Origin of the sequence: Quadrisphaera setariae (genome assembly GCF_008041935.1) — a bacterium.
In the GTDB taxonomy this organism is placed as follows: domain Bacteria; phylum Actinomycetota; class Actinomycetes; order Actinomycetales; family Quadrisphaeraceae; genus Quadrisphaera; species Quadrisphaera setariae.
This window is the reverse complement of sequence record NZ_VKAC01000012.1, coordinates 1-57,671: the sequence shown is the minus strand read 5'-3', so window position 1 is coordinate 57,671 and position 57,671 is coordinate 1. Positions and strand designations below refer to the sequence as shown.

Annotated in this window: 51 protein-coding genes (1 of these 51 running past the window's edge); 35 read left to right on the top strand and 16 right to left on the bottom strand. The window is 73.9% G+C overall.

The genetic code is table 11. The features are described 5' to 3' along the window. The 4 genes from FMM08_RS18185 to FMM08_RS23170 form a co-directional block, all read left to right on the top strand. Positions 1 to 337 carry the end of a putative bifunctional diguanylate cyclase/phosphodiesterase gene (locus FMM08_RS18185; protein ID WP_147927806.1) on the top strand. 1,769 nt of this gene lie to the left of the window's left edge, so 337 of the gene's 2,106 nt are visible here — the last part of the coding sequence; its start codon lies beyond the left edge, outside the window; its stop codon occupies positions 335 to 337. A gap of 11 nt (positions 338 to 348) precedes the next feature. Then, positions 349 to 1,296, top strand: coding sequence for a tRNA (adenosine(37)-N6)-dimethylallyltransferase MiaA (gene miaA / locus FMM08_RS18180; protein WP_255472565.1), 948 nt, complete (start codon positions 349 to 351; stop codon positions 1,294 to 1,296). A gap of 10 nt (positions 1,297 to 1,306) precedes the next feature. Next, positions 1,307 to 2,302, top strand: coding sequence for a diaminopimelate epimerase (gene dapF / locus FMM08_RS18175; RefSeq protein WP_147927804.1), 996 nt, complete (start codon positions 1,307 to 1,309; stop codon positions 2,300 to 2,302). 228 nt (positions 2,303 to 2,530) lie between these two features. Further along, positions 2,531 to 2,698, top strand: a complete 168-nt coding sequence (locus tag FMM08_RS23170; protein WP_187279845.1) for a hypothetical protein — start codon at positions 2,531 to 2,533, stop codon at positions 2,696 to 2,698. Between the two features lie 11 nt (positions 2,699 to 2,709). Here FMM08_RS23170 and FMM08_RS18170 read toward each other — a convergent pair whose 3' ends face one another. Next, positions 2,710 to 3,366 (bottom strand): class I SAM-dependent methyltransferase, encoded by a 657-nt coding sequence (locus FMM08_RS18170; protein ID WP_147927803.1) that lies wholly within the window; start codon positions 3,364 to 3,366, stop codon positions 2,710 to 2,712. Positions 3,367 to 3,464: 98 nt separating this feature from the next. On the opposite strand from FMM08_RS18170, the gene hflX reads away from it, so the two are divergent. Further along, entirely contained in the window at positions 3,465 to 4,985 is a 1,521-nt protein-coding gene (gene hflX, locus FMM08_RS18165) for a GTPase HflX (RefSeq protein ID WP_147927802.1), read from the top strand. A 67-nt stretch (positions 4,986 to 5,052) separates the two neighbouring features. On the opposite strand, the gene FMM08_RS18160 is transcribed toward hflX, so the two are convergent. Beyond that, positions 5,053 to 5,997 carry a putative endonuclease domain-containing protein gene (locus FMM08_RS18160; RefSeq protein ID WP_147927801.1) on the bottom strand — a complete coding sequence of 315 codons (945 nt, stop codon included), beginning with the start codon at positions 5,995 to 5,997 and terminating at the stop codon, positions 5,053 to 5,055. A 211-nt stretch (positions 5,998 to 6,208) separates the two neighbouring features. Between FMM08_RS18160 and FMM08_RS18155 the strand changes: the two genes are divergently transcribed. From FMM08_RS18155 to FMM08_RS18140, 4 genes are read left to right on the top strand one after another with little or no spacing between them, the layout of a single operon-like run. Continuing rightward, positions 6,209 to 8,314 (top strand): ATP-dependent DNA helicase, encoded by a 2,106-nt coding sequence (locus tag FMM08_RS18155; protein WP_255472562.1) that lies wholly within the window; start codon positions 6,209 to 6,211, stop codon positions 8,312 to 8,314. 9 nt (positions 8,315 to 8,323) lie between these two features. Further along, positions 8,324 to 8,746: an OsmC family protein gene (locus FMM08_RS18150; protein WP_147927800.1), complete on the top strand. Its 423-nt coding sequence runs from the start codon at positions 8,324 to 8,326 to the stop codon at positions 8,744 to 8,746. A 13-nt stretch (positions 8,747 to 8,759) separates the two neighbouring features. After that, positions 8,760 to 9,941: an NAD(P)/FAD-dependent oxidoreductase gene (locus FMM08_RS18145; protein ID WP_147927799.1), complete on the top strand. Its 1,182-nt coding sequence runs from the start codon at positions 8,760 to 8,762 to the stop codon at positions 9,939 to 9,941. Between the two features lie 41 nt (positions 9,942 to 9,982). Beyond that, positions 9,983 to 11,449 (top strand): Nramp family divalent metal transporter, encoded by a 1,467-nt coding sequence (locus tag FMM08_RS18140; protein WP_147927798.1) that lies wholly within the window; start codon positions 9,983 to 9,985, stop codon positions 11,447 to 11,449. Here FMM08_RS18140 and lexA read toward each other — a convergent pair. Continuing rightward, complete coding sequence (lexA, locus tag FMM08_RS18135) at positions 11,446 to 12,126, bottom strand: transcriptional repressor LexA (RefSeq protein WP_255472559.1); 681 nt, start codon at positions 12,124 to 12,126, stop codon at positions 11,446 to 11,448. The two genes, FMM08_RS18140 and lexA, sit on opposite strands and share 4 nt — an antisense overlap. A 178-nt stretch (positions 12,127 to 12,304) precedes the next feature. Between lexA and FMM08_RS18130 the strand changes: the two genes are divergently transcribed. Further along, complete coding sequence (locus FMM08_RS18130) at positions 12,305 to 13,750, top strand: purine-cytosine permease family protein (RefSeq protein ID WP_147927923.1); 1,446 nt, start codon at positions 12,305 to 12,307, stop codon at positions 13,748 to 13,750. Here FMM08_RS18130 and FMM08_RS18125 read toward each other — a convergent pair. Continuing rightward, positions 13,728 to 15,764, bottom strand: coding sequence for a glycoside hydrolase family 2 protein (locus tag FMM08_RS18125; RefSeq protein WP_222710927.1), 2,037 nt, complete (start codon positions 15,762 to 15,764; stop codon positions 13,728 to 13,730). The two genes, FMM08_RS18130 and FMM08_RS18125, sit on opposite strands and share 23 nt — an antisense overlap. A gap of 120 nt (positions 15,765 to 15,884) precedes the next feature. Here FMM08_RS18125 and FMM08_RS18120 point away from each other — a divergent pair, with 120 nt between their 5' ends. The 3 genes from FMM08_RS18120 to FMM08_RS18110 are packed head-to-tail and all read left to right on the top strand — an operon-like array spanning position 15,885 to position 19,116. Continuing rightward, positions 15,885 to 17,264, top strand: coding sequence for an extracellular solute-binding protein (locus FMM08_RS18120; RefSeq protein WP_255472557.1), 1,380 nt, complete (start codon positions 15,885 to 15,887; stop codon positions 17,262 to 17,264). Positions 17,265 to 17,276: 12 nt separating this feature from the next. Further along, complete coding sequence (locus FMM08_RS18115) at positions 17,277 to 18,212, top strand: carbohydrate ABC transporter permease (protein ID WP_147927794.1); 936 nt, start codon at positions 17,277 to 17,279, stop codon at positions 18,210 to 18,212. 1 nt (position 18,213) lies between these two features. Further along, positions 18,214 to 19,116, top strand: a complete 903-nt coding sequence (locus FMM08_RS18110; protein WP_147927793.1) for a carbohydrate ABC transporter permease — start codon at positions 18,214 to 18,216, stop codon at positions 19,114 to 19,116. Positions 19,117 to 19,208: 92 nt separating this feature from the next. Here the strand turns inward: FMM08_RS18110 and FMM08_RS18105 are convergent, their stop codons facing one another. After that, the gene (locus FMM08_RS18105; RefSeq protein ID WP_187279843.1) at positions 19,209 to 20,252 is read right to left on the bottom strand and encodes an NAD(P)-dependent oxidoreductase; all 1,044 of its coding nucleotides are present in this window, start codon (positions 20,250 to 20,252) and stop codon (positions 19,209 to 19,211) included. A gap of 99 nt (positions 20,253 to 20,351) precedes the next feature. Here FMM08_RS18105 and FMM08_RS23165 point away from each other — a divergent pair, with 99 nt between their 5' ends. Continuing rightward, entirely contained in the window at positions 20,352 to 20,594 is a 243-nt protein-coding gene (locus FMM08_RS23165; protein WP_187279842.1) for a hypothetical protein, read from the top strand. On the opposite strand, the gene FMM08_RS18100 is transcribed toward FMM08_RS23165, so the two are convergent. Further along, a complete protein-coding gene (locus tag FMM08_RS18100) occupies positions 20,595 to 21,824 on the bottom strand; it encodes a M20 metallopeptidase family protein (protein WP_187279841.1) in 1,230 nt (409 codons plus the stop codon). 19 nt (positions 21,825 to 21,843) lie between these two features. Further along, on the bottom strand, positions 21,844 to 22,680 hold the full coding sequence (locus tag FMM08_RS18095; protein WP_147927791.1) for an undecaprenyl-diphosphate phosphatase: 837 nt from the start codon (positions 22,678 to 22,680) through the stop codon (positions 21,844 to 21,846). Positions 22,681 to 22,846: 166 nt separating this feature from the next. Between FMM08_RS18095 and FMM08_RS18090 the strand changes: the two genes are divergently transcribed. The 5 genes from FMM08_RS18090 to FMM08_RS18070 are packed head-to-tail and all read left to right on the top strand — an operon-like array spanning position 22,847 to position 29,125. Continuing rightward, positions 22,847 to 23,878, top strand: coding sequence for a GGDEF domain-containing protein (locus FMM08_RS18090; protein ID WP_147927790.1), 1,032 nt, complete (start codon positions 22,847 to 22,849; stop codon positions 23,876 to 23,878). Between the two features lie 10 nt (positions 23,879 to 23,888). Beyond that, positions 23,889 to 27,050 (top strand): DEAD/DEAH box helicase, encoded by a 3,162-nt coding sequence (locus FMM08_RS18085; RefSeq protein WP_187279840.1) that lies wholly within the window; start codon positions 23,889 to 23,891, stop codon positions 27,048 to 27,050. Then, the gene (locus tag FMM08_RS18080) at positions 27,047 to 27,934 is read left to right on the top strand and encodes an SWIM zinc finger family protein (protein WP_147927788.1); all 888 of its coding nucleotides are present in this window, start codon (positions 27,047 to 27,049) and stop codon (positions 27,932 to 27,934) included. The genes FMM08_RS18085 and FMM08_RS18080 overlap by 4 nt, the downstream gene beginning before the upstream one ends. A 19-nt stretch (positions 27,935 to 27,953) precedes the next feature. After that, the gene (locus tag FMM08_RS18075) at positions 27,954 to 28,553 is read left to right on the top strand and encodes a hypothetical protein (protein WP_147927787.1); all 600 of its coding nucleotides are present in this window, start codon (positions 27,954 to 27,956) and stop codon (positions 28,551 to 28,553) included. An 11-nt stretch (positions 28,554 to 28,564) separates the two neighbouring features. Then, complete coding sequence (locus FMM08_RS18070; RefSeq protein ID WP_147927786.1) at positions 28,565 to 29,125, top strand: hypothetical protein; 561 nt, start codon at positions 28,565 to 28,567, stop codon at positions 29,123 to 29,125. Between the two features lie 196 nt (positions 29,126 to 29,321). Here the strand turns inward: FMM08_RS18070 and FMM08_RS18065 are convergent, their stop codons facing one another. Then, the gene (locus tag FMM08_RS18065; protein WP_187279839.1) at positions 29,322 to 30,347 is read right to left on the bottom strand and encodes an N-acetylglucosamine kinase; all 1,026 of its coding nucleotides are present in this window, start codon (positions 30,345 to 30,347) and stop codon (positions 29,322 to 29,324) included. Next, positions 30,344 to 31,636 (bottom strand): family 4 glycosyl hydrolase, encoded by a 1,293-nt coding sequence (locus tag FMM08_RS18060; RefSeq protein WP_147927921.1) that lies wholly within the window; start codon positions 31,634 to 31,636, stop codon positions 30,344 to 30,346. Before FMM08_RS18060 ends, FMM08_RS18065 begins: the two co-directional genes overlap by 4 nt. Before the next feature lie 67 nt (positions 31,637 to 31,703). Here FMM08_RS18060 and nrdR point away from each other — a divergent pair, with 67 nt between their 5' ends. Together nrdR and FMM08_RS18050 are read left to right on the top strand one after the other, a co-directional pair. Further along, positions 31,704 to 32,189, top strand: a complete 486-nt coding sequence (gene nrdR, locus FMM08_RS18055) for a transcriptional regulator NrdR (RefSeq protein ID WP_147927784.1) — start codon at positions 31,704 to 31,706, stop codon at positions 32,187 to 32,189. Next, positions 32,186 to 32,689 (top strand): DsbA family protein, encoded by a 504-nt coding sequence (locus tag FMM08_RS18050; protein WP_147927783.1) that lies wholly within the window; start codon positions 32,186 to 32,188, stop codon positions 32,687 to 32,689. The genes nrdR and FMM08_RS18050 overlap by 4 nt, the downstream gene beginning before the upstream one ends. A gap of 1 nt (position 32,690) precedes the next feature. Here FMM08_RS18050 and FMM08_RS18045 read toward each other — a convergent pair whose 3' ends face one another. The 7 genes from FMM08_RS18045 to FMM08_RS18015 form a co-directional block, all read right to left on the bottom strand. Then, complete coding sequence (locus FMM08_RS18045) at positions 32,691 to 33,932, bottom strand: epoxide hydrolase family protein (RefSeq protein ID WP_187279838.1); 1,242 nt, start codon at positions 33,930 to 33,932, stop codon at positions 32,691 to 32,693. Between the two features lie 2 nt (positions 33,933 to 33,934). Continuing rightward, positions 33,935 to 35,419 carry a beta-Ala-His dipeptidase gene (gene pepD, locus FMM08_RS18040; protein ID WP_147927781.1) on the bottom strand — a complete coding sequence of 495 codons (1,485 nt, stop codon included), beginning with the start codon at positions 35,417 to 35,419 and terminating at the stop codon, positions 33,935 to 33,937. A 59-nt stretch (positions 35,420 to 35,478) separates the two neighbouring features. After that, positions 35,479 to 36,498 carry an ABC transporter permease gene (locus FMM08_RS18035; protein WP_187279837.1) on the bottom strand — a complete coding sequence of 340 codons (1,020 nt, stop codon included), beginning with the start codon at positions 36,496 to 36,498 and terminating at the stop codon, positions 35,479 to 35,481. 2 nt (positions 36,499 to 36,500) lie between these two features. Further along, the gene (locus tag FMM08_RS18030; protein WP_147927779.1) at positions 36,501 to 38,090 is read right to left on the bottom strand and encodes a sugar ABC transporter ATP-binding protein; all 1,590 of its coding nucleotides are present in this window, start codon (positions 38,088 to 38,090) and stop codon (positions 36,501 to 36,503) included. Beyond that, on the bottom strand, positions 38,090 to 39,121 hold the full coding sequence (locus FMM08_RS18025; protein ID WP_222710925.1) for an ABC transporter permease: 1,032 nt from the start codon (positions 39,119 to 39,121) through the stop codon (positions 38,090 to 38,092). Before FMM08_RS18025 ends, FMM08_RS18030 begins: the two co-directional genes overlap by 1 nt. 13 nt (positions 39,122 to 39,134) lie before the next feature. Next, a complete protein-coding gene (locus FMM08_RS18020) occupies positions 39,135 to 40,268 on the bottom strand; it encodes a sugar ABC transporter substrate-binding protein (RefSeq protein ID WP_147927778.1) in 1,134 nt (377 codons plus the stop codon). A 244-nt stretch (positions 40,269 to 40,512) separates the two neighbouring features. Further along, positions 40,513 to 41,472, bottom strand: coding sequence for a sugar-binding transcriptional regulator (locus FMM08_RS18015; RefSeq protein ID WP_187279836.1), 960 nt, complete (start codon positions 41,470 to 41,472; stop codon positions 40,513 to 40,515). A 166-nt stretch (positions 41,473 to 41,638) separates the two neighbouring features. Here FMM08_RS18015 and FMM08_RS18010 point away from each other — a divergent pair, with 166 nt between their 5' ends. From FMM08_RS18010 to FMM08_RS17945, 14 genes are all read left to right on the top strand, one after another. Then, complete coding sequence (locus FMM08_RS18010; RefSeq protein WP_222710924.1) at positions 41,639 to 42,652, top strand: substrate-binding domain-containing protein; 1,014 nt, start codon at positions 41,639 to 41,641, stop codon at positions 42,650 to 42,652. Between the two features lie 31 nt (positions 42,653 to 42,683). Continuing rightward, entirely contained in the window at positions 42,684 to 44,309 is a 1,626-nt protein-coding gene (locus tag FMM08_RS18005; protein WP_147927776.1) for a sugar ABC transporter ATP-binding protein, read from the top strand. Beyond that, positions 44,306 to 45,325, top strand: coding sequence for an ABC transporter permease (locus FMM08_RS18000; protein WP_147927775.1), 1,020 nt, complete (start codon positions 44,306 to 44,308; stop codon positions 45,323 to 45,325). Before FMM08_RS18005 ends, FMM08_RS18000 begins: the two co-directional genes overlap by 4 nt. A 2-nt stretch (positions 45,326 to 45,327) precedes the next feature. Continuing rightward, a complete protein-coding gene (locus tag FMM08_RS23455; protein WP_147927774.1) occupies positions 45,328 to 46,839 on the top strand; it encodes an iron-containing alcohol dehydrogenase in 1,512 nt (503 codons plus the stop codon). After that, the gene (locus tag FMM08_RS17990) at positions 46,836 to 48,410 is read left to right on the top strand and encodes a xylulokinase (RefSeq protein ID WP_222710923.1); all 1,575 of its coding nucleotides are present in this window, start codon (positions 46,836 to 46,838) and stop codon (positions 48,408 to 48,410) included. The genes FMM08_RS23455 and FMM08_RS17990 overlap by 4 nt, the downstream gene beginning before the upstream one ends. Next, complete coding sequence (locus tag FMM08_RS17985; RefSeq protein ID WP_222710922.1) at positions 48,407 to 49,294, top strand: HAD-IIA family hydrolase; 888 nt, start codon at positions 48,407 to 48,409, stop codon at positions 49,292 to 49,294. The genes FMM08_RS17990 and FMM08_RS17985 overlap by 4 nt, the downstream gene beginning before the upstream one ends. Then, on the top strand, positions 49,284 to 50,282 hold the full coding sequence (locus tag FMM08_RS17980) for a sugar-binding transcriptional regulator (protein WP_147927772.1): 999 nt from the start codon (positions 49,284 to 49,286) through the stop codon (positions 50,280 to 50,282). The genes FMM08_RS17985 and FMM08_RS17980 overlap by 11 nt, the downstream gene beginning before the upstream one ends. A gap of 171 nt (positions 50,283 to 50,453) precedes the next feature. Continuing rightward, on the top strand, positions 50,454 to 51,452 hold the full coding sequence (locus FMM08_RS17975) for a thiamine pyrophosphate-dependent dehydrogenase E1 component subunit alpha (protein ID WP_147927917.1): 999 nt from the start codon (positions 50,454 to 50,456) through the stop codon (positions 51,450 to 51,452). Positions 51,453 to 51,469: 17 nt separating this feature from the next. Beyond that, a complete protein-coding gene (locus FMM08_RS17970; protein WP_147927916.1) occupies positions 51,470 to 52,483 on the top strand; it encodes an alpha-ketoacid dehydrogenase subunit beta in 1,014 nt (337 codons plus the stop codon). A 50-nt stretch (positions 52,484 to 52,533) separates the two neighbouring features. Further along, positions 52,534 to 52,776: a lipoyl domain-containing protein gene (locus FMM08_RS17965; protein ID WP_147927771.1), complete on the top strand. Its 243-nt coding sequence runs from the start codon at positions 52,534 to 52,536 to the stop codon at positions 52,774 to 52,776. Between the two features lie 18 nt (positions 52,777 to 52,794). Further along, positions 52,795 to 54,444 carry a glycerol-3-phosphate dehydrogenase/oxidase gene (locus FMM08_RS17960; RefSeq protein WP_222710919.1) on the top strand — a complete coding sequence of 550 codons (1,650 nt, stop codon included), beginning with the start codon at positions 52,795 to 52,797 and terminating at the stop codon, positions 54,442 to 54,444. A 42-nt stretch (positions 54,445 to 54,486) separates the two neighbouring features. Continuing rightward, positions 54,487 to 56,061: an FGGY family carbohydrate kinase gene (locus FMM08_RS17955; RefSeq protein ID WP_147927770.1), complete on the top strand. Its 1,575-nt coding sequence runs from the start codon at positions 54,487 to 54,489 to the stop codon at positions 56,059 to 56,061. A 51-nt stretch (positions 56,062 to 56,112) separates the two neighbouring features. Then, a complete protein-coding gene (locus FMM08_RS17950; protein ID WP_147927769.1) occupies positions 56,113 to 56,982 on the top strand; it encodes a class II fructose-bisphosphate aldolase in 870 nt (289 codons plus the stop codon). After that, the coding region (locus FMM08_RS17945; RefSeq protein ID WP_147927768.1) for a 2-oxo acid dehydrogenase subunit E2 at positions 56,979 to 57,671 on the top strand (693 nt) is incomplete at its 3' end. The genes FMM08_RS17950 and FMM08_RS17945, both read left to right, overlap by 4 nt.

Genomic DNA, 57,671 nt, shown 5'->3' with positions numbered 1-57,671 from the left:
GGAGGTCAGCGTGGACGACTTCGGCACCGGCCACTCCTCGCTGACGCTGCTCCTGCAGCTGCCCGTGCACGAGGTGAAGGTCGACAGGTCGTTCGTGGCCGCCCTGTGCACCGACAGCGCCCGTCGCCACGTGGTGCGCGCCACCGTCGACCTGGCCCACGGCCTCGGCATGCGGGTGGTCGCCGAGGGCGTCGAGGACCACGACGTGCTCGCCCAGCTGGCGGACCTCGGATGCGACACGAGCCAGGGGTACCTGCACAGCCGCCCGCTGCCCCCCGGGCAGCTCACCGCCTGGATGGCCGCCCGCGCCAGCGCACCCGCGCTGCGGGCTGGCTAGCCTGGCCGACCGTGCCACCAGCCGTCGTCGCCGTCGTCGGCCCCACCGCCACCGGCAAGTCCGACCTCGCGGTGGAGCTGGCGCTGGCGCTGGGCGGCGAGGTGGTCAACGCCGACGCCTCCCAGCTGTACCGGGGGATGGACGTCGGCACCGCCAAGCTGCCCGGACCCGCGCGCCGCGGCGTGCCCCACCACCTCCTCGACGTGCTCGACGTGCGCGAGGAGGCCCGCGTGGCCGCCTACCAGCGCGCGGCGCGCGCCGCGCTGGCCGACGTGGTGTCCCGCGGGCGCACCGCCGTCCTCGTGGGCGGCTCCGGCCTGTACGTGCGCGCGGCGCTCGACGAGCTCGCCTTCCCCGAGACCGACCCTGCGGTGAGGGCGCGCCTGGAGGCGGAGCTCGCGGAGGCCGGGGCCGCCGGTGAGGCCCTGCTGCGGGCGCGGCTGGCCGCGGTGGACCCGGTGGCCGAGGCCGCCATCACCCGGGGGAACGTGCGCCGCGTGGTGCGGGCCCTGGAGGTGGTCGAGGTGACCGGGCGGCCGTTCAGCGCCTCCATGCCCCAGCGCCGCTACAGCGACGCCGTCGCCGGCCTCGGCGGGGTCGTCCAGGTGGGCCTGCGGGCCGACCGGGAGGTGCTGCGCGAGCGGATCGCCACGCGGGTGGCGGCCATGGAACGGGCCGGGCTCGTCCAGGAGGTGGCCGAGCTCGCCGGGCGCGGCCTGCGCGAGGGCGTCACCGCCAGCCGCGCCCTCGGGTACGCCCAGCTGCTCGACGCCCTCGACGGGCGCTGCACCGTGGCGGAGGCGCTGGAGGTCACGGTCCACGGCACCCGTCGGTACGCGCGCCGCCAGCTGTCGTGGTTCGGCGCCGACCCGCGCGTGGCCTGGCTCGACACCGACGCCCTGCGGGCCTCGGGCGGCGCCGCAGCGGTGGTCCAGGCGGCGCTCAGGCTGCTCGCCTAGGCTCAGCGTCGTGACCAGCACCGTGACCGGCGCCTCGACCAGCACCTCGTCGAGCCCGCTGGCCTTCACCAAGGGCCACGGCACCCAGAACGACTTCGTGCTGCTCACCGACCCCGACGGCGCGCTGGCGCTGGACGCCGTCCTGGCCGCCCTCCTGTGCGACCGGCGCGCGGGGGTCGGCGCCGACGGCGTCATCCGCGCCGTCCGCAGCGACGCGCTGCCCGAGGGGGCCGCCGCGCTCGCCGAGGACCCGGGCGCGGTGTGGTTCATGGACTACCGCAACGCCGACGGGTCCATGGCGGAGATGTGCGGCAACGGCGTCCGGGTGCTCGCCGCGCACCTGCTCGCCGAGGGGCTCGTGGAGGAGGCGGAGCTCAGGTCCGGCGCCGGGCTCGCCCTGGGCACGCGTGCGGGCGTGCGGCACGTGCGGCGCGTGCGCGGTCCCGAGGGGGAGGACTGGCTCGCCGTCGACATGGGCCCCTGGCACCTCATCGACCCGGTGGGGGCCTCCGAGCGCGGCGCCGACGCCGAGGTGGGGGTGCACGGGCTCGACGGCGTCCGCAGGCCCGGTCTGTCCGTCGACGTCGGCAACCCGCACACCGTGGTCGCGCTCGCCTCCGCCGCGGAGCTGGAGGCCGCCGACCTGGGCCGCGCGCCCGAGGTCGACCCGCTGCCGCCGCACGGCACCAACGTCGAGCTGGTCATCGTGGAGGACGCCTTCGGGCGCTCGTCGGCCTCCGAGGCGCCGCTCGGCGTCATCAGGATGCGCGTGCACGAGCGCGGCTCCGGCGAGACCCGCTCGTGCGGCACCGGCGCGTGCGCCGCGGCGCTCGCGGTGCGCAGCTGGGCCGGTGGCGCCGAGGCGGGGGCCCCGGAGCGCTGGCTCGTGCACGTGCCCGGCGGCACCGTGGCCGTGCGCGCCCTGGAGGGGCAGCGCGTGGAGCTGGCGGGGCCGGCGGTGCTGCTGGCCCGCGGTGAGGTCGACCCGGCCCAGCTCGGCGGCTGACCCGCAGGCGGCGCGCCGGAGGGGCGCGACACGCCGGGACGTGACCGCTTCGTGATGTGACGCGTGTGCACTGGAGTGACGCAAGTGCACCTGTGTCCGCTGTCGGGGTGAACGCGTGCGATGTGAGGGTCACCACTTGCGCCAAAGTGGTTGCCGGTCACCCTGCGTACCGCAACGCTTGACCCAGGGCAACGGGGGGAGATGGTCGCGGTGGAGAGCACGGCCACGATGAGCACACTGCTCGACGCGCGCACGCGGGCTGCGGTGGCAGCGCTGGCAGCCGTCAACGACCCCCGCCTCGAGGGCGACGAGCGCCTGCGCCGCCGCGAACGGCTGCTGCACCAGCTGGCCATGGAGCGCCAGCGCAGGCAGCGCCGCCTCAGCCGGACCGCCTGACCGGCGACGCGTCAGCGGCTGACCTCCAGCACGCGGTACCCCTTGCGGGAGCCCGAGCGCTGCGCGGTCCAGCCGCCCTCGCCGGCGAGGTCGCGCTGGGCTCCCTGCTCGCCGACCCAGCGCAGCAGCGAGTCGGCACCCAGGTCCTTGGCCACCACCAGGTGCGCCGACGCGCCAGGCGCGAGCCGGGGCAGCCACTGCAGGAGCAGGGCGTGCAGCGCCGGCTTGCCGATGCGGATCGGCGGGTTGGACCAGATCGCCGCGAAGCGGACGTCGTCGTCGACGTCCTCGGGGGCGGCGGTGCGCACGCCAGCCAGGCCCAGGGACGCGGCGTTGGCGGCGGTGAGGTCGCGGGCGCGCTCGTTGACGTCCACCGCCCACACCCGCCGGATGGTCGGGTCCGGCGACCGCATCGCCATGGTGAGGGCCACCGGGCCCCAGCCGCACCCCAGGTCGAGCAGGTCGCCCTCGCCGGGCGGGTCTCCGACGTGGTCGAGCAGCACCGCGGTGCCCAGGTCGAGGCGGTGGCCGCTGAACACCGACGGCGCCGTCACCAGCTCCAGCTCGCGGCCGTCCAGCCGCACGCGCAGCGGCTGGCGCTCGTCGGCGCTGGCGGGGGAGGCGCTGAAGTAGTGCTCAGCGGGCTGGGGGTCGGGCTCGTCGCGCACTGCGGGAGGCTAACGGGCGGAAACACCGTCGACGCCGTCGGTGTTGTGAGGAACAGTGGGCGGGTCGCAGGCAGCGACCCGCACGACGCAGGAGGCGCATGACCACCACGGCCCAGTCCACCCAGGGCACCACCCGACCCGCTGACGACGCCGTCAGCCGCATCCTCGCCCGCCACGGCGGGGCCGCCGCGAAGGCGGGGGCGGACGGCGACGGCCAGGCGGGCTACGACGGCGACCAGTTCGACCTCGAGGAGCGCAACGCGCTCCGGCGCGTCGGCGGCCTCGCCGGCGAGCTGTCGACCGAGCTCACCGACGTCACCGAGGTCGAGTACCGACAGCTCCGCCTGGAGCGCGTGGTGCTCGCCGGCGTGTGGTCGAGCGCGAGCGCGTCCGCCGAGGACGCCGAGAACTCCCTGCGGGAGCTCGCCGCCCTCGCCGAGACGGCCGGCTCGACCGTGCTCGACGGCGTGCTGCAGCGCCGCGACACCCCCGACCCCGGCACCTGGCTCGGCTCCGGCAAGGCGGACGAGCTCAAGGGCGTCGTCTCCGCCGCCGGCGCCGACACGGTCATCGCCGACGGCGAGCTCTCGCCGTCCCAGCGCCGCGCGCTGGAGGACATCGTCAAGGTCAAGGTCATCGACAGGACCGCCCTGATCCTCGACATCTTCGCCCAGCACGCGAAGTCGAAGGAGGGCAAGGCCCAGGTCGAGCTGGCGCAGCTGGAGTACCTGCTGCCGCGCCTGCGCGGCTGGGGCGAGTCGATGTCCCGCCAGGCCGGTGGCCGCGTCGCCGGTGGTGAGGGCATCGGCTCCCGCGGACCCGGTGAGACCAAGATCGAGCTCGACCGGCGCCGCATCCGCACGCGGATGGCCAAGCTGCGCCGGGAGATCAAGGAGATGCGCCCGGCGCGGGAGACCCGCCGCCAGTCGCGCCGCCGCGGGGCGGTGCCCAGCGTCGTCATCGCCGGGTACACGAACGCCGGGAAGTCCTCGCTGCTCAACCGGCTGACGGGGGCGGGCGTGCTCGTCGAGGACGCGCTCTTCGCCACGCTGGACCCGACGGTGCGCCGCTCGCAGACGCCCGACGGCCGCACGATGACCCTGTCCGACACAGTCGGGTTCGTGAGGTCGCTGCCCACCCAGCTCGTGGAGGCGTTCCGCTCCACGCTGGAGGAGGTCGGCGAGGCCGACGTCCTGCTGCACGTGGTCGACGCCTCCCACCCCGACCCGGAGGGCCAGATCTCGGCGGTGCGCGACGTGCTCGCCGAGGTCGGCACACACGGCGGGGACGGCCCCGTGGAGGTCGTCGTCCTCAACAAGTGCGACCAGGCCGACCCGGAGGTCGTCTCGCGGCTGCTGCGCCGCGAGCGGGGCTCGGTGGTCGTCTCGGCGCGCACGGGCGAGGGCCTGGACGCGCTGCGCGACCGGATCGCCGAGGTGCTCCCGCACCCGGAGGTGCTGGTCGACGTGGTGGTCCCGTACTCGCGGGGCGACCTCGTCTCGCGCGTGCACTCCACCGGCGAGGTGCTGTCCACCGAGCACACCGAGGACGGCACCCGCGTGGTCGCGCGCGTGGCCCCCGACCTCGCCGCGGAGCTCGGGGTCCCCGCCCCCGCCTGAGCCGTTGCGGTGCGGTCCAGGGCCACGACCGACCTCGATCTGACCCTGGACTGCACTGCCGCGACCATCATGGGCTCGTCAGGGCACGACGCACCCTCGCCGCGGTCTCCTCGCGCTCTCGTGGTCGGTGCCGGTCAAGGCTCCCACCCACCAGGACGACGACTTTCCAACCGCCCTCCCGCAGCCGAGCGCGCTTCTCCTCGTCGTGACGCCACTGGTCCTTGCCCTTGACGCGGTGGACGTCGCCGTCGTACTCGACGACGACGCGCTGGTCGAACCAGACCATGTCCACCTGCCACATGCGTCCGGTGCCGTCCGGGATCCAGCGACCGCACTCCGGCTCCGGCAGGCCGGAGCTCACGAACAGGAGCCGGGCCTCGGTCTCCATGGCCGAGTCGACCTGGTGACGCACATCGGCGAAGACGAGTCGCAGGACCTCGACGCCGGGACGCCCGCTCCGTTCGTCCACAGCCTCCCGCATCTCCTCCTGTGACGCGTGGTGCCTGCGGACGGCGTCACCCAGCGCGACGGCATCCACGTGGGGGAGCCCTGGTGCCAGGTCGCACCAAGCGCTCACCGGGTCCTGCAGGCGCAGCCGCGTTCCGCCGGTCAGGTAGCGGCTGACCTCGCCGCCGGTGAGGAGGACGAGGCGGTCGGTGCTGCGCCAGCGCCCCACCTGGATACCGCTCACCCGTGGACGGGCAGGGCTCGGGGGGACGCGTGCCTGGACGAGTCGCCCCACGGGCTCGGGGCGTCCCCAGGGCGTCGGCAGGTCCAGCAGCCGCACCACGGTCCACTCGGAGAACACCGCCACCGCCGGCAGCGCCAGCCGTGCAGCGGCTACGTCGAGCGAGAAGCCCGGCGGCAGGTCGGACGGCACGCGGACGCCGCGGTGCGGACTGCTGAAGCGCGGAGCACGCAGCACATCGCGGGTCAGGCCGAGGGCCTGGGCCTCGGAGAGGGTGAACGGTCGGCGCAGCAGTTCGGCGGGGACCTCGGCGCGTGGCGGCACCCCGGCACCGTGGCGGATCGGGCCCCCTCCCTGCTGCGGCTGTCCACAGGAGCCCCGGTGGTGCAGAACAGGGGTTGCAGCGGTGCAGAACAGGGTCAGGGGAGAGCAGATCCTGACCCTGTTCTGCACCGCGGCCACACCGCACCGCTAGGACGGCGGGGGCTGTGGACGAACGGGGCCGGGTGCCCGGCGCGCTGCGTAGGGTGGCTCGGTGCCGAAGCCCAGCCGCGGAGCCGACCCCTCGGACCTGCTCGACGCCGCCGTCGCGGCGCTGGGAGGGGCCCCGCGCGAGGGGCAGCAGAAGATGGTCGCCGCCGTCTCCCAGGCGGTCCGCTCGGGCCGCCACCTGCTGGTCCAGGCGGGGACGGGCACCGGCAAGTCGCTGGGGTACCTCGTGCCGCTGGCCGCGCACGCCGCCGAGACGGGCACCCCGGGCGTGGTGTCCACGGCCACGCTGGCGCTGCAGGCGCAGGTGGTCGACAGGGACCTGCCCCGGCTGAGCCAGGCCCTGCGCCCGATGCTCGGGCGCGAGCTCACCTGGCAGACCGTGAAGGGCCGCGCCCACTACGTGTGCCGGCAGAAGCTGGTCGGCGGCTTCCCCGAGGACGAGCCCGAGGCGCTGCCCGGCATGGAGCTGGTCGGCGGTGCCGAGCGCGCCACCGACCGCCGCGCTGCCGCGCCCACCGCCACGAGCCAGCTCGGCCGCGAGGTCGCCCGCCTGCACCGCTGGGCGCAGGACACCGAGACCGGAGACCGCGACGAGCTCGTCCCCGGCGTCTCCGAGCGCGCCTGGCGGCAGGTCTCCGTCAGCTCCCGGGAGTGCCTCGGCGCCACGCGCTGCCCCCTGGCGGAGGAGTGCCACGTCGAGCTGGCCCGGGCGCGGGCCAAGGAGGTCGACGTCGTCGTCACCAACCACGCGCTGCTCGCCATCGACGCCGTCGAGGACGTGCAGCTGCTGCCCGAGCACGACGTCGTCGTCATCGACGAGGCCCACGAGCTGGTCGACCGGGTCACCTCCGTGGCCACGGGCTCGCTGTCCGCGGCGGCGGTGGCTCAGGCGGCGACCACCGCCCGCCGCCAGGGCGGCCTCGACCCGACCTCCGCCGAGCGCCTGCGCGTCGCGTCGGACGACCTCGGCGCCGTGCTCGAGGAGGCCCCCGTGGGCCGCTACCCGAAGGGGCTGCCCGAGGGCGTGCGCCTGGCCGTGGCGGGCGTGCGCGACGCCGCCCGCGAGGCCCTGTCGGGCCTCAAGGGCGAGGGCGGCCAGACCGGGAAGGACGACGACGGCGACGCGGCGGCCGGCAAGCAGGTCGCCCGCGCCGCGCTGAGCGAGGTCTTCGACGTGGCGGAGCGGCTCGTCGAGGTCTCCCCGGGCGCCGACGGACCCGGCGAGGACGTCGCGTGGCTCGAGGCACCCGGCGCGTGGCGCCGCGACGAGGAACCGCGCCCCCGCGTGCTCCACGTGGCGCCGCTGAGCGTGGCGATGACGCTGCGCGAGCACCTCTTCGGCGGCTCCACGGTGGTGCTGACCTCGGCCACGCTCACGCCGGGCGGGTCCTTCGACGCCGCCGCCGGCGCGCTTGGCCTGCAGGGCCCCGGCGCCCCGCAGTGGACCGCGCTCGACGTCGGCAGCCCCTTCGACCACGCCAGGCAGGGCATCCTCTACGTCGCCAAGCACCTGCCCCAGCCGGGTCGCGAGGGTCCGGCGCCGGAGGTGCTGGAGGAGGTCGAGCAGCTGGTGGTGGCCGCCGGCGGCCGCGCGCTGGGGCTGTTCTCCTCCCGCCGCGCCGCCGAGGCCGCCGCCGAGGCCCTGGGGGACCGGCTCGCCCAGCACGGCATCTCCGTGCTGTGCCAGGGCGACGACACCGTTCCCAACCTCGTGCGGGAGTTCGCCGATGACCCCCGCACCTGCCTGTTCGGCACGCTGACCCTGTGGCAGGGCGTGGACGTGCCGGGCCCGTCCTGCCAGCTGGTGGTCCTGGACCGGATCCCCTTCCCCCGCCCGGACGACCCGCTGGCCTCGGCCCGCGCGGAGGCCGCCGACCGCGCCGGCGGCAACGGCTTCATGGCCGTCTCCGCCACCCACGCGGCGCTGCTGCTGGCCCAGGGCGCCGGGCGCCTGCTGCGCAGCACCTCCGACCGCGGCGTGGTGGCCCTGCTCGACCCGCGGCTGGCCACCAAGCGGTACGGCTCGTTCCTGCGGGCGAGCCTGCCGCCGCTGTGGCCGACCACCGACAAGGAGGTCGTGCTGGGGGCGCTGCGTCGACTGGACGTCGCAGCCAGTGATCAAGAGGCGGCGGCCGCGAGGCCTGCCTAGCGTCTGGGGATGAGCGAGACCGCGCACTCCGCCCACGACTCCCAGACCGTCCAGGACGCCACGGCCACCGCCGTGGCCGGCAGCGTGAAGACCTCCGACGGCGTCCTGGAGGCGCAGACCCAGCTGGCCGGTGAGGCCGCTGGAGACCGCACCACCCCCGAGCACCTCATGGCCGCCGCCACCGCCGCGTGCCTGCAGCAGTCGATCGGCATCGCCGCGTCCACGCAGGACGTCGACGCGAGCGGCGCCCAGGTCACCGCCCACGTGGTCCTCACCACGGCGGAGGAGGCCGGCTACACCTCCCACATCACCCTGGAGGTCAGCGGCCTCGCCGACGACGTCGCCGAGCGCGTGCTGGAGCAGGCCCAGCAGATCTGCCCGTTCACCAAGGCCCTGGCCGGGTCCGACCTCACCGTGAAGCTCGCCGCCTGACAGGATCCGGCGTGTGAGCCAGCACGGTCGTGAGCAGCACTGGGACCTCGTCGTCGTCGGCGCCGGACCGGCGGGCTCGGCGGCGGCGCTGGGGGCGCTGCACCAGCGTCCGGGGTCGAAGGTGCTGCTCCTGGACCGCGCCGACTTCCCGCGCGACAAGGTCTGCGGGGACGGCGTGGCCCCCCACGCCCTCGACGTCCTGGAGACCGTCGGCGTCACCGGCCTGCTCGACGACTGGCCGGTGGCGCCGCGGCTGCGGATCTCCGTGGTGGGGGCGCCGGGGGTCCCGGTGGTCGAGGAGGCGATGAGCCGTCCCGCCCAGGTGGTGCCCCGCGCCGTCCTCGACGAGCGCCTGGTGAGGGCGGCCGTCGAGCGCGGCGCGGTGCTGCGCCGGGCCCGCGTGCGCGACGTGCTGCAGGACGGAGCCGGGGTCGGCGTCGTCCTGTCCGACGGCGAGGTGGTCCGCGGCCGCATCGCGGTGGGCGCTGACGGAGCCCACTCCGAGGTGCGGCGGGCCCTGGGCCCGGCGGTCGTGCCGCCGCAGCGGCGGGGGACGACGGCGATCGCCGTCCGCGCGTACGCGCCCGTGCTGCCCCAGCACGAGGGCGTCCAGGTGCTGGCGTTCTCCGAGGACACCGACCGCCCCAGCTACGCGTGGTCCTTCCCGGTGGGGGACGGGCGCGCGAATGTGGGGTTCGGTCAGCTGGTCGACTCGCGCTCGAGTGCGGGGACCGCGCCGACGCGGGCGCGCCTGCTGGAGCGCCTGGAGGAGCTGCTCCCCGGGACGACGGCCGGCGCCGAGCAGGTGGCCGGGCACCCGCTGCCGCTCTCGACGGGCCGCAGCGGCGTCTGGTCGGTGGGGCGCGTGCTGCTCGCCGGTGACGCCGCCAGCCTCGTCAACCCCGTGACGGGGGAGGGCATCTACTACGCGGTGCTCTCGGGCGTCCTCGCCGGGCGCGCGGCGCTCGGAGGTGGCCGGTACGACCGCATGCTCGGCGAGGCGCTGGTCGGGCACCTGCGCCACACGGATCTCGCCGCGCGGCTCGTGCGCAGCGACCGGCTGCTGCACGCGGCGCTGCGCGCGTCGGCCCGCGACACCGGCGTCTTCGACGACGTCGCCGACATCGGCCTGGCCCGCGGCCGGCTCACCTCCCGGGTCGTGCGCGGCATGGGTCGAGCCCTGCTCGCGGGCTGATCGGCTCGCGCGGAGGCGCGACCTGCGCCACGGTGGCGGGCATGTCCACCCGCGACGACGCGGCCGGTCACCGACCGCCCAGTGCGACCTCAGTCCTCGACCCGTTCCGCGGCTCGAAGCTCGCCGTCCCGGAGGTCCGCGAGCTCCCGAAACCGCCGTCGCGGTGGCTGCCGCTCATCGGGCCGGGGATCATCGCCGCGGGCGTCGGCCTGTCCAGCGGCGAGTTCGTGCTGTTCCCGTTCATCGCCTCCCAGGTGGGGCTGGTCTTCGTGTGGGCGGCGCTGGTCGGCGTGGTCACGCAGTACTTCGTGACCATGGAGATCGAGCGGTACGCCCTGGCCACCGGCGAGACGGCGGTGACCGGGTTCAGCAGGTTCTGGCCGCACTGGGGCCTGGTGTTCGCGATCCTCACCTACGGCGCCAACCTCTGGCCCGGGTGGGCCACGAGCTCGGCGACGCTCATCAGCTTCCTCACCGGGGGGACGCCGCGGTTCATCGCCATCGGGCTGCTGGTGGCGATCGGACTGATCCTCACCCTGGCTCCCGTGGTGTACGTGGCGCTGGAGAAGATCCAGATGGTCAAGGTGGCGGCGGTGATGCTCCTGCTCGTGGTGGGGGCCTTCGCCGCCATCACCGCGACCGCCTGGCGCGACGTGCCGACCATCGTCACCGAGGCGCGCTTCCCGGCTGCGGAGCTGGGCTTCGCCACCCTCTTCGGCGCGATGATCTTCGCTGGTGCCGGTGGCGGGCAGAACCTCGTGCAGTCCAACTGGATCCGCGACAAGGGCTTCGGCATGGGCCACTACGTGCCGCGGTTGCAGAGCCCGGTGACGGGTGAGCCGGAGGCGGTGCCGAGCACCGGCTACGTCTTCCGCACCGAGGGGCCCGAGGGCGAGGAGAACCTGCGGCGCTGGCGCGGCTGGTGGCGCTTCGCCAACGTCGAGCAGCTGAGCACGTTCGTCGCCATCACCGTGGTGTCGATCTTCTTCACCTCGCTGCTCGCCTACTCCACCGTCTTCGGCCTGGAGGACCTGCCGAACGACATCCAGTTCGTGCGGGTCGAGGGCGAGCAGCTGGCCGAGGCCGTCGGCACCTGGTTCGGTGTCTTCTTCTGGATCATCGGCGCGTTCTCGCTGTTCGGCGCTGCCCTGGGCATCACCGACTACACGAGCCGCATGGCAGCGGACGTGCTGAAGACCAGCTACCTCAAGAGCGCCGACGAGAGCCGCATCTACTTCTGGCTCACCTGGGGCCTGGTGGCCATCGGCGCCGTGGTGCTGCTGATCGGCTTCGACCAGCCGATCGCGCTCGTCGTCGTCTCCGCCACCGTCGGCGGCCTCATGATGACGATCTACTCGGCGCTGCTCATCGCCACCAACCGCAAGCTGCTCCCGGCGCCGCTGCGCGTCAGGGGCGTGCGGCTGGCGCTGCTGGTGCTCGCGATCCTCATCTACGGCACGGCGACGGTGCTGACCCTCGGCCAGCAGCTCCCCAAGCTGTTCGGCTAGAGCGAGCGCAGCACCGTGACGACGCGGCCGAGGATGGTGGCCTCGGTGCCGTCGATGGGGGAGTAGGCGGCGTTGCGGGGCAGCAGCTGAACGCCGCCGCCGCGGCGCTGCAGCACCTTGACCGTCGCCTCGCCGTCGATCATGGCGGCGACCACCTCGCCGTTCTCGGCGACGGGCTGGCGGCGGACCACCACGTAGTCGCCGTCGCAGATGGCGGCGTCGACCATGGAGTCGCCCACGACGCGCAGGGTGAACAGCTCGCCCTCGCCCACCAGCTGGCGCGGCAGGGCGAAGACGTCCTCCACCTCCTGCTCGGCGAGCAGCGGTGCGCCGGCGGCGATGCGCCCGACCAGCGGCACGAAGGCGGTCTCCTCGCTCTCCGGGACCGCGGGGACGGCTGCCGCGGCGCCGCGGCCCGCGGTGCGGCCGGGGTCGACCACCTCGATGGCGCGCGGGCGGTTCGGGTCGCGGCGCAGGTAGCCCTTGCGCTCGAGCGTCACCAGCTGGTGCGCGACGCTGCTGGGGCTGTGCAGCCCGACGACCTTGCCGATCTCCCGCATGCTCGGCGGGTAGCCGCGGCTGGTGACCGACTCGCGGATCGTGTCGAGCACGGCTCGCTGCCGGCTGGTGAGGTCGTCAGCTCGACCGGAGGTGCCCTTCGGGGCCGTCGTCGCCACGCACGCAGGGTAGTGGATCGAGCACGCGATCTCAAACACGCGTTCGACGCGGCGGACGACGAGGAGGCGGGCCCTGCTGCTCCCGCGCTGCTCCCCGTACTGTTCCGTCGTGCTGCCCCCCGGGTCGTCCGCCTCGTCGACCACCTCGCCGACCACCGCGACCCCCGGGCCGCCGTCGCTGTCGCGCGTCGAGGTCAACGGCCTCAACGTCATCGACGAGTCCGAGCGGCGCGGCAGGCCCTCGAGCCTCTTCTGGCCCTGGTTCGCCGCCAACGTCTCCGTCTTCGGCATCGCCAACGGGGCCTTCGTGCTCGGCTTCGGCGTCAGCTGGTGGCAGGCGCTGCTCGCCGGGGTGGTGGGGATCGTCGCGTCGTTCCTCCTGTGCGGGCTCGTGGCCCTGGGCGGCACCCGCGCCTCGGCCCCGACGATGGTCGTCTCGCGCGCCGCCTACGGCGTGCGCGGCAACAGGCTCCCCTCGGCCATCAGCTGGCTGCTCACCGTCGGCTGGGAGACGGTCCTCGTCTCGCTCGCGGCGCTGGCCACCGCCACCGTGTTCACGACGCTGGGCTGGGGCGGCGGGACGGTCACCAAGGCGGTCGCGCTCGTCGTCGTCGTCCTGCTGGTCGTGGGCGCCGGTGTCCTCGGCTTCGAGGCGATCATGAAGTTGCAGGCCGTCATCACGTGGGTGACCGGCGTGCTGACCGTTGTCTTCCTCGCGCTGACGGCCGGGCGCCTCGACTGGGGCGCCGTCACCGCGGCCCCGAACGGCACCTGGCAGGCGCTGCTCGGCGCCACCGTGTTCAGCATGACCCTGTTCGGGCTGGGGTGGGTCAACGCCGCGGGCGACTACTCCCGCTACCTGCCCCGGCACTCCTCGCGCCCCGGGGTGGTGTGGTGGACGACGTTCGGCGGCGCGACTGCACCCCTGGTGCTGCTGGGCTTCGGGGTGCTGCTGGCGGCCTCCTCGCCGGAGTTCTACGACGGCGCCAGCACCGACCCGATCGGTGCCCTGGCCACGGGCCTGCCCACCTGGTTCCTCGTGCCGTTCGCGGTGGTCGCGGTGCTCTCGCTGGTGGGCGGCGCCGTGCTGGACATCTACTCCTCCGGACTGGCCCTGCTCTCCCTCGGCCTGCCCGCCCCGCGCTGGGTGGCGGCGTTGGTCGACGGGGCGCTGATGGTGGCCGGCGCGGTCTACGTCGTGTTCGTCTCCGAGGACTTCCTCACCCCCTTCCAGGGCTTCCTCATCACCCTCGGCGTGCCGATCGCCGCGTGGGCGGGTGCTGCCATCGCCGACCTCGTCCGCCGCTCCGGCGCCTACGACGACGTCGCGCTGTTCGACCCCGCGGGCCAGTACGGGTCCGTGCGCTGGGGCCCGGTGGTGCTGCTGCTGGCCGCGACCGCCGTCGGGTGGGGGCTGGTCGTCAACACCAGCGCCACCTGGCTCGGGTGGCAGGGCTACCTGCTGGGCCCGCTCGGCCTGGGCGGGAAGAGCGGCGACTGGACCTTCGCCAACCTCGGCGTGCTCGCCGCGCTGGCGATCGGCTTCGTGGGGCAGCTGCTGCTCACGCCGTCCGCCAAGAGGACCCTGCGGACCGGAGCGCTCACCCGGCGGACGGGTCGCTGACCTCGCCGGTGACGAGCGCGCGCAGCCGATCCAGCGGCAGCTTGGGGGTGCGGTCCTCGGTGACCAGGCCGTTCGCCTCCTGCAGGGTGTCGGCCAGCTGCGTGTAGCACCACCCGACCAGGCCGCCCGCCTCCACGCACGCGTTCGCGGCGCCGAGCAGGTCGCCCAGGCGCCGGGCGTAGTCGTCGGCGTCGGAGGCGGTGGAGTACCCCCACGTCGCGCCCTCGGGCGCTGAGGAGTCCCCGTCAGCGTCGTCGGCGGCAGGGGTGAAGCGCACCCCGCCGAACTCGCTGAGCACCAGCGGGCGCTCGACGTCGGCCAGGTCGGAGCTCCGAGCGCCCCCGGCCACCCGCAGGCGCCGCCCGTTGGCGGTCACGCGGGCCGAGGACGACGACGGCGAGGGCACGCCCACCAGCGCCGCGGCCGCCTCCGGCGAGCCGTACCGGGCCGCGAGCACCTCGCCCGAGTCGGTGTAGTCGTGGACGGTCCACAGGTCGGAGTCGGTGTGCTCCCACCCGTCGTTGCTGATGACGGGTCGGGTCGGGTCGAGCGCACGCGTGAGAGCGGCGAGCGCCGTCGCGTACGAGCGCTGACCGGCGCTGGAGGCGACGTCCTGCACGCCCCAGGACTCGTTGAGCGGCACCCACGCGACGACGCTCGGGTGGCTCGCGTCGCGGCGGACCGCCTCCAGCCACTCCGCCGTGAGCAGCGACACCGCCCGCGCCGTGTACGCGTAGGCGTTGGCGGTCTCGGCCCACACCGTGATGCCGAGCCGGTCGCACCAGTGCAGGAAGCGCGGGTCCTCCACCTTCTGGTGGATCCGCACCGAGTCGAAGCCCAGGTCGGCCAGCAGCTGCGCCTCGCTGCGCAGGCGCTCGGCGCTGGCGGCGAGGTGGGTGTCGGGCCACCAGCCCTGGTCGAGCACCGAGCGCAGCGTGTGGGGCGTGCCGTTGAGCAGCAGCTGCCCGGCGCCCACCTCCACCGAGCGCATCCCGAGGTAGCTGGCCACCGCGTCGAGCTCGGCACCAGGACCGGCCGGCGAGGCAGGGCCACCAGCGAGCAGCCGCACCTGCGCGTCGACGAGGTGCGGGTGCTCCGGGCTCCACAGCAGCGCCTCGCGCTCCTGCCCGTGCCGCAGCAGCGGCACCGCGAGGGCCACCTCCACACGAGGGCCCCCGCGCTCGGCGTGGCCGGGCACGGCGACGACGGCCTCGGCGAGCACGCGCTCGTCATCGTCGTGAGCTCCGAGGGAGAGGCGGACGGCGAGGCTGGCCGGCTCCAGCGGGGTGCTCGACAGCTCCGCGACGAGGTGCACGGTGGCGCCGACGAGGTCGGTGGTCCAGGTGAGGTGCTCGATGCTCACGGCCGGCACCACCTCGGCCCACACCGTCTGCCAGATGCCGGAGGTGCGGCGGTACCAGATGGCGTGCGGGGCGTCGTGCCAGTCCTGCTTCCCGCGGGGCAGCTCGGGGTCGCGGGCGTCGTCGACGGCGCGGACGACGACCACGTGCTCGCGGTCGAGGTCCAGGCCAGACCCGGCGCCGGTGGGGGTCAGGAGCTCGGTGACGTCGGCGGAGAACGGCGTCTGCCCGCCGGTGTGCTCGGCCACGAGGTGCCCGTCGAACCAGACCCGAGCGCTGTGGTCGACGGCGCCGAAGCGCAGCACCAGCCGCGCCCCCGACCCGTCGGCCGCCAGCGCGTCGGCGCCGGCGACGTCGCGCAGCCGCAGGCCGCGGCGGTACCAGAGCTCGGCGAACGGGCCCTGCTCGCCGACGCCGGAGGCGGTGCTCTCCGGCGGGTAGGGGACGACGACGTCGCGGTCGAAGCCCGTCCTGTCGGCCAGGTCCTCGCTGCTGGCGCCCCGCCACAGGCCCTTCGGCGCGGGGGTTCCCGCGGGCACGAGGCCCAGCTGCCACGTGCCGCCCAGGTCGGTCCAGTGCTGCCGCAGGAGCTGCGGGCGGGGGTGCTCCCCGGGCTGCGTGCTGGCGCGGGGGAGCGGTGCCGTCTCTGCCACGGGCCGGAGTGTGCCACGCCGCCGCGGCGGCGCCACCCCTGCGTTTCCATCGTTGCAAATCATGGGCGGACCCTGCAGACTCCGGGCCAGCGCACGACGAGGAGGTCGATGATGTCTGCGATGTCGCGGAGGCTGCCTGAGCAGCACCCCAGCCGGCGGAAGGTGCTGGCCGGGGGACTCGCGGGGCTGGGAGCCATGGGGCTGGCCGGTGGCCTGTCCGGCTGCGGCTCACCGCTGGCCGCGGGGGTGGCGGGCACCCCGCTCAACCCCGACTCGGTCACGTTCTGGAACCTGTTCGGCGGCGGCGACGGCGCCCGCCTGCAGACGATGCTCGAGGAGTACCGCAAGCAGCAGGGCTCCCCGGACTCCCTCACCGCCGCCACCTTCGCGTGGGGCAACCCGTACTACACCAAGGTCGTGCTGGCCACGCTGGGCAACAAGCCGCCGGACGTCGCCGTGGCCCACGCCACCCGTGCCACGATCCTCGCCCAGGCCGGGCTGCTCGAGCCCATCACCGAGGACCTGCTCGGCCTCGCCGGGCTGTCGAGCTCCTCCTTCACGAAGTCCGTGTGGGAGGCCGGCAAGGTGGGGAGCAGCTACTACACGATCCCGCTCGACACCCACCCCTACGTGCTGTTCTTCAACAAGCAGGTCTGCCAGCAGGCCGGGCTGCTGGACGGGAACGGCAAGCTCGCGCCAATCCAGGGCAAGGACGCCTTCGAGGCGGCGCTGACCGCCATCGCCGGCGTCACCGGCGGCGCCGCGTGGTCGGCCTCCAACGTCGGCGACACCTCCGGCTCCTGGCGCCTCTTCCAGACCCTGTACTGGCAGATGGACGGCGCCACCGACTTCCTCGGCGACGACGGGCAGGAGCTCACCGTCAACGAGGAGCTGGCGCTGGCGACGATGGCCTACATCGGCGACCTCGCCAAGCGCGGCCTGCTCACCCCCACCGTCGACTACGCCGGCGCCGGCACGCAGCTGTACACCGGCAAGGTCGGCTTCCAGACCCAGGGCGAGTGGGAGATCACCACCGCGCAGTCCGTGGAGGGCTTCGAGTTCGGCATGGTGCCGATCCCGCAGATCTTCGACGTGCCGGCCGCCCAGGGCGACTCCCACACGTTCATCCTCCCGAAGATGGACCGCACGGACGCCCAGAAGGAGCTGGCGATGGGCTTCGTGAAGTCCCTGCTCGACCAGTCGCTGACCTGGGCGCAGGGCGGCCACGTGCCGGCGCTCACCGCCACGCTGGAGTCCGCCGAGTACAAGGCGCTGGAGCCGCAGGCGGACTACGCCGCCGCCGCCGAGATCGCCAAGTACGACCCGCCGGGCTGGTACTCCGGCTCGGGCTCGACGTTCGAGAACACCGTGGGGTCGCAGATCGGCCTGGTGCAGCAGCAGCTGGCCACCCCGCAGCAGGCGCTCGACGCGATCAAGGTGCAGCTGCGCACCTACCTGGAGACCCCCAGCCCCGTCGCGGGCACGACCGCCAACGCCTGACAGGAGCCGACGATGACCTCGATCACCGCCGCGCCGGCACCCTCGGCGACCACGCCGCAGCAGGCCCCGCGCGCCCGCCGCACCGACGCGAAGGCGGGGTGGCTGTTCGTCGCCCCGTTCGCGTTCTTCTACCTGCTGTTCCTCATCGCCCCGACGATCTACATGATCGTCTCCAGCTTCTTCAACACCTCCCTCGTGCAGGGCGGACTGGGCAGCTTCGCCGGGTTCGCCAACTACGCGGAGATGTTCGGCCGCGAGGACTTCTGGTCCTCGATGTGGCACACGTTGCAGTTCACGATCTACACCACCCCGCCGCTGGTGGTGCTGAGCTTCGTCATCGCGGTGCTCGCCAACCGCGTGCAGCGCGGCCAGTGGTTCTTCCGGCTGGCGTTCTTCCTTCCCTACGTGCTGCCGTCGGCCACGATCTCCCTGATCTGGGTCTACATCTTCACCCCGGACACCGGCCTGTGGCCGTGGCTGGAGCAGCTGGTGGGCCTGTCGCCCACGGCCGTCCTGGCCGACCCGTCGCTGGCCATGGTCGGCATCGCCATCGCGACGATCTGGTGGACCATCGGCTTCAACTTCGTGCTGTACCTGGCCGGTCTGCAGGACATCCCGCGGGAGCTGTACGAGGCGGCCGCCACCGACGGCGCCACCCCCTGGCAGCAGATCCGGTTCATCACCATCCCGCTGCTGGGCCGCACCACCACCCTCTTGGTGCTCCTGCAGATCATCGCCTCGCTGAAGATCTTCGACCAGGTCTACCTCATGACCCAGGGCGGCCCGGGCATCTCCACGCAGGTGGCGCTCACCCTCATCGCCAACGTCGGCTTCACCGACAACCGCATCGGTGCGGCCTCCGCGGCCTCGGTGCTGCTCTTCATCGTCATCATCGTCATCGCCGTGGCCCGCCAGCTGATGGAGCGCCGCTCGGAGAGGAGCGCCTGAGATGGCCACCCCCACCACCGCCCGCAACGGCGTCTCCGCCGCCGCTCCCGCCGCCGTCCGGCCGCCCGCGCCGGGCAAGGACTCCACCCGCACGTTCACCATCGTCACCACGGTGGTGCTCGTGGTGTTCGCCGTCATCTGGCTCATCCCGAGCCTGTACGCCCTGAAGGCGTCGCTGTCGAGCAACGCCACCGCGGCGCTCGGCGCCGGCGAGGTCATCGCCAGCACCAGCCCCACCCTGGCCAGCTACACCACGCTCCTGGCCAGCGGTGACATCTGGAACTGGTACCTGTCCAGCTTCCTCACCTCGGCCGTCACCACGGTGCTGACGGTGCTGTTCGCGTCGATGGCGGGCTACGCGCTGTCCCGGCTGCGCTTCAGGGGCCGCAACCTCGTCTTCCTGCTGATGCTGCTGGGCATCATGGTCCCGCCGCAGGTGCTCGTGGTGCCGATCTTCCAGATGCTCGACGCCGCGAGCCTGCTCAACACCTACTGGGCCGTGATCTTCCCGCAGGTGCCCGCCGTCATCGCCGTCTTCGTCTTCAAGCAGTTCTTCGACGGGCTGCCCAAGGAGCTGGAGGAGGCCGCCCGCATCGACGGCGCCGGGTACTGGCGCATCTACCGGCAGGTGGTGATGCCGCTGAGCAAGCCGGTCATCGCCGCCATGGCGATCGTGACCTTCGTCGGGGTCTGGAACAACCTCATCCTGCCGCTGTTCGTGGTCTCCAACCCCGAGCTCATGACCATCCCCGTCGGTCTGGCCACGGTGCAGGGCTCCTTCGGGCAGCGCTACGCCGACATCCAGGCCAGCGCCATCCTCGGTGCGCTGCCGCTGGTGGTGCTGTTCCTCATCTTCCAGCGCCGCATCATCGAGGGCGTCGCCGGCACCGGCCTCAAGGGCTGACCGCCAGCCACTGGTGAACTGATCATGCAGGAGGCCCGCACCCCGAGCTCCAGGGTGCGGGTCTTCTGCATGATCGCGGCGAGGGCGGCTCCTCAGCGAGGGATGGTGTTGACCAGCGGCTCACCCGTGGTCAGCCGGCGGACGTTCTCCACGACGTCCGCCACGCGCGCCAGCAGCGTCTGCCGGGTGATGCTCGAGGAGTGCGGCGAGGCCACCACGTTCGCCAGCGCCCCCCACTCCCGCGTCCCCGGAGCACCCACCACCGGCCCCGCCGACCCGCTCGCGGAACCGGCCGAGCCGCCCGCCGCGCCACCACCGGGGTAGCGCCACCACACGTCCAGCACCGCACCACCCAGGCGCCCGGAGGCCAGAGCCTCGAAGAGGGCGTCCTCGTCGACCAGCGGCCCGCGCCCCACGTTGACCAGCACCGCCCCGGGCGGCGCGAGCGACAGCAGCCGGTCGTCGACGAGCCCCGTCGTCGCCGGCGTCAGCGGCGCTGAGAGGACGACGACGTCGGACTCGCCGACGAGCCGGTCCAGGTGCCCCGGCTCGTCCACCCCGCCGGCCCACGCCAGCCCGTGCGCTCCGGCGTCGAGCCGGCCGCTGCCCGTGACCGCCGCGCCCACCGCGCCGAGCGCCGCGAACGGCGCCCAGCAGGCGCGCCCGATGGCCCCGAACCCCACGAAGCCCACCCGGGCGCCGTCCAGCCCGCGCGCCAGGGGGAGCGAGGCGTCGAACGTGGAGGACGCCCACTCGCCGCGCTCGCGCAGCGCGACGTCCTGCTCCCTCACCCGCCGCCTCAGGACGACGACGCCGGCCAGCACGTGCTCGGCGATGCTGCGCTCGTGGTGGCCGGTGTTGGCCAGCAGCACCCCGGCGGGCAGCGCGCCGGTGTCGATGGCGTCCAGGCCGGCGGCTGGGCACTGCAGCAGCCGCAGGGACGAGCTCAGCGGCACCAGCGACGCGGTGTAGCGGCTGGCCACGAGCACCTCGGCGCCGGGGAGGTCCCGGGCGACCGCCTGCTTGTCGAACCGGGGGTGCCAGGAGACCCGGGCTCCGGGCGCGGCTGCGTCGAGGGCGGCCTCGAGCTCGGCGGCGACGGCGGGCAGGTTCGGGTCGATGACGACGACGTGCACGAGGCCATCCTGTCCGCTCCAGGCGATCTTCAGGTGGGGGGTGTGGAATGGGCGGGAACGCCCCTTTCGTCCCACCGGTCCCGTCTGCAGGAGGTCCCCGTGCGCGCCGTCCGATCCCTCACGCACACCGCGTTCACGCTGCTCGTGCTCGCGGCCGTCGTCGTCGTCCTCCTCGCCTACGCCCTGCCCCAGGTGCAGGTGCCCGGCCTCGACACCTCGGGCGTCGAGGCACGCTCGCTGGAGCTGGTCGACCAGGTCGTGTCCGTGGTGGGCAGCACCCTCAGCGGCGCCTGGAACGGCGCCGTCGAGGGGTTCCGCTCCGCTCGTCGACCGGCCGGCTGATCAGCTCGCTGCGAGGTGGTGCAGGGCCATCGCCGCCAGCGCGGCGGCCTGGTCGCCCAGCACCGCGTCGTCGAAGAGCACCAGCGGGGAGTGGTTCCACGCCGCCGTCGCCGGGTCGACGCCGTCAGGGCTCGCGCCGAGGAAGAGGAACGCGCCCGGGACCCGCTCCAGCACGAAGCTGAAGTCCTCCGAGCCCATGAGCGGCACGGGCATCTCGGTGCCGCGGCCTTCACCCAGCAGCCCGTCGACGACCTCGAGGGCGGTGGCCGCGGCGCCCGCGTCGTTGACGGTGACCGGGTACTGCACCTCGAAGGACACCTCAGCGGTGCACCCGTGCGCTGCGGCGATCCCCTGGGCCACCCGCACGGTCTCCACGCGCAGCTTCTCCACCGAGGCCGCTGACAGGGTCCGGACCGTGGCGCCGAGGGTCGCAGACGGCGGGATGACGTTGAGCGCCTCGCCCGCGGACAGCTGCGTCACCGAGAGCACCACGGGGTCGTGGACGTCGAAGCGGCGGGTGACCATCGTGTGCAGCGCGGTGACGACCTCGGCCAGCGCCGGCACCGGGTCGAGCGCCACGTAGGGCCGCGAGCCGTGGCCGCCGGCGCCGTTCACGGTGATGTGCAGCTGGTTGGAGCCGGCCATGAGCGGCCCCGGGCGCGTGCTGAACACGCCGCGCGGACCGGGTGCCACGTGCACGCCGTACGCGGCGACCGGGAGCGCGCCGGACGCGGCGAGCACTCCCTCGTCGATCATGATCTTCGCACCGCCGAAGCCCTCCTCGCCCGGCTGGAACATGAGCACGACGTCACCGGCGATCTCGTCCCGGCGGGCGGCCAGCAGCCGCGCGGCGCCCACGAGGCCCGCCACGTGCAGGTCGTGGCCGCAGGCGTGCATGGCGCCGTTGGTGGAGGCGTACGGGAGGTCGTTGGTCTCGACGACGGGGAGGGCGTCCATGTCGCCCCGCAGCAGCACCGTCGGGCGGCCCGTCGCGCTGCCGCCGGACGGCGCGGCACCGCCCCGCAGGACCGCCACCACGCCGGTGGTCGCGCTGCCGACCGGTCCGGTGCTCACCTCGAGCCCCAGGCCTGCCAGCGCCTCGAGCACGGTCGCCTGGGTGCGCGGCAGCTGCAGGCCCACCTCGGGGGCGGCGTGCAGGGTGCGCCGCAGGGAGACGAGGTCGGGCAGGAGCCGGGCGGCGTCGGCCAGGAGGTCCTTCGGGCTGCTCACCCGCCCCACGGTGCCACCCTCAGGTGGCGGCGACGACCCCGGTGCCCACCAGCGCCAGCACCACCGCCCCGGCCACGATGCGGTAGGCGATGAACACCGAGTAGCTGTGGCGCGCGATGAACTTCAGCAGCCAGTCGACGGTGAGGTAGGCCACCACGAAGCTCACCGCGGTGGCCAGCAGCGTGGGGCCCCAGCCGACGCCGGCGGAGATCTGCGGGAAGGCGCTGTACCCCTGGTAGAAGCTCGCCGCGGTCAGCGCGGGGATCGACAGCATGAACGACAGCCGCGTCACCGTGACGCGGTCGAGGCGCAGCGCCAGGCCGATGGACATGGTGGCGCCCGAGCGCGAGATGCCGGGGATCAGCGCGAGGCACTGCACGGTGCCGATGAGCAGCGTGTCCTTCCAGGTCACGCTCGACTCGGGGCGGTCCTGCTTGGCGGTGCGGTCCGCGAGGAGCATGATGAAGCTCCACCCGATGAGGGCGATGCCCACCACCCACAGGCTGCGCAGCGTGGTCTCGATGACGTCGGAGAACAGCAGGCCGACCACGCCGATCGGGATGGACCCCACGATGACGCCGATCGCCAGGCGCCAGTCGGCGTTGTGCCGCGCCTGGGGGTAGCGCAGCCCGTCGAGGAACGCCGCGACGAGGCGGAAGATGTCGCGGCGCAGGTAGAGGATCGTGGCGAACACCGCGCCGAACTGGATGATCACCGTGAAGGCCGTGATGTCGGGGCTGTCGATCTGGTACCCGAGCAGCTTCTCGATGATCGTCAGGTGCCCGGTCGAGGAGACCGGCAGGAACTCCGTGACCCCCTCCACAGCACCCAGCAGGACGGCGTGCCACCACTCCACGTCAGACGATCCCTCTCACCACGGCTCCGCCGGCGGCCCGGCGACTCCGTCGACGCCTGCCGGCACGGTGACCCACGGTAGGGGAGAGGACCTGACGCGGACCTGACGACCGGCCGGACCGGTGCTACAGGCTCAGGAACGGCAGGCTCCGTGCCGATCACCGGGTGTGACCCCCCTCCGCTCGCTGAGCGCGCGCAACCCGCGCGCCGCGCAGCTGTGGGCCGCCACCGCGCTGCTCGCAGCCGGCCTCACGAGCCTCGTGGTGCAGGCCCTCGCCTCCCCGGACGGCACCAGCGCGGGTGCCATGGGCACGTTCGTCGTCGTCGTCCTGGCGGCGGCGGTGCTGGTGAGGCTGCCCGCGGAACGGGTCGCGCCGTGGGTGGTGCTCGCGCCGCTGCTGGGGGTGGCGGCGATCGTCACGCTCGACCTGGGCAGTGGCGACGCCGGCATCACGGGCATCGTCTTCTTCATCCTGCCGGTGGTCTTCGCCGCAGCCCACCTGCGCGCGGTGGGGGTGGTAGTGGTGTGCGCGGCGACGTCCGCGGGCGTCGCCGTGGTGGTCTTCACCCTGCTGCCGAGAGGTCTCGCCACCGTCGACGCGACCTACGTCACCGTGGTGCTGCTGCTGGTCTCCGCGGTGCTCGGGCGCTCGGCCGCCCAGAACGAGCGCGCCCTGCACAGGCTGCGGCTGCTCGCGGACCTCGACCCCCTCACGGGCCTGGCCACCCGCCGCGTCCTCGACACCGCCACCGCGGGCCTCGCCCGAGCGCAGCGCGGCAGCGGTGGGACCGGTCGCGGGGCCCTGCTCCTGGTGGACCTCGACAGGTTCAAGGCGGTCAACGACACCCACGGCCACCTCGGCGGTGACGCCGCGCTGACGCACGTGGCCGCGCTCCTGCGCTCTGCCTGCCGCGGTGACGACCTCGCCGCCCGCATGGGCGGCGACGAGCTGGCGGTGCTGCTGGTCGGCTGCACCCCCGAGGACGCGACCCGTCGCGCGCACGACGTGGTCGACCTCGTCCGCACCACCCCCCTCGTGCTGTCGGACGGGACCCGCGTCCCGCTGTCCGTCAGCGTGGGGGTGGCGCCCGTCCACGTGCTCAGCCGCACCAGCGAGGACCTGTACGCCCGCGCCGACGGGGCCCTGTACGCCGCCAAGCGCGCTGGCCGCGACCGCGCTGTCACCGCCTCCGCCTAGAGTCCGGCGGGTGCTGGCGGTCCACGGCGTCTGGGCGCGGCGCGGCGCCCTCTGCCTGTGGGCCGAGCCGCCCGCGCGCCTGCCCCTGACCGGTCCTGACGCCGACGCCGTGCGCGAGGCCCTGGCCGCGGCGCTGCCGCGCCTCGCGCACGCCCTCGTGGCGCGCGCTCGCGGCACGGTGGAGCTGCAGCTGCCGGAGCCGCCGTCGCGCGGGGACCGGGCGGGCCTGTCCCTGCAGCGGCTGCCCGCGGTGGTCCTCGGCCCGGACCGCGCGCTGCCGGTGCTGCTGGAGCTGCACGGCCTGGCGGCGGGCACCGGCGCGGGCGGACTGCCGTGGCCGCTGGAGGTCGGTGAGGACCTGCGCTGGCTGGCCGGGGTCGCCGCGGCCGCCGACGCGCGGGCCCGCGCGGGCCTTCTGGTGCCCGGCCTGGAGCAGTCCGACGGCGAGTGGTGGGGCCGCTGGCACCCCCTGGTCGACAGGACGTGGCGGCGCTGGTGCAGCGCGGCTGCCGCCGCGGCACCTCCGGCCGCCCGCGCCGAGGACGACGGGCGCAGCGGCCGCCCTGCCGAGGAGCTGGTCACCGCGGTCGTGGCCGACCTCACCGCCGCAGTGGGCGCGCAGCTGGCGGCGGCTCTGCCGCCGCCAGAGGCGCTCGCAGACGTCGACGGAGGCGCCGTCGGGGCGTGGCTCGTCTCGCTGCGCACCGGTGAGCCCGTCGGCCCCGAGGCCCCGGCGCGGGCCCTGGCGGAGCTGGCCGCCCGCACCGAGCGGTGGCGCGCCAGCGCCACCACGCAGCCCGCCGAGCTGCTGCTGCGCGTCGCCGAGCCCGAGGGTGAGGACGAGCCGTGGACCCTGCAGGTGCGCCTGCGCTCCCTGGACGACCCGAGCGCCGTCGCCACCGCGGCCGAGGTCCGCCGCGGCGTGAGCGGTGAGTGGGGGCAGGACTGGGACGGCGACCTCGACCCCTGGGCCTTCGCCGTCGCCGAGCTCGGCCGCGCCGCGGCCGTCCACCCGGGCCTGCTGGAGCTGGGGGCCTCACCCGACGACGACGCCGAGCTCACCGCCCAGCAGGTGGTGGACCTCGTCACCGACGGGGTGCCGGCGCTGGTGGAGGCCGGCTTCGCCGTCGCCCTGCCGGGGCGGTGGGTGCGCCCGCAGGTGGGGCTGTCCGTGCGGGCCCGCCGCCCCGGGGAGGGCCCCGCGCCGCAGGGCACCTCCGACGTCCCCGCCGCGGTCGGCGCCCCGGGGAGCCTGGCGAAGACCGACCTCGTGGAGGTCGACTGGAAGGTCGTCCTCGGGGACGTCGAGCTCGACGAGGCCGAGCTGGCGGTGCTCGCCGCCCAGCGGGCCCCCCTGGTGCAGCTGCGCGGGAGGTGGGTGCAGGTCGACGCCGAGGCGATCGCCAGGTCGCTGCGCTTCCTGCGCAAGACGGCGCACCAGGAGGCCGCGCAGGGGTCTGCCACCCCGCTGGCGGTGCTGCTCGGGCAGCTCGCGTCCGGGTCGCTGCCGGCGCCGCTGGTGTCCCTGGAGGGTGAGGGGCCCCTCAGCGCCCTGCTCGCCGGCGGCGGGGAGCAGACGCTGCAGCCCGTCCCCACGCCCTCCGGGCTCAACGCGCAGCTGAGGCCCTACCAGGAGCGGGGCCTGGCGTGGATGGCGTTCCTCGACGCCCACGGGCTGGGCGGCGTGCTCGCCGACGACATGGGGCTGGGCAAGACGGTGCAGCTGCTGGCGCTGCTGCTGTCCGAGCGGGAGCGAGCTGCCACCGACGGCACCGCCGGGGGGCGGCCAGCGCCGACGCTGCTGGTCTGCCCGATGTCGGTGGTGGGGAACTGGGAGCGCGAGGCGGCCCGGTTCGCACCCGACCTGCTGGTGCACACCCACCACGGCCCGGACCGGCTGCGCGGTGAGGCCCTGCTGGAGGCAGCAGCGCGGACGGACCTCGTGCTCACCACCTACCCGCTGGTCGCGCGAGACGCCGACGACCTCGCCGCCGTCGCCTGGCGTCGCGTGGCGCTCGACGAGGCGCAGCACGTGAAGAACCTCGGCACGCGCGCCGCCCGCGCCGTCCGCCAGGTGGCGGGCCCACCGTTCCCCACCGGCGCCGACGGTTCAGCAGGGCGCACCCAGAAGATCGCCCTCACGGGCACCCCGGTGGAGAACCGCCTCGCCGAGCTGCACGCCGTCGTCGACTTCACCAACCCCGGCGTGCTCGGCAGCGCCACCCGCTTCCGCGAGCGCTTCAGCGTGCCCGTGGAGCGCCACGGCGACGAGCGGGCCACCGCGCTGCTCACCACGCTGACCCGGCCGCTGGTGCTGCGGCGCACCAAGACCGACCCCGGCGTGGCCCCGGACCTGCCCGCCAAGCTCGAGCTGGTGGTGCGCGCCAACCTCACCACCGAGCAGGCGGCCCTCTACAAGGCCGTCGTCGACGAGATGCTCGCCAAGATCAGGGAGGCGGAGCAGCAGAAGAACAAGGAGCAGCGCCGCGGCCTGGTGCTGGCCACGCTGACCCGCCTCAAGCAGGTCTGCAACCACCCCGCCCAGCTCCTGGCCGACGGCTCCCCGTTCCTGCGCCGCGGACAGCACCGCTCCGGCAAGCTCGCCCTGGTCGACGACGTGCTCGACACCGTCGTCGCCGACGGCGAGAAGGCGCTGCTGTTCACGCAGTACCGCGAGCTGGGCGCGCTGCTGGTGCCGCACCTCGAGCAGCGCTACGGGGTCGAGGTGCCCTACCTGCACGGCGGGGTGTCCAAGAAGGCCCGCGACGCCATGGTCCAGCGCTTCTCCGGCCGCCCTGAGGACCAGGGCGACGGCGACGGCGCGAGCCCGATCATGCTGCTGTCGCTGCGCGCCGGCGGGACGGGCCTGAACCTCGTGGCGGCCAACCACGTGGTGCACGTCGACAGGTGGTGGAACCCCGCTGTGGAGGCGCAGGCCACCGACCGGGCGTTCCGCATCGGGCAGACGAGGCAGGTGCAGGTGCGCAAGCTGGTCTGCGTGGGCACGGTCGAGGAGCGCGTCGACGAGCTGATGACCCGCAAGGCCGACCTCGCCTCCGCCGTCGTGAGGTCCACCGACGCCGCTGACGGCGGTGCGGGCTGGCTGACCGAGCTGTCGACGTCGGACCTGCACGACCTCGTGCGCCTCGGCGCCGAGGCGGTGGGGGAGTGACGGTGGGGAAGACGCCCTGGGACTCGAGCTGGCCGCCCGGCAGCAGGATCCCCGCCGACGGCATCAGGCCGCGCTCCAAGCGCGGCGCCTTCGCCACCACGTGGTGGGGGAGGCGGTTCACCGACGCCGTGGAGGAGGCCGCCGGGCCGGGCCGGCTCTCGCGGGGGCGGACCTACGCGCGCGCAGGGCAGGTGGTGCACCTCGACGTCGGCACGCCGGGCACCCGGACGGCGGGCCGCGTCCTGGCCACGGTGCAGGGGAGCCGCTCCAGGCCCTACGACGTGGTGCTGACCCTGGGCACCTGGGACGCCGAGACCCGCGGTGAGCTGGCCGACGCCCTCGCCGCCGACCCGTCGGTGCTCACCGCGGTGCTCGGCGGGACGCTGCCGGAGGCCTTCGAGCAGCTGTGCCTCGACGCCGGGCTGGTGCTGCTGCCGCGCTCGCTCTCCGACCTGCGCACCAGCTGCACCTGCCCCGACCTCGTCGAGCCGTGCAAGCACGCCGCCGCTGTGGTCTACCTCCTGGCCGAGCGCCTCGACGACGACCCCTTCACCGTGCTGCGCCTGCGCGGGGTGGACCGCGACGGGTTGCTGTCGCTGGTCGCCGAGCGGCGAGCCGCTCTGGACGGCGACGGCGGCACTGGCGAGGTCGGCGACGGAGGGGGCCGTGCTGCTCCCGCGCGCCGGGCGGCGGTCGGGGGGCCGCTGCCCGCGGACGCGTCCTTCTGGCGCGGTCGCCCGCTCCCGCCGCCGCCCGACCCGGCGGTGCCCCCGGGCGCGAGCGCCCTGGACGCCCTCGACGCCTCCTTCCTCGGACCCGCGGGTGACGCGGTGGTGGCCCGTCTGCGGCCCCTGCTGGACGCCGTGGCTGGTGGCGGTCGCTGAGCGGGTGCACCATGCCGCCGTGGCTGGCGATCACGACGTCACGACGGCGGGACAGCGGTACGCCCCGTGGCAGGGCACCTACCGCATCGACCCGTGGACCGCGGTGCGCCGGGACTCCCTGCGCCACCACGGGGTGCGGCTCCTGGGCCTCCACGCCCTGGCCGGCCTCGTGGTGCTGGTGGCGGTCAACTTCGTCGTCAGGCTGGTGGTCGCCCTCGTCCGGTGGGACCCGCTCGGGATGGTCGAGGTCCTGACCTCCCCGGCGAACGCCTTCCTCGTCTTCGGCGCCGTCTGGCTGGTCTGGCCGCCCGAGACGCGGGTGACCCCGGCGGAGCTGGCCGTGCGGTCGGAGCCGTGGCGCACGCGCACCGTCGCCTGGGGTGAGGTGGTGGAGATCCAGCCCCCGGGCCGCTTCGACGAGCACCCGGTGGCGCTGCTCAGCGGTGGTGCGCGACTCCCGCTCGTGGGGGTGCCGGCCGACGTCGCCGAGGCGGTGGCAGCGGTCACCCGCCCGAAGACCGAGCCCGCGCCGGTGCGCCGGACGTCACCGGCTGCGCGCCGACCCGAGCCGGGGGAGGACCTCGACGGCCCGTTCCACCGCGGCCCGGCGCGCCGCTGACGGTGCCCGCCGTGTCCGGTGCCCCCGACGGCTGGAGCCGCTACGCCCGCTGGGAGGGCACCTACCGGGTCCTCGACCGCACGGTCGAGTCGAGTCCACGGGCGAGGCGGGTGCTGCGGGCCTTGGTCGTGGTGTGGCTCGTCGTCGCGGTCCGGTGGGTCGTCCACCTCGTGAGCTCCGACGGCTGGGGCGGTCTGGCGGGGCCGGTGGCGTGGGCGCTCATCTACCTCGCGTGGGACGTCTTCAGCGGTCACCGACCGGTGGGGACCAGCCTCGGACCGGCGGGGCTGTCGGTGCGCGCCCACCCGTTCCGCCTGCGCACGGTCGCGTGGGAGGACGTCGTCGCGGTGGAGCCCGCCGGCCGCTTCGAGGACGCCCCCGCAGCCCTGCTCAGCGGTGGTGCGCGCCTCTCGCTCGTGGGGGTGCCGGCCGACGTCACCGAGGCGATGGCAGCGGTCACCCGCCCGAAGACCGAGCCCGAGCCGGTGCGCCGGACGTCACCGGCTGCGCGCCGACCCGAGCCGGGGGAGGACCTCGACGGCCCGTTCCACCGCGGCCCGGCGCGCCGCTGACGGTGCCCGCTGTGTGACGCCGGACGGGCAGAAGTCCCCGGCCAGCACCGGATCGGGCGTCCAGAACGACTTCTGCCCGTCGGGCGTCACGGCGTCAGCGCCGACAGCATTCCGCCCAGCATGCAGACGTCAGCCGGGGGGCCCGCGCAGCAGGGTCGGTGGACTCCTGCACGTCCGGCGGGACGCGTGAGGCCGGCTACAGCTGGGTCGCCAGCACCGCGGGAGAGGGGCGGGCGCTCGCAGGCAGCGAGCCGCTCGCCACCGCCGCGTCGAAGGCCAGCAGCAGCGACCCGACCACCGGTGGCACGTCCGTGTAGCGGATGGAGCTGTCGGCGACGGCGGGGTCGCGCTGCAGCAGCGCCGCTCGCACCTCGGCGGTCAGCCGCGGCGTCCGGGCGTGCAGCAGCCCTCCGCCCAGCACCACCGGCAGCTCGTGCAGCGGGTGGCCCAGCCGGGCGGCCGAGGCGGCGGCGAAGTCGGCCACCTCGCGCGCCAGGCGGCGCACCAGCTCCACCGCCACGGCGTCCCCGGCGTCGGCCGCGGCCAGCACCGCCCGGGCCAGGTGGCGCTCGGAACCGGCCGCCGCCTGCCCCCGGTGCAGCGCGAGCACCGCCTCGTGCGCGCTCGCCGTCCCGTACTGCCGCCGCACGGCGGCCGTCAGCGCCGTCGCCGGGCCCCGCCCGTCCTCCTCCCGGCAGGCGGCACCCAGCGCGGCCACGCCCAGGTCGGCGCCACCGCCCCAGTCGCCCGAGACCGGTCCCAGCGACAGGAAGCGCACCGTCTCCTCGCCGTCCAGCCCCACGGCGTTCGTCCCCGTGCCGGCGATGACGGCGATACCGCGAGCCCCCGCAGACCCGTCGGTGTCAGCGGCGGAGCGCAGCACGGCGAACAGGTCGTTCACCACCGACAGCACCCCGCCCTCGTCCGGGCCGACCACGAGCCCGCGCTCGCGGGCCACGGCCGCGAGGGCCTGCTCCTCGTCGGGCTGGTCCACGCCCGCCACGGCCAGCGCCGCCACCGCGTACCCGCTGGTCGGCGCTCCGGCAGCGGTCAGGGTCGCCTGGACCACGTCGAGGCAGCCGCGCTCGGTGAGCTCGTCGGGGGAGCCGCCCGGCCCGCGGCCGGAGAAGAGCACGCGCCCGCCGGCGTCGGCGACGGCGACTGCGGTCTTCGAGCCGCCGACGTCCACCCCGAGCAGCAGGCCGCTCAGCCCCGGGCTCACGAGCCGGCCCGGCGGGTGACGCCGGGCAGCAGCTGCTCGACGAGGTCCCACTGGCCCAGGAGCGGGTGCGCCAGCAGCGCGCGGCGCACGTCGTCGTCGTCCCTCGTGACGGCTGCGCGGCCGATGAGCTGCTCGTAGGCGGTGACGTGCTGCACCAGCCCGAGGGCCTCGGGGGCCAGCGGCGCCTGCGGCAGCGGCCGCACCGTCCCGCCGCCCGCCGAGCTGACCTCGCAGGGCACCTCCACGACGTCGTCCACCGACAGGCCGGCGACCACCGGCTGCACCCGTCCGTCCACCACGTGCGCGTTGCGGACGTCCACCACGTGGGTGCCGGGCCGGTCGCCCAGGAGGGAGGCGAGCAGGTCGACGGCGGCCTCGGAGTAGTACGCCCCGCCGCGGCCTTCCAGCGCCGCCGGCTTGGTGGCGAGCGAGGGGTCGGCGTAGGCGCGCAGCAGCTCGGCCTCGAGGTCGGCGACGACAGCGGCACGCGGCCGCTCGGTGCGCTGCTGGGCGACCACGCGGTCGTGCTCGTAGAAGTAGTGCAGGTAGTACGACGGGATGGTGCCGCTGAGCCGCACCAGCTCGGGCGGGAAGGGGTACTGGGCGACGACGTCGTCCAGGTGCTCGGTGAGGATGCGCGGCAGGACGTCCTCGCCGTCGAGGAGCACCCGCCGGGTCCACGACAGGTGGTTCAGCCCGGCGGGGTCGACGGCCACGCGGCGCAGCTGCTCGGGGTCGGTCACGGAGACGCCGAGCAGGCGCGCGGCCCAGCGCTGCACGCCGATGGCGTAGTTGCACAGGCCGACGGCGCGGTGCCCGTGGTCGAGCAGCGCGCGGGTGACGATGCCGACGGGGTTGGTGAAGTCGACGACCCACGCCCCGGGCGCGCTGCGCCGGCGCACCTCCTCGGCGATCTCCAGGACGACGGGCACCGTGCGCAGCGCCTTGGCCGCCCCGCCGGCGCCGGTGGTCTCCTGGCCGACGCAGTCGCACGAGCCGGGGAAGGTCTCGTCGCCCAGGCGGGCGGCCTGCCCGCCGACGCGCAGCTGCAGCAGCACGGCGTCGGCGCCGTCGAGCGCCCGGCCGCGGTCCGTGGTCAGCGTGGTGGTGACGTCCAGCCCCTGGGCGGCGAGCATCCGCTGCGCCAGGCCGCCGACCACCTCCAGGCGCGCACCGTCCACGTCGTAGAGCACGAGCTCGTCGACCTGCAGGTGCTCGCGCTGCGCGGCGAGGCCCGAGACGAGCTCGGGGGTGTACGTGGACCCGGCTCCGACGACGGTCACCTTCAACCCTGTCACGCGCCCAGCACACCACCCAGCCTTGCACCGTGCGTGACGGCCCCCCTAGCGTGGAGCGGTGCACTGCCCGTTCTGCCAGTTCGCGGACTCGCGCGTCGTCGACTCCCGGACCTCGGACGACGGCCAGTCGATCCGCCGGCGCCGCCAGTGCCCCAGCTGCGGGCGCCGCTTCTCGACGGCGGAGACCGCCAGCCTGACCGTGCTCAAGCGCTCCGGCGTCGCCGAGCCGTTCAGCCGCGACAAGGTGATCACCGGCGTGCGCAAGGCGTGCCAGGGGCGTCCCGTCACCGCCGACCAGCTGGCCCGGCTCGCGCAGCAGGTGGAGGAGTCGGTGCGCACCGCGGGGCGCGCCGAGGTGGACGCGCACGACGTCGGCGTGGCCGTGCTCGCCCCGCTGCGCGAGCTCGACGAGGTGGCCTACCTGCGCTACGCGTCGGTCTACCAGGCGTTCGACTCCCTGGAGGACTTCGAGGCCGCCATCGCGCTGCTGCGCGCCGAGCACGCGGTGCACGCGGTGTCCGACGAGCAGGCGCCCTCCCGGTGAGCTGGGACCGGCACTCCTACGGGGACCCCGACGCCGCCCACACGGTCGTGGAGCACGGCGACTTCGAGTGCCCGTTCTGCGCGGCGGCCGCGCCGGTGCTGAAGGCGCTGGTCGACTCCTCCGGCGGCGCCGTGCGACTGGTCTTCCGGCACTTCCCGCTGTTCACCAAGCACCCGTTCGCGCTGACCGCGGCGCTGGCCTCGGAGGCGGCGGCCGAGCAGGGGCGGTTCTGGGACCTGCACGAGCTGCTGTTCCGCCACCAGGCGGACCTGTCCGACCCGCAGCTGGCGGCCCTCGCCGAGCGCGCCGGCCTCGACGAGCCCGCCGCGGTGGTGGGGGAGCGCGTCCAGCGCTTCCGGCCCGCGGTGGAGGCCGACTACGCAGACGGCGGAGCGGCCGGTGTCAGGGGCACGCCGACGCTGTTCGTCGACGGCCGCCTGTACACCGGCCGCGTGGAGGAGGGCGCGCTGCGGCGCGAGCTGGGCCTGCCCCGCCGCTGAGCTAGCCCTGCTGGACGAGCGACCCGAAGAAGTCCCGCACGTCCCGCACGTAGGTGTCGGGCACCTCCAGCGGGGCGAAGTGCCCGCCGTCGTCGTGGACGCGGTACTGCTGGAGGTTGAAGTACGCCTCGGTGAAGGTGCGCGGCGGCTTGTAGATCTCCCCGGGGTAGATGCTCACCGCGGTGGGGGCGCCGACCACGGGGAACCTGTCGTGGGAGGGCTTCCACGGGTTGCCGCGGCACTCCCAGTAGTAGCGCGAGGACGTGCCGCCCGTGTTGGTGAGGAAGTACACCGCGGCCGTGGTGACGAGGTCCTCCTTGGGCCAGACCGCCTCGAAGCGCTCGGTGCCCTCGCCGCGCTCGGCCAGGCCCCAGAAGTAGCGCTTCTCGGTGATCCAGGCGAGCTGCCCTGCGGGGGAGTCGGCGAAGAGCGCGGCCAGCGTCTGCGGCTTGGTGAGCTGGATCTCGCCGTAGCCCGACTCGTGCTGGACGAACAGCTTCCCGCGCTCGAACCAGCCCTCCTCGCCCTCGCCGTACTCGCTGGCGGCGGGCAGGCCGAGCAGCGGGTCGTACTGCACCGACGCGGGGGCGTCGGGGTGCTCGGGCAGGTAGTGGCTCATCTGGGCGGGGAAGTGCGTGTAGACGCCGATGAGGTCGTCCTCGTACTTGTGGCCGTGCTGCTGGGCGACGAGCGCGCCCCAGTCACCGCCCGCCGTGGCGTACCGCTCGTACCCGAGGACCTCCTTCATGAGGGTGTTCTCGAGGTCGGCGGTGCGCCACCAGTTCCAGCCGGTGTCCGTCAGCGGCGAGGAGAAGCCGTACCCGGGCAGGGAGATGAGGACGACGTCGAAGCTGAGGGAGTCGTCCAGCCCGTGCGCTGCCGGGTCGGTCAGCGGACCGATGACCTTGCGGACGTCCCAGAAGGTCCAGGGCCAGCCGTGGTGCAGCAGCAGCGGCACCGACGGGTTCTTCCCCCTGCCCTTGACGTGCACGAAGTGCAGCGGCACGCCCATGAGGTCGACCTTGAACTGCGGCAGCTGGTTCATGCGGCGCTCGACGTCGCGCCAGTCGTACTCGTCCAGCCAGTACCGCACCAGCTCGCGGTGGTAGGAGGTGTTGTAGCCGTAGCGCCAGTCGTCGTTGCCGAAGTCCTGGGGGAAGCGGGTGCGCTCGAGGCGCTCGCGCAGGTCGGCGAGGTCGGCGTCGGGGATGTGGACCTGGAAGGGCTGCACGTCGTACCCCACGGTCAGGCCTCCTTCTTGTCGTCGGCGAGCCGGGTCACGACCTCGCGGACCAGCGGCCACACCTTGGCCACCGACGTGTGCTTCACGGCTTCGTTGGGGGAGTGCAGGTCGCGCAGCTCGGTGCCGATGGAGATGACGTCCAGGCCCGGCACGGCGCGGCTGAACATGCCCAGCTCGAGGCTGCACTGGCTGACGTGCACGTCGGGCTCTGAGCCGATGACGTCGGTGTACGCGGCGCGCGCGGTCGCCAGCAGCGGGGAGTCGGGGCGGTAGGGGAACTCCGGCGCGTCCAGCCCGTACTCCTGGACGGTCACGCCGCCGCCGGCGAGCGACGCCAGGTTGCGCACCCGGTCCAGCACCTCGTGCTTGCGGGAGGTCAGCGCCGAGGTGATCGTCGACATCAGCCGCGCACCGTCGTCCGTGGTGCGGATGGTCCCGAGGTTGTTGGAGGTCTCCACCACGCCGGGCACGTCGAGGTTCCAGCTGATGACACCGTTGGGCACCAGCGTCGTCAGGCGCGCCAGGCGCTCGCCGGCGGCCTTCGAGAAGACCTGTCCGGGCACCGCACCGGCGTCGGCGAGCTCGAGCCGCAGCTTCGGCTCGGCGGTCGCGTACTCGCGCTGGAACGTGGCCTGGAGGTCGGAGACGGCCTCGCGGACGGCCTTCTCGTCCTCGGGACGCAGTGCGAGCACCACGTCGGCGTCGGCGGGGATGGCGTTGTTCTGCGCACCGCCGTGGGGGGAGGCGAGGCGGACGTCGGCGACCTCACCGAGCGCCACCAGGGCCCGGGCCAGCAGCAGCACGGCGTTGGCGCGCTCGAGGTGGATGTCGAACTCGCAGTGCCCGCCCATGAGGCCGCGCACCAGCAGGCGGAGAGCGCTCGTGTGCGAGGCGGGGACGGTCTCGAGCTCACCGGGCACGTCCACCGTGAAGGTCACGTCGCCGGAGCAGCCGGCGAGGATCTCGGTGTCGGTGATCCAGTTGAAGTCGATCATCCGAGAGCCGGTGAGGCGGGACGTGTCGAACTTCGAGGAGCCGACCTTGCCCTTCTCCTCCATGGCGGTGAGCACCACCTCCAGCGGCGGGTGCGGCAGCTCGGTGGAGTCGAGCAGGGCGAGGATGTAGGAGACCCCGATGCCGTTGTCGGCGCCGAGGGAGGTGCCGTCGGCGGTGATCTCGTCGCCCACCACCTTGATGGTGATCGGGTCGTTGACGAAGTCGATCTCCACGCCCTCGGCCTTCTCGCAGACCATGTCGAGGTGGCCGTGCAGCACCAGCGGGACGGCGTCCTCGCCGCCGTGCTGGCCGGGCTTGCGCACGAAGACGTTGTGCACCTCGTCGGAGGACGCCTCCAGGCCGCGCTCGCGGGCGAAGCCGACCACCCAGGCGGCGACGCGCTCCTCGTTGGTGGAGCCGCGGGGGATGGTGGTGAGGGTCTCGAAGAAGCGCAGGACCTCCTGCGGCTCCAGCTGGTCGAGCACGGTCATCGTGGCTCTCTTCCCTTCCTGGTGTTCTCAGCGCTGAGGGTGGTCGAGGTGGCGCGTCGTCACTTGACGACGGCGCCCTTGGCGCGGCTGGCGGTGAGGGCGACCGCCGCGATGACGACGGCTCCGTAGACGAGGCTGCGGGCCTGCGGCGTGACGCCGAGGGCGGTGGCGGCGATGGGCACGAGCGCCACCGTGAGGGCGCCGAAGACCACGCCGACGGGGTTGGTGCGGCCGCCGGTGATGGCGACGCCGCCGATGAGGGCGGCGGCGATGCCGGGGAGCAGCAGGTCGCTGCCGAGGCCGAAGGAGCTGGCGGCGCCGGCCTGGCTGATGATGCAGATGCCCGCGGCACCGGCCATGAGGCCGGAGAAGCTGAAGGCGGCCACCTTGAGCCAGCGGGTGCGCAGGCCGGAGAAGACGGCGGCGGTCTCGTTGAGCCCGACGGCGGTGAGGGCCTGGCCCAGCGACGTCCGGCGCAGGACGAGCCAGAACAGCACCGCCACGACCACGGCGAACCAGAACGCCACCGGCAGGCCGGCGAAGGCCTGGATGAACAGCCAGCTCACCACCTCGCCGTTGGACGAGGCGTAGACGGTGGTGTTGTCGGAGACCACCAGCGATGCGGCCTGCAGCACGCCCAGCGTGCCGAGGGTCAGGGCGAAGGAGGGCACCTGCGTGAAGGCCACGAGCAGGCCGTTGACCGCACCGATGAGCGCCATGACCACGAGCGTCAGCACGGGCGCGGCCACGGCCGTGGGGCCCAGCAGCTTGGCCAGCACCATCGCGCCCAGCACCGCCGAGGCCGCGTTCGACAGGTCGATCGAGCCGACGTGCAGCACCGCGGCCTGGCCGAGCGCCACCAGGAGGATGGCGGTGGCCTGCGTGGTGAGGTTGATCGGCCCGACGCCGGACAGGATGGCCGGCTGCAGGGCGGCCGTGATGCCGAAGAGGACGACGAAGACGGCCGCCGGGCCGAGCGTCTGCCACAGGCCGGGCGGCAGGCCCCGCCTGACCTCGGGGGGTGCCTCGGCAGCGGCGGCGGGTGGCTGGGGAGCGGACGTGGACACCTGTGTCGACACGGTCACACCATCTTCTCGAGCAGGTCCAGGGCGGTCGGGGTCTCGACGGAGGTGTCGAAGCGGGCGGTGACCTCGCCGTCACGCATGACGATGATCTCGTCCCCCAGCTCCAGGGCCTCCTCGAGGGTGTCGGGCAGCAGCACCACGGCGGCGCCCCGCGCGCACGCGGCGCGGATCTGGGCGTTGACCGTCTCGCTGGCGCCCGGGTCGAGCCCGCGCAGCGGGTGGTCGAGCACCAGCACCTTGAGGTCTGGCGACGTCAGCCACTTGGCCAGCACCACCTTCTGCTGGTTGCCGCCGGAGAACCGCTCCAGCGCCAGCTCGGGCTGGCGGGGCCGCACGTCGAGGTTCTCGAACCAGGTCTCGGCGATCTTCTTCCGCGCCTTCGGCCTGAGCAGCGGCCCGGAGCGGGACGCGCCGGGGTGGGTGAGCACGAGGTTCTCGGCGGCCGTGAGCCCGCCGACCATGCCCTCGACCCGGCGCTCGGAGGGGATGTAGGCCACCCCGGCGCGCACGGCCGAGGCGACGCCCCACGAGCCGACGTCCTTGCCGGCCACCCGCAGGGTCCCGGTGCTGAAGGGCTCGGCGCCGAACACGGCCCGGACCACCTCCTCGCGCCCGGAGCCGTTGGTGCCGACGACGGCGGTGATGCTCCCGGCGGGCACGGAGAAGCTGACGTCGCGGAAGGCGTGACCGCGGGTCAGCCCCTCCACCTGGAGCACGGGCGCGGCCGCGGTCTCGCGGGCGCGCCGCTCGTGCGGCGCCCGGCGGGACTCGCGGCCCACCATGAGGCGGAACAGCTCGTCCTCGGTGACCTCCGAGGTCCTCCGGTCTCCGACGACCTCGCCGTGGCGCATGACGACCACGCGGTCGCAGATGCGCATGACCTCGTCGAGGCGGTGGGAGACGAAGACGACCGACCCGATGTCGCGCAGCGAGCGGATCTCACGCTCCAGCACGGCGGTCTCGTCGCGCTCCAGCAGGGAGGTCGGCTCGTCGAGGATGAGCACCGGCGAGGCGTGCGCGCCGGTGTCGACCTGCAGCGCGCGGGCGATCTCCACCATCTGCCGGTCGACGAAGGACAGGTCGCCCACGGTGGTGCGCGGGTCGATGTCGACCCCGATGCGGGCGAGCACCTCCTTGGCCACGCGGTTGAGCTGGCCCCACCGGTAGACGCCGAAGCGGGTGGCGGCCTTGGCGCGCGAGCCCGACGTCATGGCGATGTTCTCCGCCACCGACAGGTTGGTGAGCAGCGACTGCTCCTGGTGGACGATGCCCACGCCGGCGCGGGCGGCGTCCTCGGGGGAGCGCAGGCGGACCTGCTTCCCGTTGACCTCCAGGGTGCCGCTGTCGGGCTCGTGGACGCCCGAGAGCACCTTGAGCAGGGTCGACTTGCCGGCGCCGTTCTCGCCGATGAGGCCGAGCACCTCCCCGCGGCCGAGGCTGAGGGTGACGCCCTTGAGCGCGTGGACGGGCCCGAAGCTCTTGGTGACCCCCTTGAGCGCGAGCGCCGGTGCGGCCTGGACCGACACGCCGGGCTGGGACGACGGGGGAGTGGGGGCGGACACGCGGACGACCTCCGGGGCGCTCATCACTTCACCACCCTCAGGCGGCTCCGGTGCGGCCACGCGGCGGCGACGATCGCCCCGATGAGCACGGCGCCGGACACGGCGGACTGGATGCTGGGGCTGACCCCCGAGAGGATCAGGCCGTTGTTGAGGACGGTGAGCAGCAGCACGCCCAGCGCCGTGCGGGCCACGCCGCCGCGGCCCCCGCCGAGCGAGGTGCCGCCGATGACGACCGCCGCGATGGTGAGGAACAGCGTCCCGGCGCCGAGGGTCACGGAGCCGGCCCCCAGCTGGAGGGAGGCCAGGACGCCGGCCAGGGCGCTGCAGCCACCGGCGATCATGAAGACCGCGATCTTCGTGCGCGCGGAGCGGACCCCGTTGTCGCGGGCGATGCGCTCGTCGGCACCGAGGGCGTAGGCCGAGCGGCCGAGCCGGGTGTACCTGCCGACCAGCAGCCCCAGCACCAGCACCGCCAGCGCGAGCCAGAAGGAGTGCGGCAGGCCCAGGAGCTGGCGGCTGGCCCAGTTGGCGGTGGAGGGGTCGGTGAAGTTCGGAATGCCGTCGGTGCCGTACAGCAGCGTCGCCACGCCGAGCCCGATGTACCAGACGCCGAGCGAAGCGATGAAGGTCGGCACCCGCAGGCGGGTGTGGATGAGCGCGGTGAGCAGGCCGATCACCAGGCCCACGGCGAGCGCCGCGACGAGGGCGAGCGCACCGTGCGACTCCCCGCCGCGGCTGTTGGCGCTCAGCAGCACGAACGTCATGCCGGCCGCCCCCATGACACCCTCGACCGAGAGGTCGATGCTGCCCATGAGGATCACCAGGGTGGCGCCGACACCGACGATGAGCGGCAGGGCCGCCTGGTCGAGGACTGTGCGCAGGTTGGTGGCCGTGGCGAAGGTGCCGGGGTTCAGCAGCGTGAACACCACGAGCAGGACGAGCAGGGCGAGGACCTCGCCGGAGCTGCGCAGCCAGCCGTGGCCCTGCCGCGCGCGGTCCGCGCGCGGCAGGGGCTGGCGGCCCGGGCTCCGAGGAGCCGTCAGGACGTCGGTCACGGTGGTCAGCCGGTCACTCGGAGGGCATCTTCACCGGGCCGGCGCCGACGACCGGCACGGGCTCGGCGTCGAACGGTCCGGAGGCGATGAGGTCCTTGACCCAGCCGTCCACGTCGGCGTCGTACTTGGTGTAGTCGGCGAGGTTCGACGGGGTCACGCAGCCGATCTTGAAGATGCCCTGGCGCTGCTCGGGAGTCATCTTCGCCACGTCGAGCTTGCCGGTGGCGGCCTCGTAGGCGGTGAGCAGGCCGATCGCCGAGGCCATGTAGCCGCGGTGGAAGGTCTCGGCGGTGATGGTGCTGCCGGGCTTCTGCATCAGCTCGATGGTGGGCGGGTAGAGGCCCTCGCCGGCGAACTTCACGGAGGAGGTGGTGCCGGCGTTGTCGAAGGCCTGGATGGCGCCGAGCATCATCGCGTCGTCAGCGGTCCAGACGCCGTTGATCTGGTCGCCGTACTTGGCGATCATGCCCTGGGCCTCCTTGAAGCCCACCTGCTGGTCCCAGTTGGCCGGGCGCTCCTCGAGGATCTTGATGTCGGGGTAGGCCTTGAGGGCCTCCTTGAGGCCGGCCACGCGCTGCTGGCTGATGGTGGAGTCGAGCACGCCGGGGAAGACGACGATGTTGCCCTTGCCGCCCATCGACTCGGCGAGGTTCTTGCCGGTGCACTCGCCGGCGTCCACGCCGGAGTGCAGCTGGAAGGCCACGAAGTTGTCGCCGACCTGCTCGGGGGTGAAGTCGTCGGGCTTGTTCCACCAGATGACGCCGTAGCCGCCGGCCTGCTTCACCGAGTTGATGATCGGCACGGCGTCGGCGCTGGCGACCGTGTTGGAGACCAGGGCGACCTTCTTGCCCTCGGCGAGGATCGCCTGGATCTGGGAGATCTCCTGCTGCGAGGAGCCGCCGGAGTCGACGACCTTGAGCGGCACGCCGAGCTGCTTGGACAGCGACTTCGCGCCCTCGATCATCGAGGCCATGTAGGGGTTGGTCGTGTTGATGACCGACAAGACCAGCACCAGGTCGTCCTTGGCCACGGTCTGCTGCCCGCCACCGCTGGCGGCCTGCGTGGTGGTGCCGCAGCCGGCGGTGAGCAGGGCGAGGGAGGACAGGCCGGCGGCGACGGCGAGGCGCCAGCGGGAGGTCGAGCGCATGCGGGATCAGCTCCTCATCGAGCGGTTGTCGAGCGGTTGTCGAGCAGGGGGCGTGCTTCAGCGTCGAAGTGCGCGTCGGTGGTCGCTCCTGGCCCCCATCGCCGGAGGCATATCCATTCAGGGTGCGAATCGACTTGCAGGGGAGTCTCGTGCGGCGGTGACGCACCTGTCAAGAGGTGCGTCGAGGCGCGCGTGCGACGCCGCGCCGGAGTCTCAGATCGAGACGCCCGGCGGCCGGTGCGGGCTACCGCCGGGGCGCTGAGGCGGCGAGGAGCTGGGCGGTCTCGGTGTCGGTCACGAGCACGTTGACCCATCCGCCCACGAGGGCGGCGCGGATGGCGGGGGCCTTGCCCGCACCGCCGGCCACGCCCACGCGTCGGGGCGTGCGGCGCAGCTGCTCGGCCGTCGCGCCGATGACCAGGTCGTCCAGGGGGGTCTGCAGCAGCTGGCCCTCGGCGTCCAGGAAGTGCAGGCAGACCTGGCCCACGGCGCCCAGGCTGCGGGCGAGCGCGAACTGCTCGGCGCTGAAGAAGTTGTCGCCGCCCAGCGGGGGTGCGACGTCGGCGGGGCCGGTGCCGACCAGGACGACGTCCATGGCGTCCATCGCCGCCAGGGTGGTGCGCGCGTGCCCGTCCTGGCCCAGCAGCACCTCGCGCAGGTGCGGGTCGGAGACCACGCCGGGTGCCCGCAGGTACAGCGGCTCGGCACCCAGGAGCTGGGCGAGCCGCTCGGTGCTCTGCGCCGCGGCGTGCTGGAGGGTGGGGGCGCCCAGGTCTCCGAGGGTCTCGACCACCACGTCCGCGGACGAGGTCTGCGGGACCATCGCGTCGACGCAGTGCCGCAGCGTGCGGCTCCACGAGGTGTACCCCAGGGTGCCCCCGCGCAGCGGGCTCCCGGCGAAGACGGCCGCGGCGGCCTGGCCCAGGTCGCGGACCAGCTCCTCCTCGTCGTCCGCGACGACGTCGACGACGTGCACCTCGGCGAGGTCGTAGCCGACCTCGAGCGCGTCCTCGAGGTCGCTGTGCAGGCCCGGAGGGACCACCACCACGGTGCGGACCACGCCGGCCTCCTCGGCCTGGCTGAGCAGGCGGGAGACCCGCGACTGCGACAGGTTCAGCCGGGCCGCGATCTCCGCCTGGCGCAGGCCGCGCACGTGGTAGAGCCGCGCGACCTTGGTGACGAGGCGCTGCTGGCTGGGGTCCACGGCGGCCAACCCTAGGCGCCCCCGCTCTTGACAGCGCCGGGGTTCCCTCCCAGACTCCTGGTGAATCGTCATCCGGTAAGTGAATATTCATTCGCAGCCCCGACGGAGGGGCACGCAGGCGACGGTGCCGCGCTGGTGCGGCGCCCGACGACGAAGGAGACGTCCCGTGGTGCGATCAGGTGCCCGCAAGCGCAAGGCCCTCGTGGTGCTCGCCCCCCTCGCCGCCCTCGCCGTGGCGACGCTCAGCGCCTGCGGCGGCGCCTCCGCCGGCGCCGAGGGTGGTGGCAGCGCCACCAAGACGATCGGCGTCTCGGTGGCCGACCAGAAGTCGCTCTTCTACGTGGCGGCCGTGCAGGGCATGCAGGCCGAGGCCAAGGCCAAGGGCTACGAGCTCAAGGTCACCAGCGCCAACAACAACTCCACCCAGCAGGTCAGCCAGGTCAACGACCTGCTCACGCAGAACGTCGGCGCCCTGATCTTCATCTCGCAGGACTCCACGGCCGCCAGCGCCGGCGTGCGGGCCGCCAACCAGGCCGACGTCCCGCTCATCGCGGTGGACCAGAAGCCGGAGTCGGGCGACGGCGAGCTCGCCACCTACATCGCCACCGACTCGGTCAAGGCCGCCAAGCAGCTGTGCGAGTGGATGTTCCAGCAGATGGGCGGTTCGGGGAACATCGCCATCCTCCACGGCGTGCTGGGCTCCACCGCCGAGATCCAGCGCACCCAGGGCTGCCAGGAGGCGCTGAAGGAGAACCCGAACATCAAGGTGGTGGCCGAGCAGACCGCCAACTGGGACGAGACGCAGGCCTTCCAGGCCACGCAGAACATCCTCACCGCCAACCCTGACCTCAAGGCCGTCTTCGGCGAGTCCGACGCGATGGGCCTGGGCGCCGCCAAGGCCGCCAAGCAGGCCGGGCGCACCGACCTCATCTCCGTGGGCATCGACGGCTTCCCGACGATGTTCGACGGCATCTCCCAGGGCCTGACCCAGGCGACCATGGCGCAGCAGCCCTACAAGATGGGCCAGATCGCCGTCGACAACGCCATCGCCTACATCGAGGGCAAGGGCGACTCGGTGCCGAAGGAGCAGTACCAGGACACCGTGCTCATCACCAAGGACAACGTGGCGTCCGAGGACGTCACGACGTTCTACGGCCCGAACGCGAAGTCGCAGGGCTGACGTGGCGGCCTCGACGACGACGAGGACGTCCATGACCGCCGCCAGCGCTGCCTCGGACCGGCTCGAGGTCGTCGGGGCCGGCAGCTCGTCAGGCAGCTCGACAGGGCTGGTCTGCACCGGCCTGGTCAAGGAGTACGCCGGCGTCCGCGTGCTCAAGGGGGTCGACATCACCGTCGCCCCGGCCTCGGTGCTCGGCTTCATCGGAGAGAACGGCGCCGGGAAGTCGACCACCAGCTCGATCATCACCGGCGTCGTGAAGCCCGATGGCGGCTCGATGACGATCGACGGCGTCCCCTACGCCCCGTCCGGCCCCGCGGCGGCCCTGGAGCAGGGCGTGGCGCTCATCCACCAGGAGATCCGGCTGCTGTCGGAGCTGTCGGTGGCCGAGAACATCTTCCTGGGCCGCCTGCCCCTGGCCGGCGGGCGCCTGGCCCGCGGCCGCATGGAGTCCGAGGCCCGTGAGGCGCTCCAGGCGCTCGGGGTGGACCTCGACCCGCGCCGCCAGGTCCGCGGCCTGCCCATCGCGGTGCAGCAGGAGATCGAGATCGCCAAGGCGATCTCCCGCCGGCCCAAGTACGTCATCTTCGACGAGCCGTCGGCCTCCCTCGGCGAGAGCGAGACCGAGCGCGTGCTGGAGCAGATCGGCGTCCTGCGCGACGCCGGCGCCGGCGTCGTCTACATCTCCCACCGCCTCGAGGAGGTGCGGCGCACCGCCGACCAGGTGCTGTGCCTGCGCGACGGCCAGCGCGTGGCGTTCTGGGACACCGGCGACGTGCCCCAGCGAGAGCTGGTCAACGCCATGGTGGGCCGCGAGTTCACCTACCAGCACTCCGCCCCCGCCCCCGCCACCGACCGCGAGGTGCTGCGCGTGCGCGGCCTCGGCCGCCGCGGCGCCTTCGAGGGCGTCGACCTCGACGTGCGCGCCGGGGAGGTGCTCGGCCTCGCCGGGCTCGTCGGCGCCGGGCGGACCGAGGTGGTCCGCGCCGTCTGCGGCGTCGACAGGCCGGACTGCGGCACCGTCGTCGTCGACGGGAAGGAGCTGCGGCGCGGCGACGCCCGCGCCGCCATCCGCGCCGGCGTGGTCATGGTCCCCGAGGACCGCAAGGGCCAGGGCCTGAACCTCGACAGGACCGCGGCGGAGAACATCACGCTGCCGTGGGAGGCCTCGCTGGCCAAGGGCGGCGTCGTGTCTAAAAAGGTGGTCAAGGAGACCGCCGACAAGCTCAGCAAGGACCTCGACATCCGCGGCCGGCTGCACCTGCCCGTCGCCTCCATGTCGGGCGGCAACCAGCAGAAGGTGCTGCTCGGCAAGTGGCTGGTGAAGACGCCGCGGGTCTTCATCATCGACGAGCCCACGCGCGGCGTGGACGTCGGCGCCAAGATGGCGATCTACGAGATCATCCGCGGCCTGGCCGCCCAGGGCGTCGCCGTCGTCGTCGTCTCCTCCGAGCTGGAGGAGGTCCTGGGCCTGGCCCACCGCGTCATGGTCATGGGCGGCGGGCGCAGCCGCGGGGTGCTGACCCGCGAGGAGGCCACCCCGCAGGCCGTCATGGAGCTCGCCGTGCTCGGCACGGCCTCCGAGGGGTCCACCGGCTCCCTCACCACCTCCACCAGCGAGAAGACCACCCCGAAGACCACGGAAGGCCAGGACCGATGAGCGCTCCCGCTCCTGCACGACCGAACGCGGCGCCCCCGGCGCCGGCCAGCCCGAGCGCCAGGGACCGCGCGCTCGCCGTGTTCAGGTCCCTGCCCGGCCCCCTCGTGGGCCTGGTGGTGATCGTCATCGTGATGTCGGTCCTGTCGCCGTACTTCCTCACCTCGCGCAACCTGCTCAACATCGTCAGCGCGGTGTCGGCGATCGGCATCATGGCGGTGGGCGCGGCCCTGGTGATCATCATCGGCGGCATCGACCTGTCCGTCGGGTCGGTCCTGGCCATCACCGCCATGTTCAGCGCGTGGCTCTTCAAGGGCCACGGGATGCCCTTCGGCGCGGCGCTGGTGTGCGCGCTGCTGCTGGGCGCGGCGATCGGCCTGGTCAACGGCCTGCTGGCCACGAAGGGCAGGGTCCAGCCGTTCGTGGCGACGCTCGCCACGATGTCGGCGGCCGCCGGGCTCGCGCTCTACATCACGGACGGCAACCCCATCACCAGCTTCCCGAGCTGGTTCCTCGCCCTCACCGAGAACGTCCCCGGCACGCAGATCCCCGTCCAGGGCCTGATCATGGTGGCGGTCTACCTGGGGGCGGCGTTCTGGCTGCGCTACCGGCCCGACGGCCGCGCGCTGTACGCCATCGGCGGCAACGAGGAGGTCGCGCGCCTGTCCGGGCTGCGCGTCACCTCGCTGAAGATCCGCGTGTACGTCATCGCCGGCGTGCTCGCCGCGATCGCCGGCATGCTCACCACCTCCCGGCTCGACTCCGCTCAGCCCAGCGCCGGTTCGACCGACCTGCTCAACGTCATCGCCGTGGTGGTCATCGGCGGTGCCAGCCTGGCCGGAGGCTCCGGCACCATGCTGGGCACCTTCGTGGGCCTGCTCATCATCGGCACCCTCAACAACGGCATGTCGCTGCTCAACGTCTCGCCCAACCTGCAGCCGGTCGTCATCGGCGTGGTCATCATCGCCGCGGTCATGAGCGACCGCGGCGGCCGGGCTCGCCTGAGGGGCGGTCACTGACCATGAGCACCAGCACCTCCTCCCTGCTGGACCTGGCCGACCCCACCGACGTCGACGCCCTGCGCGAGGCCCTCGCCTCCCAGGACCCGCAGCGCCTCCTCACCCCGCTGGGCCTGCGCCGCCTCGTGGTGGCCGCCGACGCGTCGCAGCACGTGGTCCCCGAGCTCACGGACCTGCTCGCCGCCCGTGGCGCGCAGCTCGCCGGCGCCCGCCTGGTGCTCCTCGTGGACGACGTCGCCATCGCCCGCGCCGGCCGCGACCTCAAGGACGACGTCGAGGCCGCCCTGCGGGCAGCGGTCAGCGCGGGCGGCGGGGCGGTGACCCGCTACGTGGTGCGTGACGAGCACGGCGAGCACGCCGTGGGCCCGCTGCACGCCGACGAGACCGCGCTGAGCGCCGCTGCGCGGGCGGTGGCCGGCGCCGACGCCGTCGTCTCCGTGGGCGGCGGCACCATCACCGACATCGGCAAGGTGGCCACCTCCCGCACCGGGAACCCGCCCCTGGTGGTCGTGCAGACCGCCGCCTCGGTGGACGGCTTCACCGACGACGTCTCCGTGGTGCTGGCCTCGGGCGTCAAGAAGACCATCCCCTCGCGCTGGCCCGATGTGGTGCTCGGTGACCTCGAGGCCATCGCGGGCGCACCGCCGCAGATGGCGGCCGCCGGCTACGGCGAGCTGCTGTCGATGTTCACCGCCCCCGCCGACTGGTACCTGGCGGCGCTGACCGGTCTCGACGAGACCTTCCACCGCGCGCCCGTCGACCTGCTCGCCGTGGTGGGACGCGGCCTGGCCGACTGGTCGCCGGGCGTGGTCCGCGGCGAGCCGGAGGCCTTCGAGGCCCTCACCCGCGCCCTCGACGTGCGCGGCATCGCCACGGGCGTCTCCGGCGGCACCGCGGTGCTGTCCGGCGTGGAGCACCTCGTCTCCCACGTCCTGGACATGCACCACGGCGCGAAGGGGCAGCCCATCGGGCTGCACGGCGCGCAGGTGGGCGTGGCCTCCGTGGTCGCTGCCGCCGCGTGGGAGCTGCTCTTCGACCGGCTCGCCGGGGGCGGTGCCGCGCAGGCGGCGCAGCGCATCGCCAGCGGTGCCGGCATCGACCCCGACGGCGCGCTGCAGCGATGCCGGGACGCCTTCGGGCACCTCGACGCCGACGGCGCGCTGGCCGCCGAGTGCGGCCGCCGGTACGAGCTGAAGCTGGCCGAGCTGGCCGTGCGCCGCCAGCGCCTGGCCGCCGTGCTGGAGCGCTGGGACGAGCACGCCGCCGTCCTGAGGTCCCTGGTGCGGCCCTCGGCGGAGCTGCGCGACGGCCTGCGCGCCGCGGGCGTGACCGCCACCTTCTCCGACCTCGTGCCGTCGGTGGACGCCGACCTCGCCCGCTGGGCGGTGGCCAGCTGCCACCTCATGCGAGAGCGCCTCGTCGTCGTCGACCTCCTCGACGCGCTCGGCTGGTGGACGCCCGTCGAGGTGGCGCACTGCCTGGCCGCCCTCGAGCCGCAGGGAGCCGTGCTGTGATCCGCGACCTCGTCATCGGCGTCGACTGCTCCACGACGGCCACCAAGGCCGTGGTGTGGGACGCCACCGGCCGCTCGCGCGCCGTCGGGCGCGCGGCGTTCGCCACCTCCACGCCGCACCCGGGCTGGGGGGAGCAGAACCCCGAGGACTGGTGGAGCACGTTCTGCGAGGCGGTGCGCCGCGCGGTGCAGGCCGTCGACGGGCGCCGGGTGGGCGCCATCGCCATCACCCACCAGCGCGAGAGCTTCGCGTGCACCACCTCCGACGGGCGCCCGCTGCGACCGGCGATGCTGTGGCTGGACACGCGGGCGACCGCCGAGGTCGCCGAGTTCGGCACGCGCGACGTGCACGAGCGCACCGGCAAGCCGCCGAACCCCACGCCCGCCTGGTACAAGCTGCTGTGGCTGGCGCGCCACGAGTCGTCCACGCTGCGGCGCACGGAGAAGGTCGTCGACGTGGGGGCGTACCTCACCCACCGGCTCACCGGTCGCTGGGTCACGTCGTGGGCCAGCGCCGACCCGCTCGGCGTGGTGGACCTGCGCAGCTTCGACTACGACGACGAGCTGCTCGCCGCCGCCCAGCTCACGCGGGGGCACCTGCCCGAGCTCGCGGCGCCGGGGTCGGTGGTGGGCGAGGTCACCGGCGCCGTGGCCGACGCCCTCGGCCTGCCGCACGGGCTGCCGGTGGTGGCCGGTGCCGGTGACGGGCAGGCCGCGGGGCTGGGCCTGGGCGTCACCGCGCCCGGGGAGAGCTACCTCAACCTCGGCTCGGGGATCATCTCCGGCTTCGCGAGCGACACCTACCGGTGGGCCGACGCGTTCCGCACCATGGCGGGCGGCGTGCCCGGCACGTACGCCCTGGAGACCTTCATCGGGGGCGGCACCCACAACATCAGCTGGTTCGTGGAGCGCTTCGCCGGGGTGGACACCCGCGCCCTGGGCCTCGACCTCACCGCCGAGCAGGTGCTCGAGACGGCTGCGGCGCAGCTGCCCCCGGGAGCCGAGGGCCTGCTGACGCTGCCGTACTGGACCGGCGCGCTCACCCCCTACTGGGACCACCACGCCCGCGGCACGATCGTGGGGCTGACCGGCCGCCACGGGAAGAGCCACGTGTACCGCTCGCTGCTGGAGGGCCTGGCCCTGGAGCAGCGGCTGCTGACCGACGGCGCCGAGGCCGCGCTGGGGGAGCCGGTGCAGCGCGTGGTCGTCACCGGCGGCGGCGCCCGGAGCGCCGTGTGGTGCCAGATCGTGGCCGACGTGCTGCGCCGACCGCTGCACGTGGCCCGCGAGCCCGAGAGCACCTGCCTGGGTGCGGGTGTGCTCGCCGCGGCGGCCCTCGGGCTGCACGGCTCCGTCGCGGAGGCGTCCGCGCAGATGAGCGGCACCGGCCGGGTCTACCACCCGGGCGAGGAGCACGCCGCCGTCTACGACCGCCTCTTCGGCGTCTACGAGCGGCTCTACCCGCAGCTGCGCGACGTGTTCTGCGACCTGCAGTCGGCCCTGGAGCCGCCCTCCACCAGCGAGGGCCCCGCATCCGACGCCGACCGCGTGACCGTCGGAGCCTCCCGGTGAGCGCGACGACGACCGCGCCTCCGGCGGACCTCGAGGCCCTGCTGCGCCGACCGGACGACGCGTACGACGGCTGCGTCTTCGACCTCGACGGCACCCTGTACCTCGGTGACGCGCTGCTGCCCGGCGCCGCGGAGCTCGTGGCGGAGCTGCGCGAGCGGGGCTCGAAGACGGTGTTCCTCTCGAACAACCCCACCCGCGACCCGGTGATGTACGCCGAGAAGCTCACCCGCCTGGGCATCCCCACTGGCGTGGAGGAGGTGCTCAACCCGCTGGTGACGACGGCGGCCTGGCTGGCGGCGAACGCCCCGGGCGCCGGGGTCTACGTCATCGGCGAGGAGCCGCTGCGCCGCTACCTGGCAGCCTCCGGCGTGAGGCTGGTGGAGGCGGCGGAGGAGACCGACGTCGTCGTCGCCAGCTACGACCGCGGCTTCGACTACGCGAAGCTGCAGACGGCCTTCGACGCCCTGTGGTTCCACCGCCGCGCGCGTCTGATCACCACCAACCCGGACAGGTTCTGCCCCATGCCCGGCGGGCGCGGGGAGCCCGACGCCGCGGCGGTGGTGGCCGCCATCGAGGCGTGCACCGGCGCCCGCTGCGAGGCGAACCTGGGCAAGCCCGCCGCCTCGATGCTCGAGGCGGTGCGCGACCTGCTCGGCCTGCCGCTGGAGCGGTGCGTCATGGTGGGGGACCGGCTGTCCACCGACATCGCCATGGCTCAGGCCGCGGGCATGGACTCCGCGCTGGTGCTCACCGGCGAGAACACCCTGGCCGACGTCGCCGCCCTGCCGTCCGAGCAGCGCCCCACGTGGGTGCTGCGCGGTGCGCACGAGCTGCTCCCCGCACCGCTCTCCGAGGGCACCGCTGGAGCGGGCCGTGGCCGTTGAGGCGCTGCCCTCCCGCCCTGACCGGCCACGCCCTACCCAGCACAGGGCGGACGCCGCGCAGCTGCGGCTCGTCACCCTGGTGGCGCGGATGTACCACGTGCGCGGCGTGCGCCAGCGCGACATCGCCACCCGCCTGGGGCTGTCACAGCCCCGCGTCTCGCGGCTGCTGAGCGCCGCCGAGGAGCTCGGCGTGGTGAGGACCGTCGTGGTGCCGCCGCCCGGTCTGCACCCCGAGGTCGAGGACGCCGTCGAGGAGCGCTGGTCGGTGCCCGAGGTGCACGTGGTGGAGACCAGCGGGGCGGGTGACGTCGCGCTGGAGCTCGGTGCGGCGGCCGCGGTGCACTTCAGCGACGCCTGGCCGGCGGGTGCCGTCGTGGGGTTCACGTCGTGGAGCACGACGCTGCAGGCGATGGCCGACGCGCTGGCGCCCCAGCGGCGCAGCGGGGTGGGCCGGGTGGTGGAGCTGCTCGGCGACATCGGGTCGCCGCTGCTGCAGCACGAGGCCGCCCGCGGCACGCTGCGCCTGGCGCAGGCGCTGGGGGCGGAGGCCGTGTTCCTGCGCACGCCCGGTGTGGCCGGCAGCCGCGAGCTCCGGGACGCGGCGGCGGGCAACGCGCACGTCGCCTCGGCCCTCGGGCTGCTCGGTGCTCTGGACGTCGCCTTCGTGGGCGTCGGGCCGGCGGACTTCCACGGCCCGATGCAGGAGGGCGACAACTCCTTCTCCGCCCAGCAGCTGGCGGCCGCGCGCGACGCGGGTGCGGTGGCGCAGCTGGTCCAGCGCTTCGTCGACGCCGACGGGCGGCCCGTGGCCACGCCCCTGGACGACCTCGTGGTGGGGGTGCGCCTGGAGCAGCTGCGGCGCGCCGGCCGGCGGGTCGTGGTGGCCGGGGGGCGCAGCAAGCACGCCGCCGTGCGCGCCTGCCTGGCCGGAGGGTGGGTCGACACCCTCGTCACCGACGCGGCGACCGCGGAGCACCTGCTCACCTGAGGGGTCGTGACACGGCCACCAGGTCGGGCCCGCAAGGCCTTGTGGGGCGAGTGCGCCCATGCCTAGAATCAACATGCAGCGTCTGAATGAACATTCAGACCAGATCCAGGAGGAACCCCAGTGGACCTGGCAGCCATGGACCGAGCGACGGCGCTCGAGGCGCAGCGACGGATGCTGCGCATCCGCCGCTTCGACGAGCGCGCGTCCAAGATGGTGAAGCGCGGGCAGATCCCCGGCACGGTGCACACGAGCATCGGCCAGGAGGCCCAGGTGGTCGGCGCCACGATGGCGCTCGGCGACGACGACTACATGACCGGCAACCACCGCAGCCACGGCCACCCGATCGGCAAGGGCTCGCCGTTGGGCCCGCTCATGGCCGAGCTGGTGGGCAAGGGCACCGGCGTGTGCGGCGGCAAGGGCGGGTCGCTGCACCTGGCCGACTTCAACGTCGGCAGCCTGGGGGAGTCCGGCATCGTCGGCTCCTCCATCCCGATCGCCACCGGTGCCGCGCTGTCGAGCAAGGTGCTCGGCAACGGCCGCGTCTCCCTGGCCTTCTTCGGCGACGGCGCCGCCAACCAGGGCTGCCTCTACGAGGCGATGAACATGGCCGGCGTGTGGGACCTGCCGGTGGTCTTCCTCTGCGAGAACAACCAGTACGCGCTGTCCACCCCGGCGCACACCGTCACCTCCGGCGTCATCGCCGAGCGCGCCGCCGGGTTCGGCATCCCCGGCGTCCGCGTCGAGGACGGGCAGGACGTCCTCGCCGTCTTCGAGGCCGTCAGCGCCGCCGTCGAGCGCGCCCGCCGCGGCGAGGGCCCCTCGCTGGTCGAGGTGGTCACCTACCGCTTCAACGAGCACTCCGAGGGCCTGCGCCTCGGCGTCGACTACCGCGACGCCGCCGAGAAGGCCAGCTGGCTCGAGAAGGACCCGATCGTCCTGTTCCGCAAGCACCTCGTGGCCGAGGGCGTGGCGACCGACGACGAGCTCGACGCCCTCGAGCGCGAGGTGGACGCCGAGGTCGAGGACGCCTTCGAGTTCTCCCAGACCAGCCCGTTCCCCGACCCGTCGGTGGCCTTCGCCGACCTGTACACCGAGCCCTTCGGGCCCACCCACCTGTCCCGCGACGGCGTGCAGTCCGCCGAGCAGGCCCACGCCGAGATCGGAGTCTGACCGTGGCCAAGACCACCATGAGCTTCCTGGGCGCCATCGGTGCCGCCCAGAAGGAGGCGATGGACGCCGACGAGCGCGTCGTCATCATCGGCGAGGACGTCGAGGCGAACGTCTACGGCACCACCGGTGCCGGCAAGTCGCGCAAGGACAAGGGCGACTTCCTCCAGATGTACGGCCGCAACCGCATCCGCAACACCCCGATCTCCGAGGAGGTCATCGTGGGTGCCGCCGCGGGCGCGGCGATGACGGGCCTGCGGCCGATCGTCGACCTGAGCTACTCGAGCTTCCTCTACATGGCCATGGACCAGTTCGTGAACCAGGTGGCCAAGAACCGCTACATGTTCGGCGGACAGGCGTCGATGCCGGTGGTGTTCCGCTCGGCGATGTTCTACGGGCTCAACACCGGCGCCCACCACAGCGACCGCCCGTACCCGATGTTCATGAACGTGCCCGGCCTGAAGATCGTCGTCCCGGCGTCCCCGTCCGACGCCAAGGGCCTGCTGCGCACCGCCATCGACTCCGACGACCCGGTGCTGACCTTCGAGGCCTGCCAGCTGTGGGGCCTCAAGGAGGAGGTCGAGGAGGACGAGTACCGCATCCCCTTCGGCGTCGCCCGCACCGTGCGCGAGGGCACCGACGTCACCGTCGTCGCCATCGCCACCGCCGTCCCGGAAGCCGTGAAGGCCGCCGACGCGCTGGCCGCCGAAGGCGTCTCGGTGGAGGTCATCGACCCCCGCACCCTCGTGCCGCTGGACTCCCGCGCCGTGCTCGAGTCGGTGGCGAAGACCGGCCGGCTCGTCGTGGCCGACCCGGCGCACAAGACCTGCGGCGCCGCCGCCGAGATCTCCGCGATCGTCGCGGAGGAGGCCTTCGACGCCCTGAAGGCGCCGATCGCCCGCGTCGTCACCCCCGACACGCAGATCCCCTTCAGCCCCGCGCTGGAGAAGCAGCTGTACCCGGCGCGCGACTCCATCGCCGCTGCGGTGCGCCGCGTCGCGGGGGCCCGCCCCCGCGAGCTCGCCCTCAGCTGACCCGGGCTGAGACCGACCACCCCGTTCTTCGAAGAGGAAGAGAGAGTCACATGGCACGCGTCGAGGTCCTCCTGCCCCAGTGGGGCATGGGCATGTCCGAGGGCACCATCACCACCTGGCTGAAGTCCGTCGGCGACGCCGTCACCGAGGACGAGGCGCTGGCGGAGGTGGAGGCGGAGAAGGTCGAGGAGACCCTCGAGGCCCCCGCCACGGGGACGCTCGTCGAGCTCCTGGTGCCCGAGGGCGAGACCGTCGAGGTCCGCACCCCGGTCGCCGTCATCGAGACCGCCTGAGCCCGGAGGGGGACTGACGTGAGCAGCTCGTCGATCGCGCCGGTGACCGGGACGTCCGTCGAGGGCGACCCGCTGGCCCTGCCGTTCGACCTCGTCGTCGTCGGCGCCGGGGTCAACGGGGTGGGCATCGCCCGCGACGCCGCCCTGCGCGGCCTGCGGGTGGCGCTGCTGGAGCAGGACGACATCTGCTCCGGCGTCTCCGCCTGGTCCGGGCGCCTGGTGCACGGCGGGCTGCGCTACCTGGAGCACTACGACTTCGCCCTCGTGCGCGAGTCGCTGCGCGAGCGGGAGACCCTGTTCCGCCTCGCGCCCCACCTGGTGAAGCCGGTCCGGCTGATCATGCCGTTCTACGCGCACAACCGGCGGCCGGGCTGGCTGATCCGGGTGGGCATGGCCCTGTACGACGTGCTCAGCTTCGACAAGAAGTCGCAGAGCCACGAGGTGCTGGGGCTGGAGAAGCTCCAGCGGCGGTTCACGGGCATCGGTCGCGACGGGCTCTCCGGCGCGGCGGTGTTCACCGACGGCCAGGTCGAGTACGCCGAGCGGCTCTGCGTGGAGCTGGCCGTGGCCGCCGCCGGTGACGGCGCGGTCATCCGCACCGGCGCCCGCGTCGACGGGGTGCTCACCGAGCACGGCCGGGTGCGGGGCGTCACCTTCCGCGACACGGCCACCGGCGAGCAGCGCCAGGTGCTCGCACCGGTCGTCCTCAACGTGGCGGGCCCCTGGATCGACAGGGTGTTCGCGCAGCAGGCCGGTGTGTGGGAGGGCCAGCCGCGCCTCAACGGCGGCACCAAGGGCAGCCACCTCGTGGTCGACCCGTTCCCCGGCGCCCCCACCGACGTCGTCTACTACGAGTCCCGCAAGGACGGCCGCCTCGTGCTGGTCATCCCGTGGATGGGCAGGTACCTGCTCGGCACCACCGACATCCGCTTCGACGAGGAGCCGGGCTCGGCGCGCTGCGACGCCGACGAGATGCAGTACATCCTCGACGAGGTCAACTCTCTCGTCCCCGAGGCCGGCCTCACCGTCGACGACGTGCTCTACACCTACTCCGGCGTGCGGCCCCTGCCGTACGCGCCGGGGGTGTCGGAGTCGAAGGTGCCGCGCAGCCACGTGCTGCACGACCACGGCGACGGCCTCCAGGGCCTCATCACCGTGGTGGGCGGCAAGCTCACCACCTACCGCCAGCTCGCCGAGGACGCCGTCGACGACGTCCTGCGCCGCCTCGGACGCCCGTCCGTCCCGTGCGTGACGCGCAAGCTGCCGTTCCCCGGCGCCACCACCGACGAGGGCGCGGTCCGCGCCGCGCTGCGCGGCGCCGGCCTGGGCGCGAGGAGCGTCGACCGGCTGCTCGCCGTGTACGGGCGCCGCGCGCTCGACGTCGTGGCGTCGGCCGGTGACGACGCCGAGCTGCTCGCCGTCGTCGACGCCCCCAGCGGCGCCATCGGCGCCGAGCTCGTGTTCGCGGTGCGCCACGAGTTCGCCCGCGGCCTGGCCGACGTCATGGCCCGGCGGACGCTGCTCGCCTTCGAGCCCGACCACGCCCTGCCCTCGCTGGACCGCATCGCGGTCCTGCTCGGGGACCGGCTCGGCTGGGACGAGCAGCGCCGCAAGGAGGAGGTCGAGGACTACCGCACCTGGCTCGACCACCTCGCCATCCCCGCCTGACGCCCCTCGGCGCAGCAGACCAGCGACGAAGGAGTCGTGACCGTGTCCTCACCGACGGCCAGCGGGCCCTACGTGATGGCCCTCGACGAGGGATCCACCAGCGCCCGTGCGGTGCTGGTGGACCCCGCCGGGCGCATCGCCGCCGAGGCGCGCAGCCCCGTGGTGCCCAAGCGCCCCCGGCGCGGCTGGGTCGAGCTCGACCCGGCCGCCCTGTGGGCGGCGCAGCGCTCGGCCATCGGCCGCGCGATGGCCCAGGTGGGCGCCCACCCCTCCGACGTCGCCGCCGTGGGCATCACCACCCACCGCGAGAGCGTCTTCATGTGGGACCGCGCCACCGGCACCCCGGTGCACGACGGGATCATGTGGATGAGCCACCAGACCGACGACGTCGTCGCCCGGTGGCGCGCGGCCGGGCTGGACGCGGAGTCGCGGGCGCGCACCGGCGTCCCGGTCGACTCCTTCTTCTCCGCGGCGAAGATCGCCTGGCTGCTGGAGGAGGTGCCGGGCGTGCGGGAGCGCGCCGAGGCCGGAGAGCTGGCCGTCGGCACCGTCGACACGTGGCTGCTGTGGAACCTCACCGGCGGCCGCTCCCACCTCACCGACCACGGCGAGGCCAGCCGCACGGGCCTGTTCAACCTGCGCGACCTCGAGTGGGACGTTCACCTGCTCGACGCCTACGGCATCCCGCGCGAGCTGCTCCCGGCCGCCGTCGCCTCCGACGCCGGTTTCGGCGAGGTGGAGCCGGGCGTGCTCGGCGGCCTCGTCGGCGACCCGTCGTTGAGGTCGACGCCCGCCTCTGCTCGACACACCATCCCCGTCACGGCCGTCCTCGCCGACCAGCAGGCGGGCATGTTCGGCCAGGCCTGCTTCACCCCCGGCAGCGCCAAGAACACCTACGGCACCGCCAGCGTGCTCACCGTCAACAGCGGTGGGGACGTGCTGGCCGTGGAGGGCATGACCTCCTCCGCGGCGTGGACCGTGGGCGGGCAGACCACCTACGAGTCCGAGGGCGTCGTCTTCCACAGCGGCCAGACCCTGCAGTGGCTGCGCGACGACCTGCAGGTGCTGCGTGCCGGCGACGACATCGAGGCCGTCGCCCGTGCCGCCGGCGACGACCACGGCATCTACCTCGTGCCCGGCTTCACCGGCCTGTGCGCCCCCCACTGGGAGCACGGCGCCCGCGGCGCCGTGGTCGGCCTGACGCTCGAGACCCGCCCGGAGCACCTCGTGCGCGCCGGCGTCGAGTCGATGGCGTACCAGACCCGCGACGTCGTCGAGGGCTACCGGAAGGCCGGCATCGACCTGCCAGAGCTGCGTGTCGACGGCGGGGCCGCCGGCAACGACCTGCTCTGCCAGTTCCAGGCCGACGTCATCGGCATCCCCGTGGTCCGCCCCGACGAGCTCGAGCGGACCGCCCTCGGGGTCGCCTACCTCGCCGGCGCCGGCGTCGGCTGGTGGAAGACCCCCGACGACGTCGAGGCCAGCTGGGCCGTCGAGACCACCTTCGAGCCGCAGATGAGCGCCGAGCGCCGCGAGGAGCTCTGCGCCGGCTGGGACGACGCCGTGGCCGGCGTCGTCGACGCGGCTGCCCGCCGCGCCTCCCGCACCCCCGCCTGACCCTCCCCACCCCTCCCTCTTCTTCGACCCACCCACCGACCAGGAGCACCGATGCACCAGGCAGACCCCCGCAAGCTGGTCCAGGACGCGCAGGCCGGCGGCTACGCCGTCGGGGCGTTCAACATGCACTCCGACGAGACCGCCCAGGCCCTCGTGCGCGCCGCCGAGATCGCCGAGGCGCCCGTGTTCCTGCAGGTCGGTCGCGCGATCGTGCCGCACATGGGCCTCAAGGCCGCCTACGAGCTGACCCGCCGCGCCGCCGAGGAGTCCGACGCCGAGGTGGTCATCCACCTCGACCACGGCCCCTGGGACGAGGTGTTCGAGGCCATCAAGCTGGGCTTCACCTCGATCATGTACGACGGCGCCCACCTGCCGCTGGACGAGAACATCCGCACCACCAAGCAGGTCGTGCAGGTCGCCCACTCCTTCGGCATCCCCGTCGAGGCCGAGCTCGGCACCATCCCCGACGCCGGCGAGGACGTCGACTGGTCGGCGTACTACACCAAGGTCGACGAGGCGCAGCGCTTCGTCGAGGAGACCGGCGTCGACTGGCTGGCCGTGTCCGCCGGCATCGTCCACGGCGTGGTGCCCGACCTGCCGCCGCAGCCGCTCGACCTGCAGCGCGTGGAGCAGATCCGCGAGGCCACCGGCCTGCCGCTCGTGCTGCACGGCATGTCCGGTGTGGCCCCCGACGACGTGCAGGGCGCCATCAAGGCCGGCGTGCACAAGTTCAACGCCGACACCGACCTGCGCCACGCCTTCCGCGCCGGGCTGGAGTCGGTCTTCGCCCAGGGCGACCGCCAGCTCGAGGAGGCCCTCGGCGAGGGCCGCGCGCGGATGATCGACGCGACCGTCGAGAAGATGCGCGAGTACGGCGTCGCCGGCCGCGCGTCCTCCGCCACCGCCGGGAGCGCCCGATGACCGCGCAGGCGACGGAGGTGCTGGAGGGCCAGCAGACCACCAAGCTCAAGGGCATCCGGCGCACCGCAGCCAAGCGCATGGTCGCCGCGTGGGAGGCGCCCGTCTTCCACCTCGGCGTCAGCGCCGACATGACCGCCGCCCTGGACGGCAGCCGCCGCCCGAAGGGCACCACCGTCACCGACGTGCTCCTCGCCGCGTGCGCCGGAGCGCTGAAGGCCCACCCGGGGATGAACGCGCACTTCGGCGTGGTCGACGGCGCCGAGGCGGTGACGACCTTCGACGCCGTCAACCTGGGCCTGGCCGTCGCCACCGACGCCGGACTGGTCGTCCCCGTCATCCACGGCGCGCAGGACCTCGACCTCGAGGGCATCGCCGCCGGCCGCAGGGGAGTCGTCGGCAAGGCCCGCGAGGGCAAGCTCGCCATGGCCGACGTCACCGGTGGCACCTTCACCGTCTCGAACCTGGGGATGCTCGGCATCGACAGGTTCGACGCGATCCTCAACGTGCCGCAGGTCGCGATCCTCGCCGTGGGCAGCACCAGCCACCGGCAGGTCTGGAACGACGGCGACCCGCAGTGGCGCCCCCTGGCCGACCTGACCCTGACCTGCGACCACCGCGCCATCGACGGCGCCACCGGCGCGCAGTTCCTCTCCGACCTCAAGCGGAGGCTGGAGGCCGGTGGGGTGTCA

Bases quoted from the DNA above. Each gene is read 5' to 3' on its own strand.
- FMM08_RS23170 (WP_187279845.1), top strand. From the start codon at position 2,531: ATGAGCACACTGCTCGACGCGCGCACGCGGGCTGCGGTGGCAGCGCTG.
- hflX (WP_147927802.1), top strand. From the start codon at position 3,465: ATGACCACCACGGCCCAGTCCACCCAGGGCACCACCCGACCCGCTGAC.
- FMM08_RS18150 (WP_147927800.1), top strand. From the start codon at position 8,324: ATGAGCGAGACCGCGCACTCCGCCCACGACTCCCAGACCGTCCAGGAC.
- FMM08_RS18140 (WP_147927798.1), top strand. From the start codon at position 9,983: ATGTCCACCCGCGACGACGCGGCCGGTCACCGACCGCCCAGTGCGACC.
- FMM08_RS18120 (WP_255472557.1), top strand. From the start codon at position 15,885: ATGTCGCGGAGGCTGCCTGAGCAGCACCCCAGCCGGCGGAAGGTGCTG.
- FMM08_RS18115 (WP_147927794.1), top strand. From the start codon at position 17,277: ATGACCTCGATCACCGCCGCGCCGGCACCCTCGGCGACCACGCCGCAG.
- FMM08_RS18110 (WP_147927793.1), top strand. From the start codon at position 18,214: ATGGCCACCCCCACCACCGCCCGCAACGGCGTCTCCGCCGCCGCTCCC.
- pepD (WP_147927781.1), bottom strand. From the start codon at position 35,419: ATGACCGTGCTCGACCAGCTGGAGCCGCAGGAGGTCCTGCGCTTCTTC.
- FMM08_RS18030 (WP_147927779.1), bottom strand. From the start codon at position 38,090: ATGAGCGCCCCGGAGGTCGTCCGCGTGTCCGCCCCCACTCCCCCGTCG.
- FMM08_RS18020 (WP_147927778.1), bottom strand. From the start codon at position 40,268: ATGCGCTCGACCTCCCGCTGGCGCCTCGCCGTCGCCGCCGGCCTGTCC.
- FMM08_RS18005 (WP_147927776.1), top strand. From the start codon at position 42,684: ATGACCGCCGCCAGCGCTGCCTCGGACCGGCTCGAGGTCGTCGGGGCC.
- FMM08_RS18000 (WP_147927775.1), top strand. From the start codon at position 44,306: ATGAGCGCTCCCGCTCCTGCACGACCGAACGCGGCGCCCCCGGCGCCG.
- FMM08_RS23455 (WP_147927774.1), top strand. From the start codon at position 45,328: ATGAGCACCAGCACCTCCTCCCTGCTGGACCTGGCCGACCCCACCGAC.
- FMM08_RS17975 (WP_147927917.1), top strand. From the start codon at position 50,454: ATGCTGCGCATCCGCCGCTTCGACGAGCGCGCGTCCAAGATGGTGAAG.
- FMM08_RS17970 (WP_147927916.1), top strand. From the start codon at position 51,470: ATGAGCTTCCTGGGCGCCATCGGTGCCGCCCAGAAGGAGGCGATGGAC.
- FMM08_RS17965 (WP_147927771.1), top strand. From the start codon at position 52,534: ATGGCACGCGTCGAGGTCCTCCTGCCCCAGTGGGGCATGGGCATGTCC.
- FMM08_RS17950 (WP_147927769.1), top strand. From the start codon at position 56,113: ATGCACCAGGCAGACCCCCGCAAGCTGGTCCAGGACGCGCAGGCCGGC.